Source organism: Streptomyces sp. NPDC046712 (assembly GCF_040645695.1).
Lineage (GTDB): Bacteria > Actinomycetota > Actinomycetes > Streptomycetales > Streptomycetaceae > Streptomyces.
Map to the genome: position 1 here is coordinate 1 of NZ_JBEYYW010000042.1, position 56,884 is coordinate 56,884.

The window sequence follows — 56,884 nt, forward strand, 5'->3', positions numbered from 1 at the left end:
GGCGTCCTTGCCGGCCCGGAACGCATCGAGGTCGTAGAAGGCGCTGGCGGCGTGGATCGGGACCCGTTCGTCCCAGCGGGCGCGGTTGGCCTCGCCGCGGACCGGGCCAGGCCGAACTCCCTGTCTGGAAAGGGGGATACAACGCCCCACCGCGACGTGCGTCTACGCGTCGAGGGCACTCCCCCCGACGGTCACCGTGCCGTCGTTCCGGCGCCGGCCGGAACGACGGCGGTTCCTCGTGCCCGGGTGGCGACGATGGGCTCTGTCAGCACCTCGGCCCGGCCGGTGTCGTCGACCGTGCGGCAGATGACGCGCAGTTCGAAGTCGACGGTCCGGCTACGGGTCCCCTTCGACGCCAGGCGGGCCTCGGCCTCGACGACGTCGCCGCCGCGGACCGGGGCGAGGAACTCGACCGACGCGTACCCGGCGAACAGGCTCTCGTGGCCGTCGATGGCGATCGCCAGGTGCGTGCCGGCGTCTCCGAACAGCTTCAGCCCGAAGGCCCCGTCGACCAGGTTCCCCGCGTAGTGCGCCTCGGAGTGGGCGACATAGCGCTGGTGCACGACCTTCATGCGATCTCCTCGTCGATGCGGCCGATACGGCGGGCGACGGTCGCGCCGTCGAGCCCGATACCGGGGTAGCCGTGCTTGGCGAGGTCGGTACACATCCGGCGGTACTTGCCGACGCCGCCCACGTAGCCGAGGAACGTCGTCGGCTTGCCGGTCACGTTCGAACCCCGGTACCAGGAGTCGGTGGTCGCGTACAGCGTCTGGTTCACCGTGTCCTCGGTGATCTTCACCCAGTCGTCCTGGGCTTCGGCCGTCGGCTCGATGACCTCGGCGCCCTCCGCCCTCGCGTGTCCGATCAGATCGATGATCCAGTCGACGGCCTGCTCGATGGTGACCACGACATTGCTCGCCAGTGCCGGGCTCTGCGGTCCGGCGATCATGAAGAAGTTCGGGAACCCGGCGGTCATGATGCCCAGGTACGTCCTGACTCCGTCGCTCCACGCGTCCTGCAGCCTGCCGAACTCCGGGGCCGAGACGTTGAGCGCGAACAGAGGGCCGGTGAAGGCGTCGAATCCGATCGCCATCACGAGGGCGTCGACCTCGTAGGAGCCGCCCGCCGTGACGATGCTGTCGCTCGTCATGGTCTCGATGGGCTGGTCGCGCAGGGAGACCACCGAGACGTTCGGGCGGTTGAAGGTCTCGTAGTAGTCGGTGCCGAAGCAGCTGCGCTTGGCGCCGAGTGCGTGGAAGCGGGGCTCGAGGACGGCGGCGGTCTCAGGGTCCTGGACGATCTGGCGGATCTTCTCGCGCACGAACTCCGCCGCGGTCTCATTGGCCCTCGCGTCGGTCAGCAGATCGGAGAACTCGCCGCCGACACCGGTGAACCCGCTGCGCTCATAGGCCTTCTCGTAGCGCTCGCGCCGCTCCTCGTCTGAGACGTCGAACGCCGCGGCATCCGGGATGCGGTCCGGGATGCCGCCGAGCGAGTGGCGGCACTCCTCGCGGATCGCCGCGTAACTGCTCTTGATCTCGTCGACGACATCGGCCGACAGCGGGGCGTTCCGGGCCGGGAACACGTAGTTGGGGGTGCGCTGGAACACGGTGAGGTGCTCGGCGACCTCGGCGATGAGCGGAATGCACTGCACCGCGGACGACCCGGTGCCGATCACGGCGACGCGCTTGCCCGCCAGATCGCTCAGCGGGATGTTCCACCGGCTCGTCGAGACCGTGGTCCCGGTGAAGTTCTCCAGGCCCGGCACGTCGAAGTCCTTGGGCGTCGAGAGGCCTCCCGAGCCGGCGAGCAGATAGCGACCCCGCCGGGTCTCGCCGGAGTCGAGGGCCACCTCCCAGAGGCGCTCGTCCGGGAGCCAGGTCGCCGAGGTCACCCGGGTGTTGAAGCTGAAGTGCCGGCGCAGGTCGAAGCGGTCCGCGACGTGATCGATGTAGCTGAGGATCTCGGCCTGCGGAGCGAAGCGCTCGCTCCAGGTCCATTCCTGCTGCAGCTCTTCGCTGAACGAGTACGAGTAGTAGACGCTCTCGACGTCGCACCGCGCACCGGGGTACGTGTTCCAGTACCACGTGCCGCCGACGGTGGGCGCGACCTCGAATCCGGCGAATGTCCAGCCCTTCTCGGCGACCTTGTAGGCGGCGTAGAGGCCGGAGAATCCCGCACCGACACAGAGGACGTCGACGACGGGGGCGGCGACGGGAGTTTTGTCTGTCATGCATCTGCCTTCGGGTAGTCGAAACGCGGGCGGCATCCGGCCGTCAGCCGCGGCGGGGAGCCGTTCACCCTCGGTACGCCGAGGAGCCCGTATGGGTCATTCGACTTGGTCGTATGACCGACTCAGGCTAGTCAGCGGCCCGAGTGGCGGTCAATAGTCGAATCCGAATCGAGTTGCGCGGCCGCGCATGCTCACGCGTCGGCGACGTCCCGCAGGTGGCGCGCCACCTGGGCGATCGCCTCGTCCGTCCTGGCGAACACGCCCACCTCGGTGAAGAAGCCGTGGAACACACCGGCGCAGCGGGTCGCGGTGACCTCGACGCCGTCCCGCCGCAGCCTCTCGGCATACGCCTCGGCATCGTCGCGAAGCGGGTCGACGGCGGCGGTGAGAACGAGTGCCGGCGGGAGACCGCGCAGTGATTCGGCGCGCATCGGGGCCGCGAGATGGTCGACGCCTCCCACATGGTCCGGTCCGAGGTACTGCTCCCAGAACCAGCGAGCGTCCGCCCCGGTCAACAGGGGTGCGTCGGCGAACTCGGTCCAGGATGGGGTGGCGAACGAATCGTCGACGGCGGGATAGACGAGCACCTGGGACACGGGCTGCGCGAGCCCCAGGTCCCGAAGCTTGAGGCAGAGTGCGGTGGCCAGATTGCCGCCCGCGGAATCTCCCCCCACGGCCACCATGTCCGGATCGATGCCGAGCCCGGCAGCCGACCGGCGCAGCCAGGCGAACGCGTCGAAGCAGTCGTCGAGCGCTGCCGGATAGGGGTTCTCCGGCGCGAGCCGGTACTCCAGGGAGAACACCGCCCACCCGGATCGGGCGGCGATCGCGCGGCAGACCTCGTCGACTCCGTCGAGGGTGCCGAGCACGAATCCGCCACCGTGTAGATACACCAGCGCCGGGCGAGGGCCCGTGGACTCCGATGAGCCGTCCGGGTGGTAGAGGCGCGCGCGGAGCTCGCCGGAGCGGGCGGGCAGGGTCAGGCGATCGACCCGGTCGAGGTGGGTCAGGGGCCGCTCCGGCGGTGTGGTGCCCAGGAGTTTCCGTGCCGCTTCCGGACCCAGTTCGCGCACCGGCTTCTTGAGGGTTTCGGCGATGAGGCGGGCGACGAACTGCGCATCGGCGTCCAACTGATCCCAGTACGGGGGCTGCGCGTCGTTCACGGCGGGACCTCTCTGAAGTCATTGACATGTGGTAACCCGTGCCCCACCATCCTAGTCATCTGATCGAGTCACTTGACCAAGTCGATCACCCCATGCGAGATCCGGAGCGGCCGATGCGCGGCGCGCGCGATCTCCCGAAGTCGAAAGGACTGGAGGATGACCGAAACCACTACGGTCCCTGCGGTGTCCGGCGCAGAGGCGGCCGGAGAGGTCGTCATTCGAATCGAGGACGATGCGACTCCCCTCGTTCGGTTGATCGGCCGCACCCTGCGGGATTCCGCCCGCGCAGGCCATGCGCTCCCGGTGCTGCACAAGGCGGCCGCCACGGTGGCGATCCGGTCCCACGACACGCCGCAGGCGGCGACGATCACCTTCGGCGGCGGCGTCGTCGCCGTTTCGAGCGGAGTCCCCGACGAACCCGACGCCGCGATCACCGTCGACCTGAACGCCCGCTTCGCGCCCGCTGAAGCTCCCGCGGGCGACGCCGAGTTCGCTGCGGACGCGCTGTTCGCGCTGTCGCCGCCGGTACCGGGTTGGCAGGCCGCCGCCGAGCACTTCTGGACTGCCGCGCGTTCCGTGCAGGGGATTCCTGACGTGCTCGTCGCGGTCACCGAAGGCCCCGAGGGCCTGGAGCAGGTCGTGCTCGGCGAGGGCTCGACGCAGTACCTGATCGCCGGAGCCCCCGAGACGCTCGCCGGCGTGTTCTCCGGAGCCGACGACCTGCTCGCTGTCCTGTCCACGGGTGTGCTCGGGGTTCAGGGCACCCTTTCTCAGCTGTCGGTCATGGTCGGCGCATCCTGGAAGGTTCGTTACGATGTCTGAACTCACCCAGCCCGTCACGGGAGTTGACGTCCGTGACGCCGGCACTCGGGCCGTCCGGCTCGAGGCGACGAACCACGACGGCTCGTTCCTCGGCAAGACCGTGGCGCCGAAGAAGTTCGCCTCGGGCGTGGACTCGGGGTTCGCCTTCGCCGACCTCCTGTTCGGGCTCGACCTCGGCAACGCCCCGGCCTTGGGCTTCGCCTTCCCCGACTGGCGCGGGCATCTGGACGACGTCTACTTCCGCCCCGACATGTCGACCCTGGTCGAGTGGGAGCCGGGTCTCGACGCCGTGGTCGGCGACTACTGGCTGAAGGACGGCACACCGGTCCCTCTCTGTCCGCGCAACCTCACGCGGAAGATGATCGGCCGCCTCGCCTCGCTCGGCTTCACCGCGACCGTCGCCGTCGAGATCGAGGCGACCGTCTTCGAGGAGTCGATCCACGAGGCGCGCGCACGCGGATACCGAGACCTCACCCCGCTCGGCGGGAGTGCGGGTACGGCCTACCACCTCGCGAAGTCGAAGGACTGGAGCGGGTACATGAACGCCGTCGCCGACCGGCTCGAAGCGGTGGGCATCGAGTGGGAGGCCTGGAGCGACGAGGACGCCGCCGGTCAGGTCGAGATCAACTTGGCTCCCGGCGACCCGATCACGATCTGTGACGCCTGGGCACGGACCCGCCAGATCATGCGCGAGGTCGCGTTCGACCGCGGGCACACGGTCACCTTCATGGCCAAGCCCACCGCGGGTTACGGACAGGCCTCGCACATCAATCTGTCTCTGCAGCGCGACGGCGTCAACGCGTTCTACGCGGAGGCGGGGCCGTCGGAGACGATGCGCCATGCCATCGGCGGCCTGCTCGCGACGCTCGAGGGCAACTGCTCGATCGTGCTACCGCAGATCACCTCGTACCGGCGCCTGGTGGATCTCAGCGGCCCGCCGGTCACCGTCAGCTGGGGCATCAGCAACAAGACCACCGCGGTCCGGGCGGTATGCGGACATCCGTCGTACTCCCGCCTGGAGTACCGGGTCCCGGGGGCGGACGCGAACCTGTACCTCGCGCTGGCCGGCGTGCTGGCCGGTGTGATCGCAGGTCTGGAACGCAAGATCGAACCGCCGGAGCCGGTCACCGACATGGCGTGGTGCATGCCGCCCGGGATCATCACACGCCTGCCGGACACCATCACGAAGGCCGCCGCCGCACTCGAAGCCGATCCGATCCTTCGCGACCTCCTCGGCTCCGACTTCGTGGACTACTGGGTCGGATCACGCCGGTGGGAGTGGATGCAGTTCCACACCGCGGGCGGTGACCCGTTCACCGAACTCTCCCCGTGGGAGTCCACCCGATACTTCGAACTGCCGTGAGCGGGCAGGGCGATGCGTCGACCCCGGCGCTGCCGCTCATCGGCATCACCGGTCGGCGGATCCGGCTGGACCTGATCAGGGGTGCGGACCCCCGGTACGGCGATCGCTGCGCCGACAGCTACATGTCCGACTACGGCATCCGGATCGCACAGGCCGGCGGGCTCCCGGTGAACCTCTCGTACGAGACGGATCCGGAGGCGGTCTGCCACTGGCTGGCCGGCGTCGTCATCACCGGCGGGCAGGACCTGCATCCGGCGTGCTGGGGCGGGGACCCGTCCGTGGTCCGCGACGTCGACCCGCGTACGGACCCCATGGTCCACGACCCCGAGCGGGACGCGTACGAGCTCGCACTCGTGCGCGCCGCGCTCGACCGAGGGATCCCGGTGCTCGCCGTATGCAGGGGCATGCAGATCCTCAACGTCGCGCTCGGCGGCACGCTCATCGCCGACCTGCCGCCCGGCGAGGTGCGGCACCTGTCGCAGGAGGCCGCGCTCACCGACGGCACGGACGATCACCTCGTGACCTTCGAGCCCGGCTCGATCGTGGCGGGACTGTTCGGGGCGCGGACCGTCACCAACTCGTGGCACCACCAGGCAGTCGATCGCTGCGGCGTGGGGCTCGTCGTGACGGGCCGGACGGCCGACGGCGTGGTCGAGGCGGTGGAGCTCCCGGACGCACCGGTTCTGGGTGTCCAGTGGCATCCGGAATGGATGAAGAGCGACGATCCGACGATGACGTGGATCGTCGAGGAATCCGTGAAACGCCTGTGACGAGCGGATCCGAGTGCGTCCGCCTGCCGTCGCCGGCAGACGCACTCGGGTCCGCCGGTCACCGCCGCGCCCGGCGGACTCGGCGGTGCTGCTCGTGATCAGGCGAGCTTCGCGGCCAGCCACGCATCGAGGACGTCGATGACGACCTCCGCCTGCAGGGCGGCTTGGGCGCGATCGGCGTACGTCAGCCAGTTCATGACGAAGCCGTCCGACAAGGTGCCGACGACATAGCTGATCTGGTCGATCGTCTCGGGCGCGATGTCCTGTCCGGAGGACGCTCTCTCGAGGATCGAGCGCATGACCTTGAACGCCTCGTTGTACACGGCCTCGGCCGGATGCTCCTTCGTGCGTTGCGCCCAGCTGATCAGCTCGATGGTCGCGGCGGCGAAATCCGAGGCCTCGAGGTACCAGTCCATGAGTCCGCGGAGGATCGCACGCGCCGTCGCGCTCACGTCGCCGTGCACGTCGTTCGCGACCAGAACCTCGCGGTACCGCTCTGCCAGCTTTTCGAAGACGGCTGCGAACAGCAGCTCCTTGGACTGGAAGCAGTAGTGCAGCGTCGCCAGCGGAGCGTTGGCCTGCTCGGCGATCCGGCGGGTCGTCGCACCGTCGACACCGTGGCTCGCGATCACTTGGATGGCGGCGTTCACCAGGTCATTGCGCCGCTCGGCCGCCGGTACGCGTGCCACTTGTGCCCCCTGCCGAAGTTGGACGATCGATCAAGTCAGCGCCCAGGCTAACAGGCGGATCGGCTGCATCAGCCCAGGCCGCAGCACCTTTGCGCAAATAGTTGGTCAGATGACTTGATCGGTCGACCGTGATGCAGCAGCATAAACATCACCCCCCTCGTGAAGGCCCCCGACCCTCGCCGATCTCGCTCGATCGAGAACTTCGGCAGAGCCGTGGAGGCCGACGAGGCTTTCAAGGAACCGAGGACACATGGAACTCAAAGCAGCGCTCTTCCTGCTCGCCGACGTGTTCATGATCACCGCTGGCTTCACCTTCGGATGGAAGTTCATCCGGGAATACGGGAACTACCTGCTCGGCCTCGAATGGATCATCGTCGCCACCTCCGGGACGAACTTCCTCGTCTACGCGCTCCTGGGGGCCGACCAGGACAGCCCCATGTACACCGCGGCGCATTTCCTCGACGCGTTCTCCCGGTCGGTCGGCATCACGCTGATTCTCGTCATGGGCCTGATGGGGGCGACGCACCGGTACAAGCCGTCCAAGGCGACCGATGTCGGCGTGTTCGCGTTCGCGGCCGGTGTCGGACTCTTCTTGCAGCTGTTCGGCGAACGGCTGGGACTGGCGCTGGACATCTTCTACGTCGTCGTCAACGTGCTGACCAGTCTGTTCCTGCTCTACTTCTCGAAGCGGCTCTGGGCGATCGGCGCGAAGGGAATGGCCGTCGGCGCGGGCTCGGCCACCGCTGCGGCATTCGTCATCGCCGCGACCTACGACTTCTTCCCCATCCCGGGCGACGACGAGGCGCACACCCTCTTCTACACCGCCGCGCTGAGCACCTGGGCATTCCAGATGTGCATGTACTACTTCGCCTACCGCGCCCTGCACGCCCACAACGAGTCGGCCGATGCGGAGCCGGAGCGGCCCGAACAGAGCCGCGTCGCCGGCGCCTGAGCAGCCGCGCTCCCGTCGCGGCGAGGGAAGCGCCGGCCGCGATCAAGGCAGAGAACCGAGGAGAACATCCCATGCAGAGGAAGCAGTCGTGGTCGTGAAAGAAACGCCTCAACGAGAGGGAAACGTGGCCTCGCACCGTCCGCGACCGGCCGTCAGGCCCGAGCAGATGGGGGAGGACCCGTCCACCGCGACACTGACCGGCTTGCTGTCCGAGCGCGCGCGGCGATCGCCGAATCAGGAGTTCCTGCGCTTCGGAGACGAATCCTGGACCTTTGCCGAGATCGACGCCTGGACCTCCAGGCTGGCGCACCGGCTGATCGAGGTCGACGGCGTCCAGGCCGGCGACCGCGTCGCGATCATGCTCCCGAACATCGTGCACTGGCCCGTCGTGTGGCTGTCAGTACTGAAGGCCGGCGCTGTGGCGGTACCGGTCAACTCCTCGTACAAGCGGGCTGATCTCACGTTCCTCCTGCGGGATTCGGGAGCCCGGGTCGTGTTCACCGACCGCGAGCGGGCAGCTCTCCTGACGGAAGTCGCCGTCGGTGAGAGTGACTTGGCGGATCTGCGCATCGTCGACGTCGCCGCGGACGGCTCCGCGCCGTTCCCGGCGACCGCTCCGAAGGCGCGCCCCACCGCCGAGACCCTGGCGAACCTGCAGTACACGTCGGGCACCACCGGCTTCCCCAAGGCGTGCATGCTCACCCACGACTACTGGGTGCGGCTTGCCTGGACCTGCGCCGCGGCGACCGGCCTCGGGTCCGAGGACGTCCTGCTCACCGCTCAGCCGTTCTCCTACATGGACCCGCAGTGGAACACCGCGCTCGCCCTGACGGTCGGGGCCCCGCTGGTCGTGCTCCCCCGGTTCTCCGCGTCGGGCTTCTTCGCCGACGTCCGCCGCCATCGCGCGACCTTCTTCTACGTGCTCGGGTCCATGCCGACGCTGCTGTTCAAGCAGCCGCCGAGCCCCGACGACCTGGACAACGAGGTGCGCCTGGTGCTCTGCTCGGGCGTTCCGGTCGGGCTCCATGCCCAGCTGGAGCAACGCTGGGGCGCGCCGTGGCGGGAGATCTACGGTATGACCGAGTCCGGCGTCGACATGTTCAGTCCCGTCGACGACGTGACCGCCGTGGGGAGCGGGAGCCTGGGGCTACCGGTGCCGAGCAAGCGGGTCCGGGTGGTCGATCCGCAGGGCGCCGATGTGCCCGACGGCGAGCCCGGTGAGCTGATCGTCTCGGGGAAGCCGATGATGCGCGGCTACTGGAACCGCCCGGAGGACACCGCCCGCGTGCTGCGGGACGGCTGGCTGCACACCGGAGACGTCGTCGTCCGCCGGCCTGACAGCGGCATCCAGCTGGTCGGGCGGATCAAGGACATGGTGCGTCGCGGCGGCGAGAACATCGCGAGCGCCGAGGTCGAGGCCGTTCTCGAACGTGACGACGCGGTCGTGGCCAGCGCGGTCGTCGCCGAACCCGACGAGACGTTCGGCGAAGAGGTCAAGGCCTTCGTCCAGCTCGCCGCCGGGATGCCGGCCGACCGCACGACCGCCGCGCGGATCGTCGACCGGGCCGGTCGGCAGCTCGCCCGCTTCAAGGTGCCGCGCTACGTCGAGTTCGTCGCCGACTTCCCCCGTACACCGTCCGAGCGGGTGTCCAAGCCGGCGCTCAAGGAGCGCGCCGCGGCCGAGCCCGGCGTCACCTACGACCTTGGCGCCCGGCGCGGGACCGCCGGCGCGCCCGACGTCCCGTCCACGGATTTCCTCGGCGTCGAGGTCGTCCGCGGTGTGGCGGTGCTGACGTTGCGCCGTCCGGAGAAGCTGAACGCCATGGACGTCGCCACGCGGCTGCGGCTGGCGAGCGTCGTCCGGGAATACGGCTCCGGCGAGAACGTGCGCGGGATCGTGCTCACCGGCGAGGGCCGGGCGTTCTCGTCGGGTGAGGACCTCCGGTCCGTGCCGACCTCGTACGAGGAGGTCCGCGAGGCGTTCGAGAGCTTCCACGACATCACCCGGGCCGTCGTGGAGACGCGGATCCCCGTCGTCGCGGCGGTGAACGGTCTTGCGGTGGGCGGCGCCTCGGAGATCACCCTCTGCTGCGACGCGCGCATCGGAACCCCGGCGACGGAGTTCTACCAGCCGGAGAACGGTCGCGGGATCACGATCTCGAACGCGTCGAGCCTGCTCCTGACCCGCCTCGTCCGGAACCACGCCATGCGCATGGTCCTCGGCTCGCCGCGGATCGGCGCCGAAGAGGCCCTGCGGATCGGGCTCCTGGACGAGATCGTCGCGCCGGACGAACTCGTCGACCGGGCCATCGACTTGGTGGTCGCCTGGACGCCGGAGAGCAATACGACGGCGCTTCACCTGGCGCTCCTGCGACCGCGGCCCGAAGAGATCGAGCAGGCCTTCGCCCGTGAGGACGTCGCCGCGCAGAAGGCCTGGGAGAGCGGGGTGTTCAGCGCCGGCATCGAGGGCTTCTGGGCCGCCAAGGGCGCCGGCGAATAGCTCCGGGACGGGGGCGACACCGCATCACTTTCACGAAACGAACGACAGAGGAGACTTGGACGTGATCGACACAGAGGCCGCGGTGCTCACCGCGGTGAACGAGCCGCTCGAGATGACCGCGATCCAGGTGGACGACCCCGAGCCCGACGAGGTGCGCGTCGCGGTCTCCCACGTGGGACTGTGCCACAGCGACCTGCACTACATGACCGGAACGGTGCCGACCGATCTGCCGGTGGTGGTGGGACACGAGGTGGCCGGCGTGGTCGAGACGATCGGCTCCTCGGTGACCGGGCTGCGCCCGGGCGACCGCGTGGTCGGGGCGCTGACGCCGTCGTGCGGCCGGTGCGTCAACTGTGAGGCCGGCCGGTCGACGCAGTGCCTGCGCGTCGAGGAGATCCGGCGACGTCCGCGGCCCGCTTTCCAGCTGGCGGACGGCCGGCCGGTCGAGCGGCTCGGCGACATCGGCGCGTTCTCGCGGCACACCCTCATGCGGGAGAACGCGCTGGTGAAGCTGGACGACGCGGTGCCGCTGCACGTGGGGTGTCTCCTGGCGTGCTGTGTCATCACCGGCGTGGGCGCCGTCTTCCGCGGCGCCCGGGTTCGTCCGGGAAGCACGGTCGCGGTGATCGGCTGCGGCGGAGTCGGATCGGCCATCATCCAAGGAGCCAGGCTCGCGGGGGCCTCGGCCGTCGTCGCGATCGACCTGGACGAGGCGCGACTGAAAGCCGCGCGCGGCTACGGCGCGACCCACGTCGTGAACGGAGGCGCCGAAGACGTCGCCGCGGAGGTGCGGAACCTGCTGGGCGACGGAGTCGACTACTCGTTCGAGGCCGTCGGCTCGGCGCGCACTGCGGCCACGGCACTGTCGGTGCTGCGGGCGACCGGCACCGCGTGCCTGGTGGGCATCGCCCCGGCAGGCACCGAGCTCACACTGCCCGCGTCGGACTTCTTCTTCGGCGAGAAGCGCCTCATCGGCTCGTACATGGGCTCCGGTCAGGTGCGCCAGGACATCACCCAGCTCGCACGCCTGTACCAGCAGGGGCGGCTGCTGCTCGACGAGATGGTCACGCAGGTCATCCCGTTCGGCGAGATCAACGAGGGCTTCAAGGCGATGCGCAGCGGTGACGTGACCCGCATCGTCGTCGACCTGAAGGCCTGATGAACACGGACGCGGAGGTGACTCACATGTCGAGCAGCGAGACGGCCGTTCCCCGGCCGGTGAACTACATCGCGGACGCCTGGAGCGACTGCGAGACGATCCAAGACGAATGGAACGTCGACCCCAACACGCGCCGGCCGTTGCACCCCATGGTCACGACCGGACCCGGGGACGTCGAACGGGCATTGCGGCACGCGGAGCGCGTGTACAGCGTCGGCCGGTGGGACGAAGAGGCCCGTCGAGAGCGCGCGGACATGCTGGAACGCGTCGCCGTGCTCATCGAGAGCCGAGCGGAGGACATCGCCCGCACGGATTCCCTGACCAGCGGCGTGCCGATCGGCGTCACGCGGAAGGTGGCCGCCTTCCTACCCGCCAGGATCCGGGCGACGGCAGCGGAACTGCTGAGCATCCCCCGCGTGCGAGCGCTGGCGGCGGACGGCCGTGACGTCCGCCTGTACAAGGTCCCGTGGGGACCGGCCGCGATCCTCACCCCGTGGAACGGCCCGAGCTTCATCCCCGCGGCCAAGGTCGTGAGCGCGGTCGCGGCGGGGTGCCCGGTGATTCTGAAGCCGTCGGAGCACGCTCCGGGCAGCGCCCAGATCATCGTCGAGTGCTTCGTCGAAGCCGGACTGCCCTCCGGCGCCCTGCAGCTCGTGCACGGCCGCGGCGAGGTGGGTGCCGCGCTGACCGGTGACCCGCGCATCAAGATCGTTTCATTCACCGGCGGTCCGGTCGCCGGCCGTGCGATCGCCCGCGCCGCCGCGGAGGACTTCAAGGTCCTTCAGCTGGAGCTCGGCGGCAACAACCCCGCGCTCGTCCTGGACGACGCCGACGTCGAGGTCGCCGCCGACGGCATCTTCGAGGGAATGACCAAACTGAACGGCCAATGGTGTGAGGGGCCGGGCAAGGTGCTCGCCCACCGGAGTCTGGTGGGGCCGCTGCTCGAAGCACTGACCGAGCGCATCGCCAAGATCGTGGTCGGTCACTCCCTCGACGAGAGCGTCGAGCTCGGCCCGATCTCGAACGCACCGCACTTCGCGACGCTGGAGAGCCGGATCGAAGGACTGCGCGCCCTGGGAGCCACCATCCACCAGCCCGCCCGGCTGCCGGATCTCGACGGATTCTTCCTCTCGCCGACCGTCGCCGCCGGGGCCGACCCCGCGAAGGCCACCGCGGAGCTGTTCGGTCCCCTCGTGTCCGTGCACGCCGTCGATTCCGACGAGGAGGCGCTGCGCATCGCGAACGCCGCCCCGTCGGGACTCGACGCCTACGTCTTCGGCAGCGATGTCGAGCGTGCGATCGCGGTCGGCTCGCGGGTGCAGTCCGGCGAGGTGCGCGTCAACGGCGCGAAGGTCGCCGACCTCGGCGACGATTCCGCGCAGAGCTTCTGGGGACCGGCCGGCATCGGCGGCCACGGCCCGGCCGAGTCGGTGCGCGTGTTCTGCGGCGACCGGGTGGTCGGCGTCGACTCGCCGGACCTTCCGCTGTGAAACGCGTCGCCCGATGACCGAACCCACCGCCGCTGGAGAACCCCCATGCTGAACCTCTCGATCCTCCTCGAAGACTCCGCCCGCGCGTACCCGGACCGGGACGCACTCGTACTCGGCTCGAACCGGCTGACCTACCGTCAGGTCGACGCGGCGGCGAACCAGGTCGCCAACCTGCTGGTGTCCCGCGGTGTCCGGCCCGGCGACAAGGTCGCATTGAGCTGCCCCAATCTCCCCTACTTCCCCATCGTCTACTACGGCGTCCTGAAGGCCGGGGCGGTCGTGGTGCCGCTCAACGTCCTGCTCAAGGGCCGCGAGATCGCCTACCACCTGGACGACGCGGACGTCTCGGCGTACTTCTGCTTCGAGGGAACGCCGGAGCTGGCCATGGCCGCAGAGGGCCATGCCGGGTACCGCGAGGTCAAGGCGGTGGAGCACTTCTTCGTCATCACCGCCGACCCGGAAGCCCCCAGTCCGATCGCCGGTGCCGAGACGCTCGGTCAGGCACTCGCCGGTATGAGCACCGTGTTCGAGTCGGTGGTCAGAGAGCCGACCGACACGGCGGTCATCCTGTACACGTCGGGAACGACCGGCCGGCCCAAGGGCGCCGAACTCTCCCACGCCAACACGATGTTGAACGTGATGGCCTGCAACCGGCTGTTCCGCAGCGAACCGGCCGCCGACAGCCAGTTGGTGTGCCTTCCGTTGTTCCACACGTTCGGTGCGACGGTGCAGATGCACGCGGGGTTCTCGGTCGCCGCGACCTTGCACCTCGTGCCGCGCTTCGCCGCCCGTGAGGTGGTCGAGCTGATGGACCGCGAGGTCATCACGTTCTTCGCCGGTGTTCCGACCATGTGGTGGGGACTGCTCAACGCCCTCACCGACGACATCGACGTCCACCGGATCGCCGCGCACCTGAGGATCGGGATCTCCGGTGGGGCGGCCCTGCCTGTCGAGATCATCAGCCAGGTCAAGCAACGCCTCGGCATCACCGTCCTCGAGGGGTACGGGCTGTCCGAGACGTCGCCCGTCGCCACGTTCAGCGACCCCCGGCTCGAAGCCCGACCTGGCTCGATCGGCGTCCCGATCTGGGGCGTGGAGCTGAAGTTGATCCGGCCGGACTGGACCGAGGTCACCGAGGCAGGGGAGGTCGGCGAGATCGCGATCAGGGGTCACAACGTCATGAAGGGCTACTACAACCGCGCGAAGGCGACGGCCGAGGTGATCCGCGACGGATGGTTCCGCACCGGAGACCTCGCACGGCGCGACGAGGACGGTTTCCTCTACATCGTCGACCGCGTGAAGGACCTCATCATCCGCGGCGGTTTCAACGTCTATCCCCGCGAGATCGAGGAGGTACTGCTCACCCATCCCGCGGTGAGCCTGGCAGCGGTCATCGGCGTTCCGCACGACAGCCACGGCGAGGAGATCAAGGCTTTCGTGATCCTCGAAAAGGGTTCCGCCGTCGGCGCCGAGGAGCTCATCGCCTGGGGCAAGGAGCAGATGGCCTCCTACAAGTACCCCCGCATCGTCGAGATCGTGTCGAGCCTGCCGATGACCGGCACCGGAAAGATCCTCAAGCGTGAGCTGGCCTGAGGCCGAGCAGAGCCGGAACGGCATCCCCCTGCGTACGACGCGAAACGAGGAACAGTGAGATGAACACGGACAACGTCGAGTACACCACCTTCAGCGGGTGGGTCGACCCGCCCAGCGATGTCCGGTGCGCCCTGCGAGAGGACGTCACCTGTGAGGTCGCGGTCGTCGGCGGCGGCCTCGGGGGCATGTCGACGGCGCTGCGGCTGGCCGAGCGCGGTCGGGACGTGGTGCTGCTGGAGGCCGAGTTCTGCGGTCACGGCTCCGCCTCGCGCAACGCCGGGCAGGTGGCAGGCGCCCCGGGGGGCGACATCCAGCTCCTGAGCATGCTCTACCCCAGGAGGTTTCCCGGCGTGGTCCGGTTCGCCGAGAACTCCGCGCACTTCCTGGAGCGGCTGATCGAACGACTGGACATCGACTGCGACTACGAGGCGACGGGCAACGTCTGTGCTGCCGTGTCCCGTGGGCAGATGGGCCGTGTGCGCCGCGTGACGAAGCTCCTGCGGAAGGCAGGCGCGAACGTCGAACTGGGCACGAGCGCTGAACTCGGCATCCCTCGCGGATTCCTGGGCGGTATGCGCGAGTCCGTCGGCGGGATGATGAACCCCGGCAAGTTCAGCCTGGGCATCCGCCGCGTCGTCCTCGCGTCGAGCGTCCGGGTCTTCGAGCGGACGCGCGTCACCGACGTCACGCGGGACGGCGATCACGTCGTCATCAGGACGCCCGGGGGCGAGGTACGCGCGAACAAGATCGTACTCGCGACGAACGCCTTCGGCGGCGAGCTGGCCATCGCTCCGAAGCGGCTGTCCGTGCCGATCTGGGTCAGCGAGGTGGAGACCGAGCCGATCGATCCCGCGCGCCTGGCCGCGCTGGGGTGGACCAGCCGGTCGGGTGTGGTGACCCAGCACAACATCATGGAGAACTACCGGCTGACCACACGCAACACCATCGTGTTCGGCGTCCGTCGGCTCCAGCGGGGGAAGCACTACCCGCTTCCCCCGAGGAAGCCCGACGAGGCTGTCGTCGCCGATCTCGCACGCGCCTTCGCAACGCGCTTCCCCGCGCTCGCCGACGTCGCGGCCGCGCGCGCCTGGGGCGGATGGGTCGCGATCACCCCGTCGTGGCTTCCGGTCGCCGGCCAGATCGGCGACAGCGTCTTCTACTCGGTCGCATGCAACGGCCACGGCCTGGCCCAGGCACCGTACGTCGGTTCGCTCATCGCCGACCTGATCGTGGACGGGGAACGGCACGAGGACCTGAAGACCCTCTGGGCGGAGAAGCCCACGTTCCCTCGCCCTTTGATGATGGGCGCTCCGGGGCTGCGCACCATCTGGACTGTCGACCGTTTCAACGACCTGATCAACGGAAGCCGGCGGAACGCCCGGCGCGGCGCGGCACTAGTGAACCGACCGGAGCCGTCGGCAAATCGCTGACCTCGGCGCATAGGCAAAAGGAGTTGTGAGTCATGGCCGCACTGCAACGTGTGGACGAGGAGAACTGCGACGTCGTGGTCATCGGCGCGGGAATGTCGGGCCTGATGGCGGCCACCACCCTCGCAGGCAAGGCCGACGTCGTCGTGCTCGAGGCGGAGGATCGGCCGGGCGGACGCGTCGAGACGGTCCGGAAGGGCGACTACTGGGTCAACGTCGGGACCCAGTTCACGGAGGGGACCGGGCCGTTGATCGACGCTCTCCACCAGCACGGTATCGAGATGGGATCGCTGGCCGACACGAGCGTGGCGCTGTTCCTCAACGGCGTCCTGGTCGACACGTCCAACGTTTTCGCCCTCATGTTCCGTACGCGGATGAGTTTCATGGACCGGGTCGGCATGGCGATGGTCGGCGCCCGCATCCTCTCCGCAGTCCCGTTCCTGGAGTCGGACAGCCGCCTGGCGAAGAAGGTGCGGGCCAAGCTCGACAGGCGTCTCGCTTCGGACCTCCTGCGCGGCGTTCGCTCCGAGTTGACCCGGGCCGTGGTCCGGTCCTGGTCGGGGCAGTGGATGGGGTGTGAGCCGGAAGAGACGGCGGCGACCCAGCTGGTGGTGTCGATCGGCCTTGCTCTGGCGGACCCGGCGAAGGTGCCGAACTTCGCCCTGCCGGTCGGCGGTAATCAGACCTTGACCGACATCCTTGCCAAGGACCTCGGCGAACGCCTTCGGCTCAAGTCGACCGTCCGGTCCGTGGAGAAGAGCGGAGACGGGGTCGTCGTGAACTACGTCGACGCGGGCCGCCCGGTGCGGATGCGCGCGAAACGCGCCATCGTCACGGTTCCCAGCGACGTCGCGCAGCAGATCCTTCCGGAACTTCCGCCGACGCACCGTAACGCGTTCGACGACATTCGCTACGGCCGTTACGTGATTGTCGGCTTCTTCACCGAAGAGGAGGGGCCCCAGCCTTGGGACGGACTCCTCGGGGTTTCCACGCCGCAGCTCTCCTTCCAGGCGATGTTCAACCACGCTGCCGCCATGCGCAAAGCCGGCCCGCGCAAGCCGGGCGGTGCGCTGGCATGCTTCGCCGGTGGTGCCTCGGCCGACGCCTTGTTCGAGCTCTCCGACGAAGAGATCGTCGCTCGGTTCTCCAAGGACCTGCTCTCGGTCTACCCCCAGCTCGAAGGGAAACTCGGGGACGGGATCGTGCGACGCCACCACCGCGTGGTGCCGTTCTGGGCGCCCCGGGGACGCGAGTCGTTGCCGACGCTGCGCAACCCCCTCGGACCGATCTACCTGGCCGGCGATTATCAGCTCGACATGCCGTCACTCGCTGATGCGGCGACCTCGGGCGAGAACGCGGCGAAGGCGGTTCTCTCAAGCCTGGGCCGCTGAGGCCCCGGGCGACTTCCCCCTAGAAGAGGGCGCTGTCCGCGGTGGGCAGGGTTTGCTCGGCCCAGATGACCTTGCCCTCCGGTGTGTAGCGGGTGCCCCAGTGCTCGCTGAGCTGCGCCACCAGGAACAGGCCGCGGCCTCCCTCGTCGGTGGTTGCGGCATAGCGCAGGTGGGGGGCGGTGCTGCTGCCGTCCCACACCTCACAGGTCAGGGTGCGGTCGCGCAGCAGACGGACGCGAACGGGCGCGGCGCCGTACCGGATGGCGTTGGTGATGAGCTCGCTGAGGATCAGTTCCGTGGTGAAGGCGAGTTCCTCCAGGCCCCACTCCTCCAGCTGCTTGGCCGCGAGGCTGCGGATGGCGCCGACCTCGCTCGGGTCGGACGGTACGTCCCACTGCGCGACCCGGCCGGGGCCCAGGGTCCGGGTCCGGGCGATCAGCAGCGCGATGTCGTCGGCCGGCCGGCTGGGGAGCAGGGCGTCGAGTACGGCGCGCCGGCTGGCATGCGGGTCCCGGTCGGGGTGGCTCAGCGCCGTGCGCAGCCTTTCCACACCCTCCGCGATGTCCCGGGACCGCTCCTCGACCAGCCCGTCGGTGTACAGGACGAGCTGGCTGCCCTCCGCCAGGTGCAGTTCCATGGTCTCGAACGGCATGCCTCCCAGCCCCAGCGGGGGCCCGGCCGGCAGCTCCGAGATCGTCGTCGTGCCGTCCGGGTCGACCACGAGCGGTGGCATGTGTCCTGCCCGTGCCATGGTGCAGTTCTGGGAGATGGGGTCATAGACGGCGTACAGGCAGGTCGCGCCCAGGACGCCACCGTTCCGGGCGGTGCTGTCGCCCTCCTCGTCCATGCGCTGGACGAGGTTGTCGAGACGGGCGAGGAGTTCGTCGGGCGGCAGGTCGAGGGAGGAGAAGTTGTGCACCGCCGTGCGCAGCCGCCCCATGGTGGCCGCGGCGTGCAGGCCGTGTCCGACGACGTCTCCGACCACGAGCCCGACGCGGCTGCCCGGCAGCGGGATCACGTCGAACCAGTCCCCGCCCACTCCGGACTGGGCGGGCTGGTAGAAGTGCGCGACGTCCACGGCGCTCTGCTCGGGCAGGTCCTGCGGCAGCAGGCTGCGCTGGAGCGTGACGGCGAGGGTGTGTTCGCGGGTGTAGCGGCGGGCGTTGTCCATGGTGACCGCGGCGCGGCCGACGAGCTCCTCGGCCAGCGACAGGTCGTCCTCGTCGAACGGTTCCGGCTTCTGCGACCGCCAGAAGTTGACGACGCCGAGCACCACGCCCCTGGCCTTCAGCGGAGCCGCGATGAGCGAATGGATCCCGTAGCCGACGATCGCCGAGGTCCGCGGCGGGTCCTGGGCGTGCCAGCCCGGCGCCTCGTTGAGATCGGGCACGAGTTCGGCCTCGCCCGTGCCGTAGCCGCGGGCCTGCGGGGTGGACGGCAGGAAGTCGATCAGTGTGCCGAGCGGGTACAGCGGGTGATCGGGGCGGATCCCGCTGACCGCCGTGCGTCGCATGTCGGCCCCGGGGCCGGGCTCCTCGCCCTCCAGCACCGGGTCGGCCAGGTCGACCGTGACGAAGTCCGCGAACTGGGGAACGGCGACGTCGGCCAGTTCCTGCGCGGTGCGCACCAGGTCGAGCGTGGTGCCGATGTCGCCGCCGGCGTCGTAGAGCAGCTTGAGCCGTCTGCGGGCCGTCTCCGCACGGCTGCTCAGGAGCTGCATCTCGGTGGAGTCGCGGATGGTGACCGCCGAGCCCTGGGGGCGGCCATGGGGGCGGGTGGGCCGCTGATTGACCACGAGCAGCCGGTCCCCGGCCTCCAGCACCTCGTCGGTGGCCTCCCGGCCGGACAGCAGCAGTTCCGCCATCCGGCGATCCATGCCGACCTCGTCGACGGGACGCCCTTCGGCGTCGTCCGGCAGGCCGAGCAGCCGTCCGGCCTCGTCGTTCGCCAGGAGCAGCCGTCCTTCGTCGTCGGTGATCAGCACCCCCTCGCGGACGGCGTGGAGCACGGCGTCGTGGTGCTCGTACATGCGGGTCATCTCCTGCGTGCCGAGCCCGTGGGTCTGGCGGCGCAGTCTTCGGCTGATCAGCGCCGTGCCGACGGTGGCCAGGGCCAGACCGCCGGCGATGGCCAGGAGGATGACCGGAAGCTGGCGGTCGGCGATGCCGGTCACGTTCTCCACCGTCAGACCGGCCGAGACCAGGGCGATGACCTCGCCCTCGGGTGAGGTGACCGGCACGATCGCCTGGATCTCCTTGCCGAGGGGCCCCTCCACGCTCTCGGTGTGCACCTCGCCGGCGAGCGAGGGCTCGATCGTGCCGACGAACCGCTCGCCGATGCGGTCGGGCTGAGGGTGGCTGTAGCGGATGCCGTCGGTGTCCATGACCACGATGAAGTCCACCCCCGCGACCTTGCGCGTCTCCTCGGCGAGCGGCTGGATGATCGCGGACGGGTCCGGCGTCTTCAGCGCTTCCTGCAGGCCCAGGGAGTGGGCGAAGGTCTGCGCCACGGAAACCGACCGGTTGCGCGCCTCGCGGTCGGTGTCGTACCGCGACTGCAGCACGAGGGCGAGCAGGGCCCCGGCGCCGAGCAGCACCACGATCGCCACCTGAAGGACGAAGACCTGTCCGGCGACGCTTCCGAATCTTCTGCCTAGTTTCGACCGCACCGGTACGCCGGGCACGAGAGACGGGACGGGCTCACATCCCCAGTTGTAACACTTCACCGCTGTCCGTCGCCGCCCGTGCCAGGATCCTCGCGCGCTGCCCCTTGGCTGTGGGCCGCGCCCGGGCGCCCTCACGCACCGTGACCACGGCCCTCCGACTGTCGGTCTCGTCCGCCTTCGCCGGCATGTTCCGGGTCACTCCTGCCGACTGTTGACGGGCGGCTGCGGCCGGGGCACAGTGGGCCCCACCCATGTAAGCAACCGCTTAGTCTGTCACGAGGGGCACATGAAGCGTTTCGAGGGAAAGACCGCCGTCGTCACCGGTGCCAGCCGCGGTATCGGCCTGGCCATCGCCGAGCGGCTCGTCGCCGAGGGCGCCCGCGTCGTCATCACCGGCCGCACCAAGGAGTCGCTCGACGAGGCGGTCGCGGGCCTCGGCGGCCCCGCGCACGCGCTGGGCGTCGCCGGCAAGGCGGACGACCACGAGCACCAGGCCGACACCGTCCGCCGGGCGATCGACGCGTTCGGCAGCGCGGACCTGCTGGTGAACAACACCGGCATCAACCCGGTGTACGGCCCGATGATCGAGCTCGACCTCGCCGCCGCCCGCAAGATCGTGGAGATCAACTGCCTCGCCGCGCTCTCCTGGACCCAGACGGTCCACAGGGCGTGGATGCGGGAGCACGGCGGCTCGATCGTCAACGTCTCCTCGGTCTCCGGCGTGCAGCCGGCGCCCATGATCGGCATGTACGGCGCCAGCAAGGCGATGCTGATCTCGATGACCGAGCTGCTGGCCGTCGAGCTGAGCCCGGACATCCGGGTCAACGCGGTCGCGCCGGCCGTCGTCAAGACGAAGTTCGCCACCGCCCTGTACGAGGGCCGCGAGGAGCGGCTCGCCGCCGGCTACCCGCTCAAGCGGCTCGGCGAACCCGAGGACATCAGCGGTGTCGTCGCCTTCCTCCTGTCGCAGGACGCCGCCTGGCTCACCGGTCGGACCGTGGTCGTCGACGGGGGCGTCACGCTGGCCGGAGCAGCCGAGTGAGCCGGGCCGACGCGCCCCCTGGGGCACCCGTCGAGGCCGTCGTCTTCGACTACGGCGGCGTGCTCACCTCGACCGTGAAGGAGTCGATCGCGGCCTGGCTCGCGGCCGACGGAATCGAGCCGCAGTCGTTCTCGCGGACCCTCAAGGCCTGGCTGTCCCGCGGCGCACCCGACGGGACGCCGATCCACCGCCTCGAAACCGGCGAACTGGCCGTCGAGGAGTTCGACGCCCTCCTCGCCGCGGAACTCACCACCATCGACGGCCGCCCAGTCGATCCGGTCGGTGTGCTCGCCCGGCTCTTCGCCGGGATGCGCCTCGACCCGGCGATGCTCGGGCTCGTGGAGGAACTGCGCGAGCTGGGCATCCGGGTCGCCCTGCTGTCCAACAGCTGGGGCAACACCTACCCGCGCGAACGGATCGACGCGCTGTTCGACCCCGTCGTCATCTCCGGCGAGGTCGGTCTGCGCAAACCGCTGGCCCCCATCTACGAGTTGACCCTCGAGCGTCTGGGCGTCGCCGCCGGGCGGGTGCTCTTCCTCGACGACGCCGAGCCCAACGTGCTCGGCGCGCGAGCAGTCGGCATGCAGGCGCACCTGCACGTCGACGCCCCCTCCACCCGAGCGGCCCTCGCCGCACGCGTCCCCGGCCTGCGCCGCAGCTCCCCTTCCGTCCGTATTTAGGCGGCCGTGCGCGGTTGCGTGAGGTCAGGGCCAGGGCCGGGCGGATGTTGCGTACACCTCACCCGTGGGTCCTGTTCAAGGAGAGCTCTCGGCGGTCAAGCTGAGCGGCGTGCTCCGGATCATGGCGGGGGCACTACTGATCCGGTGGGGTACGGGCCGATGACGGCACTCCTAGTGAACGGAGAAAACTCGTGATTGTCGGAGTCCTCAAGGAAGCCCGGGCAGGTGAGAGTCGCGTCGCGGCCACGCCGGCCACGATCGAACAGATCCGCAAACTGGGGTACGAGGTCGTCGTCGACTCGGGCGCGGGCGTCGCGGGCGGATTCACCGACAGCGCCTACGTGGCCGCCGGCGCGACCGTCGGCGACGCGGCGGCCGCGGACGTGGTACTGGGGGTCAACGCCCCGAGGCCGGCACAGCTGGACCGGGTACGGCCGGAGGCGACGGTGATCGCCCTGTTCGCGCCGGCCTTCGACCCGGCGATGGTCGAGGATCTGGGTCGGCGTCCCTTCACGGCGCTGTCGATGGACGCCGTACCGCGCATCAGCCGGGCGCAGTCGATGGACGTTCTGTCGTCCATGGCCAACATCGCCGGCTACCGGGCCGTCATCGAGGCCGCCCACGAGTTCGGACGCTTCTTCACCGGCCAGGTGACCGCTGCGGGCAAGGTGCCCCCGGCGAAGGTGCTCGTCGCGGGTGCCGGCGTCGCCGGTCTGGCGGCGATCGGCGCCTCGGGCTCGCTCGGTGCGATCGTGCGGGCGACCGACCCGCGACCGGAGGTCGCCGAACAGGTCCGCTCGCTGGGCGGCGAGTACCTGTCGATCGAGTCCCCGGAAGTGGAGGTCTCGAAGACGGGCTACGCCAAGGAGATGGGCGACGACTACAAGGCGCGCGAGGCCGAGCTCTACGCCGCCCAGTGCCGCGACGTCGACATCGTCGTCACCACCGCGCTGATCCCGGGGCGCCCCGCGCCGACGCTGATCACCGCGGAGATGGTGGCGAGCATGAAGCCGGGGTCGGTGATCGTCGACATGGCGGCCGCCAACGGCGGCAACGTCGTGGGCACCGTGAAGGGCGAGAAGACCGTCACCGAGAACGGCGTGACGATCATCGGCTACACCGATCTGGCGGGCCGGCTGCCGGCCCAGGCATCCCAGCTGTACGGCACGAACCTCGTGAACCTGCTGAAGCTGATGACGCCGAACATGGACGGCTCGCTGGTCCTTGACTGGGACGACCCGGTGCAGCGCTCGATCACCGTCGTACGCAAGGGCGAGTCGGCCTGGCCGCCCCCGCCGGTCCAGGTCTCCGCGGCCCCGGCCCCCGCACCTGCGGCGGCCGCGACGCAGCCGGTGCCGAGGAAGGCGCCGATGACGGCGAAGCAGAAGTTCGGCGGCGTGGCCCTCGGCGCCCTGGCGCTGTTCCTCACCGCCGCGTTCGCCCCCGCGGCGCTGCTGCCCCATGTGACGGTCTTCGTGCTCGCGATCGTGATCGGTTACTACGTGATCGGGCACGTGCATCACGCGTTGCACACGCCGCTGATGTCGGTGACCAACGCGATCTCCGGGATCATCGTCGTCGGTGCGCTCCTGCAGATCGGCCACACGAGCACGGCGGTCACGGTGCTCTCGTTCGTCGCGATTCTTCTCGCCAGTATCAACGTCTTCGGCGGCTTCGCGGTGACGCGTCGCATGCTCGCCATGTTCAACCGGAGCTGACATGTCTGCGACCCTCGCCGCTCAGGCGGCCTACCTTGTTGCCGCGCTGCTGTTCATCCTTGCGCTGGCAGGACTCTCCAAGCACGAGTCGGCACGGCTCGGCAACGCGTTCGGCATGCTCGGCATGGGCGTCGCGCTCGTCGCGACGGTCGTGCTCGCGTTGGAGGGCGACGTCAGTGGTGCCGGCCTCGGCCTGATGGCCGTCGCGATGCTGATCGGCGCGCTGATCGGCCTGCAGCGGGCCCGCGGCGTCGAGATGACCGGAATGCCCGAGCTGATCGCGCTTCTGCACTCCTTCGTCGGTCTGGCCGCCGTGCTGGTCAGCTGGAACGGCTTCCTGAACGTCGAGCACGACCCCGACGGCCACGAGGCCAAGGCCCTGGACGCGCTCGGCACGTTGGGCATTCACCACGCCGAGGTGTTCATCGGCCTGTTCATCGGCGCGGTGACCTTCACCGGCTCCATCGTGGCGTACCTGAAGCTCGCCGCGAAGATCGACTCCAAGCCGTTGGTGCTGCCGGGCAAGAACGCCCTGAACCTCGGCTCGCTGGTCCTGTTCCTCGCCCTGACGGTGTGGTTCGTGATCACGCCGGAGCTGTGGCTGCTGATCACCGTGACGGTCCTCGCGCTGGCCCTCGGCTGGCACCTGGTGGCCTCGATCGGCGGCGGCGACATGCCGGTCGTCGTCTCGATGCTCAACAGCTACTCCGGCTGGGCGGCGGCGGCCTCCGGCTTCCTGCTCGGCAACGACCTGCTGATCATCACCGGTGCGCTGGTCGGCTCCTCGGGCGCCTACCTGTCCTACATCATGTGCAAGGCGATGAACCGCTCGTTCATCTCCGTCATCGCCGGCGGATTCGGCATCGAGGCGCCGTCGGGCGCGGATGTCGAGTACGGCGAGCACCAGGAGATCACCGCCGAGAGCGCCGCCGAACTGCTCGGCTCGGCCCGGTCGGTGGTCATCACGCCCGGCTACGGCATGGCCGTCGCGCAGGCGCAGTACCCGGTCGCGGAACTCACCTCGAAGCTCCGCGCGAAGGGCGTCGACGTCCGCTTCGGCATCCACCCGGTCGCCGGCCGGCTGCCTGGTCACATGAACGTCCTGCTGGCCGAGGCCAAGGTGCCGTACGACATCGTGCTCGAGATGGACGAGATCAACGACGACTTCGCCAAGACCGACGTCGTCCTCGTCATCGGCGCCAACGACACGGTCAACCCGGCCGGAGCCGACGACCCCAGCAGCCCGATCGCCGGCATGCCGGTGCTCACCGTCTGGGAGGCGGAGAAGGTCATCGTGTTCAAGCGCTCGATGGCCTCCGGATACGCCGGCGTACAGAACCCGCTGTTCTTCCGCGACAACACCTCCATGCTCTTCGGAGACGCGAAGGACCGGATCGAGGACATCGTCGGCGCGCTCTGACCCAGGGTGCGGACCAGCGCAGGGCGGAGGCCGCTCTCTCTTCCACGGGAGGGCGGCCTTCGCGTTCCGGGGTCGTGGTGGGCGCGCAGTTCGGCTGCGGTGTCAGTCTGCTGAGCTATCCTGCCCGCCACCGCACACCGACCGTAGGGACCACGAGAATTGACCGGCCTGTCTGCCTTCCCGCTGCCCTTCCACGCTTCCCGTTCCATATCGTTCGCGACACCACGAACGCTGCGGGAACTCGAGATGATGCAGTGCAGCGCGCACCTTCGGGCGAAGCCGGGGTGGTTCGACAAGATGAACGATGCCGACATCGTCGCCAGGTGGACGCAAGAAGCGGTCGCCCAGGGCCTCACCGAAGCGCAGGTTCGTTACGTGCTCGCCGAACTCGCCCACTACGCCGCGCTGCGGGACGGACGAACCGGCGTCGAGGTGTCCGCCGTCGACGGGGTGTGGCAGTCGGACACACTGGTCGACGACAAGCTCGCATCCCGGCTGCGCGAGGCGGTTCGGGTTCTGGAACAGGTCCCCGAAGCAGAACAGGACTGGCATCCCGGATCCGACGGCCAGGTACTGGATCTGGTTCATCCCTCACTGTTCTGCCTCGTGAGAGAGGCGAGCGGGGCGCCCGAGCGGGCTTGGCAGAACCCGACGGACCGCTACTCGAAGTACGAGTTCTCGGAGAAGTTCCAGTGGCTGCCCACGGATGTCGACGTCAGTGACGACGGCGATGTCTCCTTCCGTTCGTACGTCAACAACGTCCACCCCGAGACCCATCACGAACTCGCCTCCGTCCTGCCGGACCTGTTCGCACGCTTTCTCCCACTGCTGGAGAACGTGCTCACCGATCTGCGCCATCCACGGCCCCTGCGGATCGAGGCCGATCCTTATGGGTGGTACGACTCGGAGCCGGAGTATCCGAACAAAGCCTCCTACAGCGACAACGGGGCCTATTCAGATGCCCTCGACGCATGGACGGAGGCCCAGGAAGACTGGTGGGAGAACCGCCGTCCGATCATCCCGGACGCCCCGGACTTCACCCCGCCCGAGGCCCCCGACGCGTCCGCCCGAGTCGACCTGCGCGGCCGCCGCCTCCAGGTCATCGTCAAGCTCGCCACCATTCACCTCACCCCGGACAAGCCCGAGTACCCCGGCGGCTCCTGGCATGTCGAGGGGATGCTGAACGAGCGGATCGTCTCGACGGGCATCTACTACTGGGACAGCGAGAACATCACCGAGAGCCGGCTGGGTTTCCGGGCGGCACTCGACGACCCGAACTATGAACAGAACGACGACGACGGTCTGCGTGAGGTCTACGGGCTGGAGAACGAAGACGCACTGAACCAGGTGCTGGGATCGGCGTCGACGCCGGCGGGTCGCTGCCTGGCGTTCCCGAACATCCTGCAACACCGCGTCGGGTCATTCCGCCTCGTGGACCCCACCCGTCCGGGACACCGCAAAATTCTTGCGTTCTTCCTGGTCGACCCGTCGGAAAAGATCGTCTCGACATCGGATGTGCCACCGCAGCAACCGTGGTCCGACACCTCGACCATGACGCTTGAACAGGCCAAGGACTACCGCGAACAGCTCATGCAGGAACGCAAGTTCTTCGTCGACGAACACAACGATCAGCTCTACGAACGGGAATTCTCCCTCTGCGAGCACTGAACCTCTCGCGGCGGGTGGAGCATCTGGCCCGCCGGAGCGGTCGCCAGGTTCTCGGTCGTGAGAGACGGGAGTCCTGACCGGCCCGGTCCACTCTGCTGTGCGCTGTCGTGCCAACTCCTGGGCACAGGGAGCAAAGTCGGGCGGCCGGACCGGTCGTACGTTCGGGGTGTGCCCAGCCGCGAAGGCGGCGGGGCGCCATACCGACTGCTCCGAGAGGACCCCTCATGTTCGACATCGCCAAGGTGCAGGCCGCCCCGAGCGCGGATCTGCTCACGCCCGACAACGCGGTCATGCTCTTCGTGGACCACCAGCCTCAGATGTTCTTCGGCACCGGGAGCGGCGATCGCGCCGCGATCATCAACAGCACCGTGGGTCTCGCCAAGGCGGCTCAGGCGTTCGATGTGCCGGCCGTCCTGACCACGGTCGCCGCCGAGTCGTTCTCCGGGCCCCTGCTGCCCCAGCTCGCCGAGGTGTTCCCCAAGCACGAGGTCATCGACCGCACGACCATGAACGCCTGGGAGGACGAGGCGCTCGTGGCGGCGGTCAAGGCGACCGGGCGCAAGAAGATCATCCTCTCGGGCCTGTGGACCGAGGTCTGCCTGGTGCTGCCCGCACTCTCCGCCCTGGAGCAGGGGTACGAGGTGTACGTGGTCTCCGACGCCTCCGGCGGCGTCAGCCCGGCCGCCCACGAGCACGCCCTGCAGCGGATGATCGCAGCCGGCGCGGTGCCGGTGACCTGGGTGCAGGTGCTCCTCGAGCTGCAGCGCGACTGGGCGCGCCAGGAGACGTACGGCGCGGTCATGGAGATCGTCAAGGCCCACGCGGGCGCCTACGGCCTGGGCGTCGTGTACGCGCAGAGCGTCATCGGCGCCCACGCGGCCGGCTGACAGCCGTGGACACCGGCATTCTGATCCTGCGTCTGCTGGTGGGCCTGCTCGTCGCCGGCCATGGAGTGCAGAAGATCAGCTCACACCTGGGCGGCAGGGGACTCGACGGCGGCGCGGAGGAGTTCCGCGCCGACGGCTTCCGCGGCGGAGTCCTCACAGCCCTGGCGGCAGGCGGTGGCCAGATCGGATCGGGTCTGTTGCTCGCCGCCGGCCTCGTGACCCCGCTCGCCGCCACCGGGGCCATCGGGGTCATGACGGTCGCGCTCACCGTGAAATGGCACAACGGCCTCTGGGTGCAGAACGACGGATACGAGTACCCGCTCGTCCTCATCGGCGCCGCCACCTCTCTCGCCGCGACCGGACCCGGTGCCTGGTCCCTCGACGCGGCCCTCGGCCTCACGCCGTACCCGCTGTGGTGGGCCGCCCTCGCCCTTGCGGCCGGTCTCGGTAGCGGGCTGCTCACCCGGCTCGTCCTGCACCGGACGGCCCCGGCGGCGCCGCGGACCGCCGCCCCCGGCGGCCGCTGAGCGCGAGCCGCGAAGACCGGGTCCGGCCGCTCCGAGCCCCCGACCGGACGGCCGGGCCCTTCCACCTGCCAGGAGTAGATGATGGACACCACTACCACCGCGCCCCCGCGCGGCGGCGGCCAGCCGCTGCTGCACCAGAAGGGCGACGAGACCCAGACGTTCGGCACGCTCAAGCAGCTGCCGATCGGCCTCGGCCACGACACCCGCATGTACGCCTGCCAGCGCCTGAACCGCGTACTGGCCGACACGCAGATCCTGTACTCCCTTTACAAGAAGCACCACTGGCTCATGCGCGGGGCGACCTTCTACTCGCTCCACCTGATGCTGGACAAGCACGCCGAGGCCCAACTGGCCATCGTGGACGCGCTGGCCGAGCGGATCCAGAGCCTCGGCGGCGTCGCCGTCGGAGACCCGCGCCACGTCGCGGAGCTGACGGGGATTCCCCGGCCGCCGGACGGCGTGGAGAAGGTCCCTGTCATGTTGTCGCGGCTCCTCGACGCGCACGAGCGGATCCTGATCGACGCGCGGGACGCCGCCGCCCGGATATCGGCGGAAGGCGACGAGGGCAGCATCGACCTGCTCGTCTCCGACGTCATCCGCACCGGCGAGGCGCAGGTGTGGTTCCTGGCCGAGCACCTCGTGGACACCCCTCTGGTGCGCGGCTGATGGAGGACACGTACGACGTCGTCGTGGTCGGTGGTGGGCCGGCCGGCGAGGTCACCGCCGATCGGGTCGTCCGGTCAGGACTGACCGCCGTCGTCGTCGAGGCCGAGACGGTGGGCGGCGAGTGCTCGTACCGGGCATGTGTGCCGAGCAAGGCCCTGCTGCGTCCCGGCGCGGCCAGGGAAGCCGCGCTGTCGGTCGACGGGGCACGGCAGGCGGTGACCGCGGCACTCGACCCGGCGCGGGTCCTGGCCCGCCGCGATCGGTTCACCGGCCGCGGTGACGACACCGGCCAGGCCGACTGGCTGAGCAGCGCCGGCATATCCCTCGTACGAGGGCATGGTCGGCTCGCCGGAGAGCGCCGGGTGGAGGTGACCGGGGCCGACGGCTCGGTCCGCGCTCTGCGGGCGCGGCTCGCGGTCGTCCTCGGCCCCGGCACGGAGCCCACGCTGCCGCCCGTCGAAGGACTCGACCGGATCGGCGTGTGGACCAACCGGCAGGCCACCACGGCCGATGCGGTACCCGAGCGGCTCGTCGTCATCGGCGGGGGAGTGGTGGCCTGCGAGATGGCCACCGCGTGGCGCTCACTCGGTTCCTCCGTCACCCTGCTCGTCCGCGGCCAGGCCCTGCTGACCGGCTGGGAGCCGTGTGCCGGCGAAGAGGTGACCCGCGGTCTGACCGGTCTGGGCGTCACGATCCGCTTCGGGGTCTCGGCGACCCGGGTCGTCCGTGACGAGGCCACCCGCACCGTGACCGTGGAGACCGACGACGGCGCCACTCTCGTCTGCGACGAGGTACTGGCCGCGGTCGGCCGTCGCCCGCGCACCGCGGACCTCGGTCTGGAGACCGTCGGACTGCCGGCCGGCGACTGGCTGCCGGTCGACGACACCTGCCGCGTCACCACCCTCGACGGGAACTGGCTCTACGCCGTCGGCGACGTGAACCACCGCGCGCCGCTGACCCACATGGCCAAGTACCAGGCCCGCGCCTGCGCTGCGGCGATCGCGGAGCGTGCCGCAGGCCGCCCCGCCGACACGGGACGCCGGCAGGCCTGGAGCGCGGAGGCCGACCACATCGCCGTCCCGCAGGCCGTCTTCACCCACCCCGAGGTCGCGAGCGTCGGTCTCACCGAACGCGCGGCACGCGAAGCGGGAGTCGCGGTACGCGCGGTGGAGTACCGCATCGACGACGTCGCCGGGGCCGCGCTGTACGCGGACGACTACCGCGGCCACGCCAAGCTCGTCGTCGACGAGACCCGTGGCGTCGTCGTCGGCTGCACCCTCACCGGCCCGATGGCGACCGAACTCATCCACACGGCCACCGTCGCCATCGTGGGCGAAGTCCCGCTCGAGCGTCTGCGGCACGCCGTTCCCGCCTTCCCGACGGTCAGCGAAGTCTGGCTGCGGTTGCTGGAGGCGTACGGCCTCTGAGGCCACCGCCTCCCAGCCATCCGAAACGCAACACCACCACACCACCACACCGACGCAAGGAGCACACCCATGCCGTTCATCAAGGTCGCCGAAGGCGGCTCCGCACCCATCAACCTCTACTACGAGGACCACGGCACCGGACAGCCCGTCGTGCTGATCCACGGCTGGCCGCTCAACGGGGCTTCCTGGGAGAAGCAGACCGCCGCACTCCTCGCCGCCGGCCACCGGGTCGTCACGTACGACCGGCGCGGCTTCGGTCGCTCCGACCAGCCCGCGGACGGCTACGACTACGACACCTTCGCCTCCGACCTGAACGAGGTCCTCACCACCCTCGACCTGCGTGACGCCGTCCTGGTCGGCTTCTCCATGGGCAGCGGCGAGGTCACGCGCTACCTCGGCACGTACGGCTCCGACCGCATCGCCAAGGCAGTCATGATCGGCGTCGTGCCGCCCTTCCTGCTGAAGACGGACGACAATCCGGGCGGGGTGGACGCGGGTGTCTTCAAGGGCATCGAAGAAGGCATCTCCGCGGACCGGTTCGCGTTCATGACGGCCTTCCTCGCCGACTTCTACAACGTGGACGTGCTCGGCGGGGAGCGCATCAGCGAGCAGGCGGTCCAGGCCAGTTGGAACGTCGCCGTCAGCGCCTCCGCCAAGGGCACCCTGGACTGCGTCCAGGCCTGGCTCACGGACTTCCGCGCGGACCTGCCGCGCATCGACGTCCCCACCCTCATCATCCACGGCGACGCCGACCGCACCCTGCCCGTCGGGGTCACTGCGATCCCGCTGGCCCAGCTCATCACCGGCGCCCAGCTGACGATCGTGCCCGGCGGCCCGCACGGCCTGATCTGGACACACGCCGACGAGGTCAACACCGCCCTGCTCGCCTTCCTCGACTGAGCAGGCCTGCCGCTTCATGCCCGGCGGAGGCCCAGGAACCCGCTGAACCCTCCCCGCCCCACCGCCGCCCCGTACACCCTTCGAAGGAGAACCCTCATGCCGAACCGGCCGACCCTCGAACCCGCAGCCCAGGCCTTCGCCGACGCCACCGCTCAGCCGCCCTTCCTCTACCAGATCCCCGTGGCGGACGGCCGCAAGGCCGTGGACGACGTCCAGAACGGTGAAGGCGTCCCCCTGCCTTCCGTCGACGAGGAATGGGTCACCGTCCACGGCGGCCCGACCGGCGACGTCCGCGCCCGGATCGTCCGCCCGCGCGGCGCCACCGGCCCCCTCCCCGTCGTCCTCTACATCCACGGCGCGGGCTGGGTCTTCGGCAACGCCCACACCCACGACCGGCTCGTCCGCGAACTCGCCGTCGGCACCGGGGCGGCCGTGGTCTTCCCCGAGTACGACCTCTCGCCCGAGGCCCGCTACCCCGTCGCCATCGAGCAGAACTACGGCGTCGCCCAGTGGGTGGCCCGCGAGGGACACCACAAGGACCTCGACGGCACGCGGATCGCCGTCGCCGGCGACTCGGTCGGCGGCAACATGACCGCCGCCCTCACCCTCATGGCCAAGCAGCGCGGCGACGTCCGCCTCACCCACCAGGTCCTCTTCTACCCGGTGACCGATGCGAGCTTCGAGACCGACTCGTACCACCGGTTCGCCGAGGGCTACTTCCTGCGCCGCGACGCCATGAAGTGGTTCTGGGACCAGTACACGACCGAAGAGGCCGAGCGCGCCCAGATCACCGCCTCACCGCTGCGCGCCACCACCGAGCAGCTCACCGGCCTGCCGCCGGCACTCGTCATCACCGCCGAGGCCGATGTCCTGCGTGACGAGGGTGAGGCGTACGCGGCGAAGCTCCGCGCCGCCGGCGTCCCCGTCACGGCCCTGCGCGTCCAGGGCGCCATCCACGACTTCGTCATGCTGAACGCACTGCGCGAGACGCAGGGCGCGGAACTGGCCATCGGTGTCGCCACCGACACCCTGCGCAAGGCCCTGGCATGACCGGGCAGTCGACCAGCATGCCGGTGGCGGGCCTGGTGCCCGCCCCGCGCAGGGAACACGCGCAAGCGGACCTCCTCGTCCGCAACGCGAAGGTGTTCACCGGTGACCCCGACCGACCCGAGGCCCGCGCCGTCGCGATCCGCGACGGCCGGGTCGCGGCCCTCGGCGACGACCACGACCTCGCCCACCTCGTCGGGCCCGGGACCAAGGTCGTCGACGCCCTCGGCCGCCGGGTGATCCCCGGCCTCAACGACTCGCACCTGCATGTCATCAGGGGCGGCCTGAACTACGTCCTGGAGCTGCGCTGGGACGGGGTCCGCAGCCTCCGCCACGCCCTGGCCATGCTGCGCGAGCAGGCCGGCCGCACCCCCAAGGGGCAGTGGATCCGGGTCGTCGGCGGCTGGACAGCCGAACAGTTCGCCGAGCGCAGGATGCCGACCGTCGCCGAGCTGAACGAAGCCGCCCCCGACACCCCGGTGTTCGTCCTGCACCTGTACCAGTCCGCCCTGATGAACCGGGCCGCGGTCCAAGCCGCCGGGTTCACCCGCGACACCCCCGATCCGCGCGGCGGACAGATCGTGCGGGGCCGGAACGGCGAACCCAACGGCGTCCTCCTCGCGGCGCCGAGCGCTCTCATCCTGTACTCGACGCTGGCCAAAGCGCCGACGCTGGACGAGGCCGACAAGCGGACGTCGACGCGACACTTCCTGCGTGAGCTGAACCGTTTCGGGCTGACCTCCGCGGTCGATGCCGCCGGCGGGTTCCAGAACTTCCCAGACAACTACGCCACGGTCGTCGACCTCGCCGGCTCGGGGGAGCTGTCCCTGCGCATCGCCTACCACCTGTTCCCGCAGACGGCCGGCCAGGAGCTCGCCGACCTGAAGCGCTGGACCGAGATGGTCAAGCCCGGGGACGGGGACGAGTGGCTCCGGCTGAACGGCGCGGGTGAGAACCTGACCTGGGCCGCCGCCGACTTCGAGAACTTCTCCGAACCCCGTCCCGAACTCGCCGAGGGGTACGAGGCCGAGTTCGAGAAGGCCGTCCGGCTCCTGCTGGAGAACGGCTGGGGCTTCCGGCTCCACGCGACCTACGACGAGACGATCCGCCGCGACCTGGCCGTCTTCGAGAAACTCGCGGCGGAAGGCCTCTTCCCCGGCGGGAACCGGTGGCTCTTCGATCACGCGGAGACCGTGTCGGCCGACAGCCTGGACCGGATCGCCGCACTCGGTGGTGCCGTGTCCGTCCAGAACCGCATGTCCTTCCAGGGCACCGCCTTCCGCGACCGCTACGGCGCCGAGGCCGCCGCCCACACCCCGCCGGTCCGGGCCATGCTCGACCGGGGCCTGACCGTCGCCGCCGGAACGGACGCCACCCGCGTCTCCTCGTACAACCCGTGGGTCGCGCTCCACTGGCTGGTGACCGGACGCACGGTCGGCGGCACCGCGCTCTACCCGGCCGACAACCTGATCAGCAGGGAGACCGCCCTCGACCTCTACACGCGCGGCGGAGCCCGGCTCACCGGCGAGCAGGACGTCAAGGGAATCCTGCGGGAGGGCTGGTACGGCGACCTCGCCATCCTGTCCGACGACTTCCTCACCGTGCCCGAGGAAGTCATCCCCGACATCGAGTCCGTGCTCACCGTCGTCGGCGGCCGCATCGTCTACGCGAGCGCGGAGTACGACGGACTCGACGAGGTCGTCCCGCCGGTGAGTCCGCGGTGGAGCCCCGTGGCCCGCTTCGGCGGCTACCAGAGCGGTGCCCGCCAGGCCTCGCACGTGGCCGAGGCGGTCGCCGAGTCCGAGCAGCAGCGCCGATGGCGCGTCGCTCGTGGCTCCGCTCCCGAGACGCCTCCGCCGTTCCTCGACCCCTGCTTCGAGCACTGAACGAGAGATCCCCACGATGAGTACAGACTCCGCCTCCGCCGGCGGCGACGAGGACGGACCCTCCGGCCGGCCGGAGGCTCTCCCGGGTCGCCGCTTCGAGCCGGACCTCCGGTCGATGACCCGGATCAACCTGCGCCCCATCGCCTCACCCATGCCGCTGGGCTTCTTCACGGTGGCGATCGCCTCCGTGATGACCGGATGCATGCAGCTCGGACTCTTCGAGACCGAGGCCCGTGGCGCCGTCGCCCTGTGCGTGCTGCCGGCCTTCGCCCTGCAATTCCTCGTCAGCATCCTGGCCTTCGGCGCCCGTGACGTGATCGCGGCGACGCTCATGGGCGTGTTCGCCGGCAGCTGGCTGGCCTACGCGCTCGTCATGTACAGCGGCGCGGCCGAGGGGCTCAGAGTCCTGGGCGTCTTCAACCTGGCGTTCCTCTGCTTCGGGGCGCTGATGGCCGCGGTGACGCGGCCCAAGCGCGCGCTGTGGCTCGTCCTGGTGGTCTCCCTGCCCCGCTGGGCCGCCACCGGTCTGTCGGGTCTCACCGACGCCGAATGGCTCACGCGCACGTCCGGGGCCCTCGGCCTCCTGGTGGCGCTCGTCGCCATGTACGCCGCGTTCGCCCTGATGTTGGAGGACATGCGCAGCGAGGAGGTCCTGCCCATCGGCCGCAGTGGCCCCGCCCACGCCGCCGTGGAGGGCGACCTCGCGGTCCAGCTCCGCAACCTGGAACGCCAGGCGGGCGTGCGCCGCACGCTCTGAAACACCCCCGCTGGCACACCGACCCACGAACACCGCAACAGCACAGGAGCACCCATGGAACCGCAGGTGGTGGACCGCCCCGAGAAGTCCCGCTACGAGATCCTCGCCGGTGACGACGGCACCAAGACCGCGGGCTTCGCCGAGTACTTCCTCTCGGAGGACGAGATCGCCTTCATCCACACCGAGATCGATCCCCGTTTCGCCGGCCGGGGGCTGGGCGGGCTGCTCGCCCAGGGCGCCCTGGACGACGCCCGCGCGCGCGGGCTGCACGTCCTGCCGTACTGCCCCTTCATCCGTGGCTGGATCGGCAAGCACCGCGAGTACGCCGACCTGGTGCCCGAGGCGCGCCGCGCACGGTTCGGCCTCTGAAGCACGACGATTCCGCCTTCCACACGTCCACCTACGCCCCGAGGAGTTCTCGCATGTCCCGATCCGTCCGCCCCACCGTCGTGCTGGTCCACGGCGCCTTCGCCGACGCCTCCAGCTACGCCCGTGTCATCCCCGAACTGACCGCCGTCGGCCTGGAGGTGGTGGCCCCGGCGGTGCCCAACCGCAGCCTCGTCGACGACGCCGCGTACATCGCCTCGGTGATACGCGCCATCGACGGCCCCGTGATCCTGGTGGGGCACTCGTACGGTGGCGCCGTCATCACCCTCGCCGGCACGGAGGACAATGTCCGGGCGCTGGTCTACCTGGCCGGATACGCCCTGGAGGAGGGCGAGAGCCTGGGCGAGCTGCAGGGTCGTTTCCCCGACTCCGGCCTCGCCGACGCGCTCGTCTACACGCCGTTCTCCGTGGCGGGGTCCGACGAGACCGGCACCGACGTCTCGGTGGAGGTCGGGAAGTTCCACGCCCTGTTCGCCGCGGACGTCGACCCCGAGCTCGCCGCCGTGCTCGCCGTCTCCCAGCGTCCCCTGGCCGCACGGGCCTTCTCGGAGGCGGCCACGGTCGCGGCGTGGAAGAGCAAGCCGTCCTGGGGTCTGGTCGCCACCTCCGACCGGACCATCAACCCCGACGTGGAGCGCTTCGGCTACGGGCGGGCCGGAATGACCACCGTCGAGGTCGACTCCTCGCACCTCGTCATGCTCGCTCAGCCGAAGGCCGTGGCCGAGCTGATCCAGGACGCTGTCCGGTCCACCGCCCACTGACCCGCGCCCCGACCGGGCCCCGTGCCGATCCCACGCCGTTGGTGTGGGGTCGGCACGTCCGCGCGAGGCGGCCGGCCGGTCGGTACGGGGACGCCGAGCGATCACCGCCTCGGTTCACGCGTGACGCGCGCTCGACTGCCATTCCCGTGGCGACATCCCGTACGCGGTGCGAAAGGCGCGACTGAAGTGGGACGGGTTCACGAAGCCCCAGCGCTGGGCCACCGCCGAGACGGCGGGGGCCGTCCGCGACTGCCGGGACAGCTCCCGTCGGCACCTTTCCAGGCGCTCGCGGTGGATCCAACGACCCACCGTGGTCCCGTCCGACTGGAAGAGCTTGTGCAGATAGCGGACCGACATGTGGTGCGCGCACGCGATCATCTCCGGAGAGAGGTCGGGATCGGCCAGGTGTCGCAGGATGTACTCCTTGATGCGGGCCAGCATCCCGCGGGCCAGTTCCGACGCGTGGGGGTTCAGCAGCCCCTGCCGCTCGCGCACCAGCACCGTCAGCAGGTCGACGGCGGTCATCGCGAGTTGCCGGCCTGTGTACGGGTCGAATTCGGCCGCCCGGTCCGCCAGACGCTGAAGATGGCCGGCGACCACTCCGGACGTGCCGCAGTGGCTGTCGAAGACGGTCGCCGTGATCGCCCGCAGTTCGGTGTCCGTCACGGGCAGCACCTCCTTCGGCACGAGGATCGAGGTGAATCGGAAGTTGTCCGGCTGTTCCCTGCTGTAGGGCCGGCCGGCGTCGGAGCAGGTGAAAGTGCCCGGGTGGACCAGGGCCTGACGCCCGTCCTGGGTGAGCCGCCCGGTTCCCTGGTGCTGGAGCGTGATGGTCAGGAACTCCTCTCCGCCCCTGGAGATCAGGGAGGCGTGGCGCGACGCGCTCGCCGGGCCGCCCTCGATCACCGAGATCTGGAGGGGGCCGAGTCTGTCGACGGTGATCGTCCCCACCGCGGGCTCGCGCTCGCGCAGCGTGACGTCGATGGGAACCAACGTGTCGGAGACGATGCTCTGCCAGTATTCGGCCCGCTCGGACGGGGGGAGCGGCAGGATGGAGAGTACGACGGACATCATGACCCCTCGTGATGGTCGTGCGGACGCTCCCTGAAGAGCGTCGGAACAGCGGAACGTGCGCCGGCGACCGGCGCGAAGCCGGTTCTCGCGTGGCTCGGGGACGCCGCGGACCGACGGCGGAGGGGCGGGCTGTGTGAGGGCGGGAGTGCTTCGAGGACGCCATACGACACCCGGGCACGACGGCCGTGCTTCACACAGCGCTCACGGGACCTCCGACGGGATGCGACTGTCTCCTGCGTCCAGTCTCGGACCGCCTGCCGTCGGAGCCATCAGTCACCCGACTGGTGTTCTGCTCAGTACTCCCGCTCATGATTCTGCGACGGCGCGCCGGGCCCGTCCCCGCCGGGCGCGTCGGTAGGGAAGCGCCCGGCGCTCTCTCACCGCAGGCGAGCGCGCAGGAACCTGCCCCCGAGCCGCACTGCCGCAAGCGTCGGCGGGCTGTTGCGCAGAGCGCTCAGTGACACGAAGTCGTGGACCGTGCCCTGGAATCGCGCCGCGGTCGCGGCGACACCGGCTTGTCGGAGCCGGTCCGCGTACTCCTCCCCTTCGTCCCGGGCGACGTCGGCCTCCGCTGTCACGACCAGCGCCGGCGGCAGTCCCGCCAGCGCTGCCGTACTCGCACGCAGCGGGGCCGCGGTCGGCTCCTCCCGCTGCCGGGGATCGACCGCGTACTCCCGCCAGTAGGACCGCACGGCATCCCGGGTGAGCTGATATCCGGTGGCGAAGAACCGTTGGGACGGGCTGTCGCAACGGGCGTCGGTCAGTGGGTAGTACAGCAGCTGGGCGCGGATCTCCGGACCCCCGCGCTCCCGCGCCAGCAGCGTGAGCGCCGTGGCGAGGGTGGCCCCGGCGCAGTCGCCGGCGACCGCGAGCCGGTCGGTGTCGAGTCCGAGCGGCTCGGCCTGTCCGACCGTCCAGGTCAGCAGGGCGTAGCACTCTTCGAGGGCGACCGGATAGCGACTCTCGGGCGTGCGGCTGTACTCGGGAACGACGGCCGCGACACCGGCTTCGCGCACCAGCTCGCTGACGAGCCATGCGTGCGTCTGCGCGTCGCCCAGCATCCAGCGGCCCCCGTGGACGTAGAGCATGGTGGGGGGCCGGCCCACGAGACCGGTCGGCCGGAAGACCCAGAAGCCCACCAGACCGGTGGGCCCCACGGGCGCCGCGTGGAAGGTGGCGTCCACGTCGAAGTCGTCGATCCGATCGCCCTGGGCCTCTTGCAACGCCTGGCGTGCGGTCTCCGGTTCGAGCTCGTGGAGGAAGGGCGGTGTCGCCGAGGCGTCGACGAGCCGCCGTACCAGCGGATCCAGAATCACCGGCCGCGGCTGCTCGGCGCGCGCCTCCCGGTCAGGCTCCGGCCGCATTCGTTCCGCCTCTCGCTCGGGCCCCTCGGGGTGGTGGTCGTTCGCACGTCAGCCGTCGTGCAGGAGGTCCCGAAGTTGATGGCGGCTGCTGATGCCGAGCTTGGGATAGACGTTGTAGAGGTGCGAGCCCACCGTACGCGGCGAAAGAAACAGCCGCTCGCCGATCTCGCGGTTCGAAAGGCCGACCGCGGCGAGCCGCGCTATCTGTTGCTGCTGGGCCGTCAGCTCGGCCAGCCGCTCGGCCGAGGTGGACGCGGAGGAGTCGGCGACACCCGTCGCGCGCAGCTCGCCGCGGGCCGCGTCCGCGAGCGGCCGGGCGTCGAGCCGGGCCGCCACCTCGAGGACCGCGGTCAGTTGGGCGCGGGCCTCCAGGGGCCTGCGGCGCCTGCGTAGCCAGATCGCGTAGTGCAGACGGGCCTGTGCCCGTTCCATCGGCCAGGTGTCGCCCTCGGGATTGACCAGAGCCAGCCGGAAGTGGTGCTCGGGGTCCGCCACCTCGTCGACAAGCGCCGCCGCGTGGTGCATCAGGAGCGTCATACGGGTCGTCGGCCGCTCGCCCATGCCCGCCCGCACCGCGCCGAGGACGCGTGCCGCCTCCTTCTTCCGGCCGACGCGCTGTGCGGCGGCGGCCAGTTCGCCCACGGAGCGCGGAGACAGGAAGCGGACGAGCGGCGATCCGTCCTCGTCGAACAGGGACCTGAAGTGGCGGAACGCGCGCTCGGCGTCCCCCAGGGCCAGCGCGTGCAGGCCGCTGGCCCGCAGCATTCTGGCCCGAGTGGTCTGGTTCTCACCGAGGTTGACGGAGCGCCAGTGGAGACCGGTGAACGGGATGTCCGGCAGGCTGTCGCCGCGCAGTGCGCGCAGTGTCACCTCCAGCGCCTCGAGGTCCATGTCGACACGGGGCAACCGGTGGACCACCGCGTCGGAGCGCCCTTCTTCGATCAGGGCCTGGGCCTCCGGCCATCGGCCCATGACGATGAGGGTGTCCACGTGGTTCGGAAGCGTCCATAGCCGCGAGCCCCACGCCCCACGGGCGCCGTGCAGCGTGCTCGCCTGTCGGTACGTCTCCGCGCACTGCTCCGACTCGTCGGTGTAGTACGCCACCGAGGCGTGGGCCAGCAGCCGGGTCGGTGGAGTCGGTCCGCCGAGCGGTCCGGACGGCGGGACGGGCACCCGGCGGGCTGTGCCGCCGCCATGGGCGTCGGCATCCAGACAGACCGACACGTAGGTTTCCAGGGCCTCCAGGACTCCGGGCCCGGTGAGCCCCGGGAACTCGCCCGCTCCCGCCGGTTCGGTGAGCCCGGTGGGAGTGACGCGCCCGGAGTGCTCGGCACGGTCGTCCCCCGACACGGCTGTCACCCGGGCCGACCGGCGTGCGTGGTCGAGCAGACGCGGCAACTCCTTGCGATGCTCCGGAAGACCGGACTGGTGGGCGATCGCCGCGGCGATCGCCGTGAGCGCGTAGGAGCCGGTGGCGGTACGCGGGGGAGAGTGCCGCCACATGTCCAGCAGCAGCCCGAAGGCTTCCCGTTGGAACGAGAGCAGCGACAGCGCGGTGGCCATGGCACAGGCCGCGACGCATCGCAGGTCCGGGTCGCGACCGACCAGGGAGAACTCCGCGTACAGATCGCGGACCCACTCCGGATCCCCGAGAGCGCTCGCCGCCGTCATGGCCGCGGCGAGGCGACGGGCCCGGTCCACGTCGTTTCCGCTGAGCCGGGCCGCCTGCTCCAGCGCCTTCGCCGAGGCGAAGTGGTCGCCCGCGCGCGCGGCGTGCACGGCGGTCGCCCGCTCCAAGGCCGAGGCGGCCTCCTCGTCGGGGCCGAGCGCGGCAGCGGCCAGATGCCAGGCCCGGTACGCGGGGCTCTGGCCCGCTGCCGCCGCCAGGTCCCGGTGAGCCCGCTGCCGCAGCTTCGCGGGCTGTCGCAGGAAGGCCGCCGCACGCACCAGCGGGTGACCGAACGTGAGGCGGCCGTCGGCGATGCCGATCAGGCCGGCCTCCTCCGCCGGGGTCCAGACGGTGAGGTCGTCGGTGCCCAAGGCCGTCATCACGATGCGGAGTTCCTCCTCCGCCGGCGCGGCCGAGGCGTAGAGCAACGCGCGCTGCGTGTCCTCCGGGAGAACTTCCAGACGCGACGCGAACATCTGCGGGGCCGAGGCCGACCCGGCACCGACGCGTGATGCCCGGTGCAGGTCGACGATCGCCAGCGGATTACCCTCCGCCCGCCGGAGCAGGTCCAGCCGGAGCCGCCCCCGAGGCGCGTCGGGCTGCGCGTCCAGCAGCCGGGCCGCAGCTCCGGGGGACAACGGCCCGAGCCTCAGGACGGGGAGATCCGCCGGGACTCCGGACGGGGGACCTTCGCCGCGTGCGGTGAACAGCATGGTCACCGCCTGGTCCGTGAGCTGCCGCCGTACGGAGAACACGACATCCAAGGATGCGTCGTCCCACTCCTGGGCGTCGTCCACGGCCAGCAGCAGCGGGTTCGTCCGGGCGAGGCGGGTCAGGAGCGCCAGTGTCACGGCACACAGCGCACGTCGTTCCTGCGGCCCGGCGCCCGCACCCGGCTCGAACGCGGTACGCAGCACCGGCCACCGGTCCTTCGGAAACAGGTCCGGCACGTTCAACACCGGCAGAAGCAGCCGGTGCAGCGAGGCTAAAGGGGCGGGTTCCTCCCCACCCCAGCCCCGCGCCGACAGGACCCGGGACCCGCGCGCAGCGGCCGACTCCTCGGCGAACCGCAGCAACAGGGACCTGCCGGTGCCGGTCTCCCCGAGCATGAGCAGACCCTGCGGACCGGAACGAACGTCAAGACACCGCAGGATCCGGCCGATCTCCTCCTCACGGCCGATCGGCACAGCCGCGCGTCCCGCTTCGAACTCCGTCATCGCACTCCGACTCCCCGTGCGAGGCAGCTTGTTCCCGCCCCTGCCGCGATGCTGTCAGGAGGGCGAGCAGACCGCTTCTGTCATGTGACCAGTCATGCCCGAAGAGAGCCTGGCAAGATGGCGTCAACGCTGTGAACAGGGATTTCACGGCTGACCCCGCTCCACTGGGCGGTCCGGGGCGGTCGGTGGCCAGGACGAGGAGAGCATGGACGTCGGCGCCGTAGAGGCACGCACGCGGGGTATCCGGGGCAGGGCCCGCGAACGGGAGTGGATCGGCAGACTCGTCGACGCGGCGGACGGCCCCGGATCGAAGGTGCTCGTGCTGACCGGTCAGCCGGGCGCCGGCAAGAGCACCCTGCTCGACCACGCAGCCGACGTGGCCGCGGCACGGGGCAGGCGGGTGCTCCGCGTCCGTGGCTGTGAGGGCGAGCAGGGCCTCGACTTCGCGGGAGTGCACCAGCTGCTGCGCCCCGTCCTCCGCGACATCGACCGGCTGCCGGCGCGTCAGCGCGACGCCCTCCGGCACGCGTTCGGCACGGACGACGGCGACGCACAGCAGATCCCGGAGCCGCTGGTGATGAGATCCGGCGTGCTCACCCTCCTCTCGGAGGCGGCGACGGAACAGCCCCTGCTCCTCGTCGTCGACGACGCCCAATGGCTGGACCTCTGCTCCCTGGACGTGCTGGCGTTCGTCGCCAGGCGCCTCGAGGGCGAACGGATGGCCCTGCTGCTCGCGGCACGGGACGAGTCGGTGCCGGCCCGCTTCGACCGCGACTTCCCCCATCTGGCGACCGGCCCCCTCGACCGGGCGGAGGCGGGCCTTCTCCTGGACGAGCAACCGCATCCGCCGCGAGGCAAGGCCCGCGCCGAGATCATCGAGCAGGCCGCCGGGAACCCCCTCGCACTCATCGAACTCGCCCGGGCGTTCGCCAAGGAGCCGGGTCTCCAGAGGCCGGGTGCGATCGAAGCCCTCCCCCTCACCACCCGGCTCGAGCGACTGTTCGCAGCCGACCTGCCCGACCTTCCGCAGGCGACCCGGCATGCGCTGCTCCTGGCGGCAGCCGCGGGCACGGACCGGCTCTCCGACGTCCTGCACGCCGTCCCGGGCCTCGACGATCCCGAGGTCTGGCGGCCGGCCGAGGAGGCAGGACTCGTACGGGTCGAGAACGGCGACGTCCGGCTGCGCCATCCGCTGATCCGGTTCGCGATCCACCAGGCGGCCTCCTTCGCCGACCGCCGCGAGGCCCATCTGGCACTCGCCGCCGCGCTCGCGCACGAACCCGACCGCCAGGCCTGGCACCTCGCCGCGGCCGCGTTCGGGCCGGACGAGGAGGTCGCCGACGCCCTGGCGCAGAGCGCCGAGCGCTCGCGGCGGCGGGGCGGATACGCGGCCGCGGCCACCGCGCTGGAACGAGCGGCCGAACTCACCCCGGACGCGGAGCGTCGCGCCGGACGCCTGCTCGCCGCCGCCGTCTCCGCCATGTTCGCCGGATACCCCCAGTGGGTCGGCGAGCTCGCGGCCCGTGTGGGCACCCTGACGCACGACCCCAAGCTGCTCGCCGAGGCATCCCTGTGCGGCGGTTGGTCACTGGCCGTCACCCTCCGCCATGACGACGCGCTCGGATTCCTGCTGCCCGTCGCCGAGTCCATGGCCACCGCGGCTCCCGTCCTGGCGCTGGAAGCGCTGGGCACGGCGGCGACCCCCGCCTACAACTCCGGCGACGCCGTCTACCGCGCCGAACTCCAGCGCGTCGGCGCCCTGATCCCCCCGCAGCCGGGCCGGACCGAGACGCTGTGGGCTGAGGCGGTAGCCCGCCCCTTCACGGAGCGGGAGCAGGCACTGCAGCGCCTGCGCGACGGGGCGGGCCCCTCGTGGGAAGGCTCGGTCTCGGACCCCACCACGCTCGGCGACCTCATGATGCTCGGCGCCACCGCCTGGATCCTGGACGAGACCGACCTGTCCGTCCGCCTGCTCGGCCGGGCCATGGACCACTACCGTCCGGCCGCCACGGCGGGCACCAACTGCACGGTCACCCAGGCTCTCGCCCTCGCCCTGTTCGACAGCGGAGCGTGGACGGCAGCCGGGTCCGCGGCCGAGGACGCCTACTGCTTGGCCGCGGAAGCGGGGGCGGAGAACGTCGCCGTGGGGGCACCGATCCTCCAGGCCACGCTGCGCGCGCTCCGCGGCGACCACACCGGCGCGCGAGAGCGGGCCGCCGAGGCCGTCCGCGGCATCGAGCTGAGCAAGTCCCGCAGTCTGTACGTCCGTCACTGCCAGGCGCTCGGCATGGCGGCGCTCGCGGAAGGCGACCACGGGACGGCGTACGAGCACCTCCGCCGCGTCTTCACGCAGGATTCCCCTCCCGTCCCCGTGCACCTCCACGCTTCGCAGTACCACCTCGCCGACCTCGCCGCGGCCGCCGTGCGCGTCGGCCGGGCGGACGACGCCCGCGCCGTGCTCCGAGCCGCCGAGGACCAACTCGGTACGCCCCGTTCCAGCCGGCTGGACGCGATCGTGCACCGTGCCACGGCCCTGCTGAGCCCGCCCGACGACGCCGAGCCGCACTTCCTCGCGGCGCTCGCCGACCCCGCGGGCGCGCGCTGGCCCTTCGAACGCGCCCTCACCCAGCTGGACTTCGCCGAGTGGCTGCGACGACGCCGACGGGCCGCGGAGGCACGCCCCCTGCTCGCCAACGCTCTGGAGGTCTTCGAACGGCTCGACGCCCGCCCGTGGATCGAGCGCGCCACCGCCGAGCTCCGCGCGGCCGGCGTGACCGTGTCGGCCTCCGCCGCTCCGGAGGCCGTGGCCGGACTGACGCCGCAGGAGCTGCAGATCGCCCAACTGGCCGCGGAAGGACTGACGAACCGGGACATAGGCGCCCGGCTCTATCTGTCCCCTCGCACCATCGGCTTCCACCTGCACAAGATCTTCCCGAAGCTCGGCATCACGGGACGCGCCCAGTTGCGGGACGTCCTCGGCCCCTGACCTCGAACCGGGCGGGCACCGATGTCCAGGTCACGGAGCCGAGCCGGTGTCCCCCCGTGCGATGCGGTCCAGAAGGGGGGCAGCCCAGTCCGGGAGGGCGGACGCCGTGGGGCGGGGCGGACGGGGGTCGGCGGCGATGCCGATGCCGCCCGCCGGGTCGCCGTACACGAACCGCTGCGACCACCCGAGCCATGAACGGACGAACAGGTTCGCGCTCCACGCGAGGGCCAGGGCGGCGCGCCGCTCGGGAACCTCGTACCAGTAGCTGGTGAGCACCACCGCGCGGGAGACCGCCTCGTCCGGATCCCCCGGCCGGGAATCGGCGGTGAGCCCGGCGGCCAGCACCGACGCCGCGAACCGGTTCTCCGCGAGCAGTCCGCCGCTGTCGCAGACGACCACGTCCAGCAGGTCCGCCGGGAGGTCCACGGCGGCCCGCTCCAGCCGCGCCAGCAGCTCGGGCACCCCCGGATCGCCGGCCGTCTCGAGGCCGGGCACCACGCTCAGGTCGGCCGGCAGCCGCTCGTCCGCCGTGCGGGCCGCCAGCAGGTGCACGTACGCCAGCGCGCGCAGCGTCTGCCAGCGGCAGAGGGTGTCGAGCAGCGCGATCCGGGAGCCGCGGAAGGCGAGCCGCACCGGCCAGTCGGCCGCCCGGACCTCGTCCCCGAGGGCCCGCAGCTCCGGCGGCACCGGGGCCGGGAAGACCCGGCTCTGACCCGCGTCGTAGGACGGCTCGGCGCGGTAGCCCGGCCAGCCGGGCACGGGGTTCTGGGGTGTACCGCTACGGCTACTCATTCACTTCGTCGTCCTTCGGGGTCCGCCACTTCGCCGTGTCCTTGCCGTCTCGCGGAGTGATGTAGTTGGAGAGGTCCTCCGGGTCGATGTGGTACGCGTGGATCATATGGTCCTGGCGGATGATGGCCACCGGCCTCGACGGGTCGAGGCTGCGGTCGATGATGATCCGCGCCCCTGTCGCGTCGTCGACGTAGTTGGCCGGCGACTGCAGATGGCCCCGCAGGTACTTCTCCAGTTTCACCTCGTCCCCGCCGATGCCCTCCAGATAGTGGTTCGACTTGCCGCTCTCCGCCTCGTTGAGCTGGTGGTCGACGCCTTGCGCCGCCCGGGTGCTGTCCGAGTAGGGGGCCAGCCCGAAGGGGTCGCACCAACCCTGGGGATTGGCGACGTACGTCACCGGGTTGGGGGCCGCCGACAGGCCCAGCGGGTCCGGGCTCAGATAGCGGCCGGTCTCGGGGTCGTAGGCGCGGAAGTAGTTGTGGTGCAGGCCCGATTCGGTGTCGAAGTACTGGCCGGGGAAGCGCAGCGGCGTGTACGCCGTGGCGTCCCGGTTCCAGGCCGTGGAGCCCCACAGCGTGGACCGGCTGCGCCAGGCCGGCACGCCGTGCTCGTCGACGAGTTCGGTGGGCGCGCCCACCAGGTCCGTGACGATGGCGTAGAACCGTTCGTCCACCACCTCCTGGCCTGCCGTCAGGATCCGCTCCGTCTGCGCGAGCGGCTGCAGACCGCGGTGGTCCCAGGTCACGGCGATCGCCCGGTCGGCCTCCGTCGAGGTGCTGGTCTGCTCGCACAGCACGCTGCCGTCCCAGGTGAAGACCGTCCGCTCGGCCACCTCCAGCCCGTCGGGGGTCATCCGTTCCTTGGCCGTACGCCGTCCCAGCGCGTCGTACGTGTACCGCCAGCGCGTGCCGTCCGGGGTGGTCACGGCCGTGATGCGGTCCTCGGCGTCCCACTCGTACCGCCAGGTGTCGGGCTTGCGCGAGAGCCGGGCCTTCTGACGGAGCACGACCCTGCCGAGGGCGTCGTACTCGTGACGGACCCGGCCCGCGCCGATCAGCCGGGTGCCCTCGTAGGTGCGCGGTCCGGTGGCGTCCAGGCCTCCGGGATGGGAGCCGGGCCAGGACGCGGAGGACTGGTTGCCCGCCTCGTCGTACGCGTAGCGCTCGGTCCAGTTCTCGGCGTGCACGGCCGTCACCCGGCCCCGGGGGTCGAGATCGAAGCTGCGCGGTCCGGCCAGCAGATCGTCGATCCCGGTCAGGACCCCGTCGGACCGGTAGGTGTACCCGCGACGCTGCACCACGTCCTGCCCGGGGCCCGTGAGCCGCTGCTCCACCAGCCGGCCGGCCTCGTCCCAGGCATGGCCGAGGGTGACGGTGTCTCCATAGGTGCGGCTGAGCTCCTGGCCCGCCGCGTCGTGCGTGAACCCGATCCGCCGGCCGGACGTGGTCAGGGCGTCGTGGCGGCCCCCCGCGTCGTAGGCCCACGCGGCGACGGCCCCCGTCGGGGTGGTCCGGCCGGTGCGGCGCCCCACGGCGTCGTAGGTGTAGGTGAGGGTGCGGCCGTCGACCGTCTCCTGGACGAGCCGGCCCGCCCGGTCGCGCAGCCGGGTCAGCACACTGTCCCCGCGCACCGCGGCGGCGAGCCGGTCGAACACGTCGTACTCGTACGTCGTCACCGTGCCGCCCGCGTCCTTGCGGACGGTGTGCCCCAGGGCATCGCGGTCGTACGTGATCCGCTGCCCGAGGGCGTCGGTGCGGGTGACGAGCCGGCCGGCCGGGTCGTACGCGTAGTCGAGCGCACGACCGTCGAAGTCGGTCTCCCGGACGAGCCGGCCCGCCGGGTCGTAGGCGTACTCCCAGGTCATGCCCTGTGGGTTGCGGACCTGGGTCAGCCGCAACTCGGCGTCGTACGCGTATTCGTGGCGTGTGCCGTCCGCGTCGGTCCGGGCGGCGAGCAGGTCGAAGTGGGTGTACTCGAAGTGCACCGTGGCGCCGTCGGGACCGTCCGTACGGGTCAGGCAGTTGCCCTCTCCGTCGTACGTCCACGAGCGCCGTCCGCCGTCCGGACCGGTCCGGTGCAGCGGCTTGCCCTCGACCGTCCACTCCATGCGCGTGACCGCGCCCAGGGGGTCGGTGACCGCCGTGGCCCGCCCGAAGGCGTCCCGCTCGTACGTCGTGGTGGCGCCGAGCCGGTCGGTGACGGCGAGCGGCAGCCCCGCCCGGTCGGTGCGGATCCGGGTGACCGCTCCAAGCGGGTCGGTCACGGTGCTGAGGTGGCCGCGCCCGTCGTAGCCGAATCGCGTGACCGTTCCGTCGGGGCGGCTGACCGAGGTGCGGTTTCCCCGCTCGTCGTAGGTCTGGCGGACGACCGAGCCGTCCACGGCGACGACCTTGACCGGCCGGCCGAGCTCGTTGTACTCGGCTCGCGCCTCCCGGCCGTCGGGCCGGACGTACGAGACGAGGCGGCCGGCGTCGTCGTAGGCGGTGCGGGTGGTGTGGCCGAGCGGATCGGTGTGCGCGACCCGACGGCCCCGCTCGTCGTACTCGTACCGGGTGACCGCCCCGAGCGGGTCGGTCTCGGCCACCACCCGGTACCGCTCGTCGATCAGGTAGCTGCGGGTGTGCCCGGCGGCGGTGGTCACCCGCGTCGTCCGGAGGCCGGTCCGCGGGTCCGCCTCGTGGTAGCGGAAGGTGAGGGCGATGTGGCCCGCCTCGCCGCCCTCCGCGACGCACCGGTCGAGATCGTCGTAGGCGTACTCGTAGCGGCGGTCGTTCGTGTCGGTCCAGGAGGTGATGCGGGCGCGGTCGTCATAGGTGAACCGCAGTGGCAGCCCAGAGGAGTTGGTGACCTCCGTCAGGTTCCCGTCGGTGTAGCCGTACGCGAGGATGCGGCCGCCGCCGGTCAGGTGCAGGGCGGTGATCCGGCCGTCGGCGGTCTCGAAGCTCAGGTGGTAGCCGCCGGAGTGGACCATGCCCAGCGGAGTGCCGTGCTCGTCGTACTCGAAGGTGATGTGGTGGCCGCCCAGGCCCTCGAGCTGGACGATCGGCGCGATGCCGTTCTCGGCGCCGTCCGCCGGTGCGGCGAAGCGGCGTACCTCGCCCGTCAGGGGGTCGGTCAGCGTCCAGTCGCCGTCCGCGGTGCGCTCCAGCGGGCGACGGGGGCCCGACGCCGACACCGGCAGCACCGGCACGCCGGGCGCGGGATGCGGATAACCGACGAGGAGACCGTCCTCGGACACCAGGACGACACCCTTGGCGTCGATCTCCAGGTGCTGGTCGATCGTGGACGACCAGGTCGGGCCGAACCAGCGGCCCGCCAGGTAGCCCGACTCCGCGCGCCGCCTGAACGCGAAGGGGAAGGCGCCGGGGAGCACCACGTCCGTCTGCGGGAGGTACATCCGGCCGGTGGCGAGGTCGACGGGGTCGGTCCCCTCACTGGCCTTGTCCGGGTCGGACCGCTCGCCGTGGTGCGGGCCCTTGCTGTCCGTCTCCTTGCGGCCCGGGCCGTCCACGTCGTCCAGGCGCCGGGCGGCCGATCCACCCTTCCCCGCCGCGCCCAGACCTTTGGAACCGAGGAGTTCGGGCAGGAGCTTGCCCACGCCCTCGCTCGGGTCCTTCATGAAGTCGTCGAGCATCTGCTTGCCCGCGCCCCACGGGTCGTTGGCCGTGGTGACAAGACCGGCGGCCAGCGAGTTGAGGTTCGTCTGGTACTCGGCGGGGTGGGTCAGGTTGTACGGGTCCGTCGGGTTGACCGAGCGGGCGAAGTTGACGAGGCCGGCCGCGCCCTTGAGGACGCCGCCCGTCAGATGCGTCTTGGCGAGCTCCAGATAGTCCAGGCCGTCGGCGAGCTGCTCGGCGTACGAGGGCTTGGGCGGGGCAGCGTCCCGGGCCGCGCGGACCGCCGTACGGGCCGTCTCGGCGACCTCGTTGCGCTGCTTGCGCGCGTTGTCGAGCTTGTCCTGGGCGGCCTTGGCCAGCGAGACGCCGGGGTCGGTGAAGGTCTCGGACGGCCTCGGCGGCAGGGTGTCCTTCTTCGCCTCGACCGCGTCGTTGTACTCGTCGATCGACTTGTTGTAGGCGTTCCGCGCGTCCTGCGAGACCTTCTTGGCCTTGTTGTACTCGTCCAGGGCCTCCTTCGCCCGGCCCTGAGCCCACTCCACGGTGTCCGCGAACCGGTTCATGGCGTCGGCGGCCTTGCCGAAGGACTCGGCCGCCTTGAACCACAGCGGCGGCTCCTTGGCTATGGACTCCCGGAAGGCGTCCGCCGACTCACCCTTCAGACCGTCGCCCTGCAGGGCCTTGATGCCGTTGCCGACGAGGGTGAACGACAGCTCGAAGTCACTCAGGTGCGAGACCTGCGCGCGGATCTTGGACGCGCTGCCGTAGACCAGCTTCTTCGGGTCCTCGGTCTGACCCAGCTCCAGCTCCGCGACGTCCGCGCCGAGCTGGTTCGCGGCGGAGCGGCTCTTGTCGCGGATCCAGTCGCCCGCCTCGTCGAGACCGACGTCCTCCGCCAGGTCGGCGACCTTGTCGCCGGTCCACTCGACGGCATCGCCGAGGTCCTCGGCGCGGTCCTCGGCCCAGTCCTCCACCGAGTCCGGTACGAAGTCCCTCCAGCCCATCAGTTGCCACCCCCGTCGGCCTGGTCCAGCAGGTCCTTCAGCGAACCGACCTTGCCCGTGGAGGTCAGCTTGTCCCCTGTGTCGGACCAGGTCTGCTTGATGTCCTCGCGGCTCTTCTCGAAGGACTCGGCGCTGTAGTCCGGCTTGTAGACGTCGGCCCGGAAGATGTCGCCCCAGGCCTTCTGCTCGATCTCGTCCTCGCTCGCATGCGGATTGCCGTACGCCGCGTTGGCCACGACCTTGAACGCGCCCTGGATGTACTGGTCCTCCTCCCACACCGAGCCGGCGGCGATGCCGAGGGAGCGCGCGAGGATGCTCGCGTTCTGCACGAGGCTGCGCACGCCCCACTCCCAGCGCTCGCAGAAGTCCTCGTAGTCGGTGGCCAGACCCATGTGCCCGGTCTCCATGCCGGTCATGGCCAGGTCGCTGAAACCGGCGCCCTGGGAGGCGCCCGCCGCGTCCGAGAACTCGCGCAGCTCCGCGAAGGCCGCGCGCAGGCCCTTCTGGATGCCCGCGACGGCCGCGGGCGAGAGCTCCAGGTCCGGATCGCCCGCCATCAGGCGGCGTCCGTACGGTCGACGGCGCAGGCATCGGGCACGATGCCCAGGACCGGCGGGAACACCATCGAACCCTCCTCGTCGGCCACGTTCACCGCGACCCCCGCGGGACCGTCGACCATCGGGACGATCACGTCGACCAGACGCGCGCCGAGGATCGAGAGGTACTCCCACTCCCGGTCCCCGGCCCCACGCGCCTGCGCGAAGCGGGCCAGCGCCGCCTCGTCCGTGAACGCGTACAGCCAGCGGACACCGCCCCGGACGGCGGACATCAGACCTCCGTCGGCCCCGGCCTCCAACGGGGCGAGCAGCACCGCCCGCCGGAACTCGCCCACCAGGCGGCCGGGTTCACCCCTGCCGTCACGGTATGCGGCTATTTCCTGGGTCAGTTCCATGGCGCGCTTCCCCTCCGTTCCGTGCGATCAGGGCCCCCAAGAGGGACGGCATTCAGGCCACCGTCGGTTCCGCCAGGACGGGGCGGACCTCGCGGGGCGGTGGGGCGCCTCGTCCATCAGCGGCAGCGCCCTGCGGATCGCCGGCACCGTGCTGTACGTCACGTCGGGTTGTCCACAGGTTCCGGTGGCCTGGCCGAGGGTGTCGGTATCGGTCGCTACGCTTTTCGGATGGTCCTCACCGACGATTCCCCCGAGACCTCCGACGCAGCGCGGGTGCTCCGCCGTGTCTTCGGCTACAGCTCCTTCCGCGGGGCGCAGCAGGAGATCATCGAGCACGTCGTCGCTGGTGGCGACGGGCTTGTGCTGATGCCGACCGGCGGCGGCAAGTCGCTGTGCTATCAGATCCCGGCGCTCGTCAGAGAAGGCACGGGCGTCGTGATCTCGCCGCTCATCGCGCTCATGCAGGACCAGGTGGACGCGCTCAGAGCGCTCGGGGTCCGGGCCGGATTCCTCAACTCGACCCAGGACCCGTACGAGCGGCAGACCGTCGAGCAGGCTTTCGTCGCCGGAGAGCTGGACATCCTCTATCTGGCGCCCGAGCGGCTGCGCACCGAGGGCACGCAGCGGCTGCTCGACCGGGGCACGGTGTCGCTCTTCGCGATCGACGAGGCGCACTGCGTAGCCCAGTGGGGCCACGACTTCCGTCCCGACTACCTCGCGCTCTCCATGCTGCACGAGCGGTGGCCGAAGGTGCCGCGGATCGCGCTGACCGCGACGGCCACCGAGGCCACCCACGCCGAGATCGCGGGCCGCCTGGGGCTCCAGGAGGCCCGGCACTTCGTCGCCGACTTCGACCGGCCGAACATCCAGTACCGCATCGTTCCGAAGAACAACGCGCTCAAGCAGGTGCTGGAGCTGATCCGCACCGAGCACGACGGGGACGCGGGCGTCGTCTACTGCCTGTCCCGGTCCTCGGTGGAGAAGACCGCCGCCTTTCTGGTGGAGCACGGCATCGACGCCGTGCCCTACCACGCGGGCATGGACTCCGGCGCGCGCGCCGCGAACCAGGCGCGCTTCCTGCGGGAGGACGGCGTCGTGGTGGTCGCCACGATCGCCTTCGGCATGGGCATCGACAAGCCGGACGTGCGCTTCGTGGCCCATCTGGACCTGCCGAAGTCCGTCGAGGGCTACTACCAGGAGACCGGCCGAGCCGGGCGCGACGGCGAGCCTGCGACGGCCTGGCTCGCGTACGGCCTCCAGGACGTCGTCCAGCAGCGCAAGCTCATCGACGGCTCCGAGGGCGACGAGGCACACCGCCGCTCCCTGGCCGCCCACCTCGACGCCATGCTCGCGCTGTGCGAGACCGTCGACTGCCGTCGCGTGCGCCTGCTCGCCTACTTCGGCCAGTCGGCCGAGCCCTGCGGCAACTGCGACACCTGCCTGACGCCCGCCGAGTCCTGGGACGGCACGGTCGCCGCGCAGAAGCTGCTGTCGACGGTGTGGCGGCTGGCCAAGGAGCGGCGCCAGAAGTTCGGCGCGGGCCAGATCATCGACATCCTGCAGGGCAGGAGGACGGCCAAGGTCATTCAGTTCGACCACGACACGCTCTCGGTGTTCGGCGTCGGCGACGACCTGAGCACGGCGGAATGGCGAGGCGTCGTCCGCCAACTGCTGGCCCAGCGGCTCCTCGGGGTCGAGGGGGACTACGGGACGCTCGTCCTCACGGACGCCAGCGGCGAGGTGCTCGGAGGCCGCCGCACCGTACCGATGCGCAAGGAGAAGGCACCCGCCGCGGCCCGCAAGGAGTCCGGCTCGCGCTCGGCGAAGGGCCCCCGCGTCCCGGTCGACCTGCCGGCCTCCGCCGTCCCGGTCTTCGAGGCCCTCCGCGCCTGGCGCGCCGCGACGGCCCGCGAGCAGGGCGTCCCCGCGTACGTCGTCTTCCACGACGCGACGCTCCGGGACATCGCGACGCGCCTGCCCACCACGGTCGCCGAGCTGGCCACGATCGGCGGCGTCGGCGAGGCCAAGCTCACCAAGTACGCCGAGGGCGTCCTGGCCGCCCTCGCGGAACACGGCGCCGCGAAGCCCGACTCCTCACCGGCGCAGGACGACGAACCGCCCTTCGACCCGGAGGAGGTGGACCCGCCCTGGGACGACTGGGAGTGACCGGCGCGTGCGGGCCCTTGCCTCCTCGCCCCGCGGGGCACGGTGGGAGGGTCCCTACGACGGCAGGTTCTGTTCCGCCCAGACCACCTTGCCGGTGACGGTGCGGCACGAACCCCACCTGCGGCAGAGCATGTTGATCAGCTGCAGCCCCCGGCCGCCCTCGTCGCTGAGGTCCGCATGCTGGATCTGCGGCAGGTCGGGGCCCGTGTCGGAGACCTCCAGGACAAGGCGTTCGCCGCGCAGCATGCGCAGTTGGCCCGGGCCGTTGCCGTAACGCAGGGCATTGCCCACGAGTTCGGAGACGACGAGTTCGCTGACGTCGGCCAGCTCCGCGAGCCCCCAGGCGGCGAGCTGGTCGGTGACAAGGTTGCGGGCGGCGGAGGCGGCCCGGCCGGTCTTCGGCAGCTCGTACACCCGCAGGTCCCCGACCGGCAACGGGGTTCCCGCCGCGACGAGGAGCACGCCTTCGTCGAAGCGGGCCGTCCCGGCCGGCACGCAGTCCAGCAGCCGGCCCTCTCGCAGTGCCTGGGGAGCGAGACCGAGCGCCGCGGTGCGCAGCCGGTCCAGTTGGACGGCCAGGTCCTCGCTCCGGGACTTCACGAGGCCATCGGTGTACATGACCAGGTGGCTGCCGTCCGGGACATGCAGCCGCACCGGGTCGTACGGGATCACTCCCGCGCCGAGGGGCGCGCCGGTCGGCACGTCCATGAAGGAGGCGGAGCCCGGCTCGTCGATCAGCAGCGGCGGCAGGTGCCCGGCGCTGGCCAGCGTGTACGTGGAGTCGGCCGGGTCATGGATCGCGCAGAGACACGTGGCGACCTGCTCGTCCTCCAGATCGCGGGTGGCCAGGTCGAGCCGCGCCAGGATCCGTTCCGGGGCCATGTCCAGGGTCATCAACGTGCGGGAGACCGCCCGCAGCCGTCCCATGGTGGCGGCCGCCGGCAACCCGTGCCCCATGACGTCGCCGACCACGAGGGCCGTACGCCCGCCCGGCAGGGCCACGACGTCGTACCAGTCCCCGCCCACACCGCGGCCGATCGTGGCGGGGGCGTACTCGGCGTGCACCCGTAGACCGGGCGTGAGGGGGGTCGCGCGCGGCAGGAGGCTGCGCTGCAGCGAGACGACGTGCTCGCGCTCGCGCCCGTACAGCCGCGCGTTGTCGATGAAGACAGCCGCCTTGGAGGCGAGCTGTTCGGCGAGCGCCAGGTCTGTCGAGGAGAACGGCGGCGTGCCCGGCCCGCGTACGAAGTCGGCGCTTCCGAGCAGCACCCCGCGGGCGATCAGGGGCACGGCCAGGTAGCTGTGCACACCGGCGGCACGCATCTTCGCCGCCGCGCTCGCGGTGGGCGCCACACGCGCGAAGTCGTCCTCCTTCATCCGGCTCACCAGCACCGGCTTGCCCTGGCGCAGGCAGTACCGGTGGAGCAGCGTCTCGTGCTGGATCTCGGCGCGGGAGGAGCTCTCACCTACGGGCGTCGGCTCGAGGGAGGACAGCTCCTCGATGGCGCACAGGGCCGTGGCCCGCATGGCGGGGACGCCCTTCGCCGCCCACCGTTCTCCCTCGTCGCCGAGCAGGACGCTCTCCAGGATGTCGACGGCGGCTCCGTCGGCGAAGCGCGGCACCGTGAACTCGGCGAGCTCCTGCGCGGTGCGCTCCAGATCCAGGGTGGTACCGATCCGGGAGGTGGCGGAATTCAGCCAGGAGAGCCTGCTGCGCGTGGTGAACCGGTCCGGGGCGGCGAGGCCCCTGCTGCGCCGGAATCGCGCGTTCGCGCCGGTGGAGCGGCGCGTCGCGGACCCGCCACCCGCCGAGGTCCGACCGGTCAGTCGCCGTCTGCGGCCACCGCCCTTCACCCTTTCGGCCTCCAGTCACGATGTCGACGCCCTTGGTGCACAGTCTGCCTTGTACGAGCCCGGTTCCGCGATCGATGCGTAGCATGCGGCCATCGACGCCGTATGCGAGCGGTCGCTTGAACCGAAGGGGGAGCTTCGCGATGCCGAGACGTCACGCGGTGGTGGTCGGGGCCGGCATAGGCGGCCTCACGGCAGCCGTGGCACTGCACCGCCGTGGCTGGCACGTCACCGTCTGCGAACGGGCCCCCGAGCCCCCCACCACCGGCGCCGGCATCGGCCTCGCCCCCAATGCCCTGCGCGCACTCGAGACCATCGACGTCGACGTCACCCGCGCCACCGGCAGCGCCGTGCCCGCGACGATGGGTCTACGCCGCTCCGACGGCCGGTGGCTCATCCGGACCGACACGGCCGACATGGCGGCGCGCTACGGCATTCCGCCGATCGCCGTCCCGCGCCCGGCCCTCACCGCCGCCCTGGCCGCCGTCCTGCCGCCGGAGGCCCTCCGCTACGGCACCGCGGTGACCGCGGTGGACGACGCCGCGGGCCGCCCTACCGTCCGTACGGCAGCCGGCCCGGACCTTCCCGCCGATCTGGTCGTCGCCGCCGACGGCATCCACAGCCCGCTGCGCCGCGCGTACTTCCCCGCCCACCCCGGCCTGCACTACATCGGCGAGACCGCCTGGCGGGCCCTCGTAGAAGCCCCGGACCTCCGGGTACCGGCCATGAACGAGACCTGGGGGCGGGGCGAGCGGTTCGGCGTGACCCCGCTCTCCGACGGCCGGTTCTACCTCTACGCCACCGCGGTCGTCCCGGCGGGCACCAGCTCGGCCGACCGCCGCGCCGAACTCCGCCGTCGCTTCGGTTCGTGGCACGACCCGATCCCGGCCCTGCTGGACCGCGTCGGCCGCCTCGACCCCGCCGACGTCCTTCAGAACGACCTGTACGATCTGGCCGCCCCGCTCCCTCGCATGCACCACGGCCGGATCGCCTGGCTGGGCGACGCGGCCCATGCGATGGCCCCCAACCTCGGCCAGGGCGGCTGCCAAGCCATCGAGGACGCGGTGGTCCTCGCCCACCTGCTGCCCGCCGGAGACAGCGGCGCCGGCACGGACAGCATCCCGGCGGCCCTCGCCGCGTACACCGCCGCCCGCCGCGACCGCACCGACGCCGTCCGTCTCCGCGCCCGCCGGGTCGGCCGCCTGGGCACCCTGCGCCACCCGCTCGCGGTGGCGGTCCGCGACCTCGCGGTGCGCGCCACCCCGGCCCGCCTGGCCCTGCGCGGCATGGACGACCTGTTCAACGGCTTCCGCCTCCCGGGCCGCCAGGACCCCTGATCTCCGCCATCGGAGCGCGTGATCGAGACGCTTCGTCGGGCGTCGTGCGGAGCGCTTGGGTCGGGAAGGCAGCTCAGTCCGCGGCCTTGTTGCCGTCCGCCCTGGCCGGGCGGCGGATGAGGTCGGTGTCGCTGTCCTCGCGGGGGATGTAGAACCATCCCTGTTCAGTGGCGGCGTCGTAGTGCACGACGAGCTCGTCGTCCGTGAGCATCTGCTTCCAGTTCGCGAGCTTCTGGCCGGACCGCCCCGTCAGTTCCTTGCCCGCCCGCAGCCGGGCCTCGGCGCGGAGCATCATCGCCGGGTACCGGTGCCTGTGCTCCTCGTTCACCTTCCAGGGGAGGAGGTTGTCGTCACGGAGATTGCGCCGGTCAAGGCCCTTCCGCCGACGGAACGCAGCCCACATGGGGATCGAGGTGTCGATCCCGTACTTCTCTTTGTAGGTCTGCTGCATCCACTCGTACGTCCGGCCTTCCATGAACCAGCGAACAACCTCTTGTTCGTCCTGGATCTTCTTCGGCGGCATGTCTCTCCCTGACTGCGACGGCCGCCTCACTCCTCTTGATGAGCGCAGCCCCCTATCTGACGAAGCTAGAGGTTGACCCACAACGGGTGATCATGTCGAGTCGGGGTCGGCAGTTCAGCTGGTCAGCGACGGGGTGGCTTCCCAGGCGAATCCGTCCGGGTCGGTGAAGGCGTCGGCGGTGCTGCCGAGGACGATGCGGTGCGAGCCGGTGCCGTCGGCGGGGACGCCGAGGTCCTTGGCCAGGGCCCGGCGCTTGTACAGCGCCAGCTTGACGGGGCTGGACTGACCGGGGGTGAACTCGGCGTACTTGCCGCCGAAGCTTTTGGCCACGGTCAGGCCCCG

Annotated in this window: 42 protein-coding genes and 1 pseudogene; 28 read left to right on the top strand and 15 right to left on the bottom strand. The window is 70.8% G+C overall.

All coding sequences use genetic code 11. The features are described from left to right. Positions 1–191 precede the first annotated feature (191 nt). The 3 genes from ABZ939_RS34600 to ABZ939_RS34610 form a co-directional block, all read right to left on the bottom strand. The gene (locus ABZ939_RS34600) at positions 192–572 is read right to left on the bottom strand and encodes a hotdog fold domain-containing protein (protein ID WP_361864176.1); all 381 of its coding nucleotides are present in this window, start codon (positions 570–572) and stop codon (positions 192–194) included. After that, positions 569–2,233, bottom strand: a complete 1,665-nt coding sequence (locus ABZ939_RS34605) for an NAD(P)/FAD-dependent oxidoreductase (RefSeq protein WP_361864178.1) — start codon at positions 2,231–2,233, stop codon at positions 569–571. Before ABZ939_RS34605 ends, ABZ939_RS34600 begins: the two co-directional genes overlap by 4 nt. 191 nt (positions 2,234–2,424) lie before the next feature. Continuing rightward, on the bottom strand, positions 2,425–3,396 hold the full coding sequence (locus ABZ939_RS34610; protein WP_361864180.1) for an alpha/beta hydrolase: 972 nt from the start codon (positions 3,394–3,396) through the stop codon (positions 2,425–2,427). Positions 3,397–3,552: 156 nt separating this feature from the next. Between ABZ939_RS34610 and ABZ939_RS34615 the strand changes: the two genes are divergently transcribed. From ABZ939_RS34615 to ABZ939_RS34625, 3 genes are read left to right on the top strand one after another with little or no spacing between them, the layout of a single operon-like run. After that, positions 3,553–4,218 carry a hypothetical protein gene (locus ABZ939_RS34615; RefSeq protein ID WP_361864182.1) on the top strand — a complete coding sequence of 222 codons (666 nt, stop codon included), beginning with the start codon at positions 3,553–3,555 and terminating at the stop codon, positions 4,216–4,218. Further along, a complete protein-coding gene (locus ABZ939_RS34620) occupies positions 4,211–5,581 on the top strand; it encodes a glutamine synthetase (protein WP_361864184.1) in 1,371 nt (456 codons plus the stop codon). The genes ABZ939_RS34615 and ABZ939_RS34620 overlap by 8 nt, the downstream gene beginning before the upstream one ends. Next, a complete protein-coding gene (locus ABZ939_RS34625; RefSeq protein WP_361864185.1) occupies positions 5,578–6,351 on the top strand; it encodes a gamma-glutamyl-gamma-aminobutyrate hydrolase family protein in 774 nt (257 codons plus the stop codon). The genes ABZ939_RS34620 and ABZ939_RS34625 overlap by 4 nt, the downstream gene beginning before the upstream one ends. A 98-nt stretch (positions 6,352–6,449) precedes the next feature. Here ABZ939_RS34625 and ABZ939_RS34630 read toward each other — a convergent pair whose 3' ends face one another. After that, positions 6,450–7,040 carry a TetR/AcrR family transcriptional regulator gene (locus ABZ939_RS34630; protein WP_361864187.1) on the bottom strand — a complete coding sequence of 197 codons (591 nt, stop codon included), beginning with the start codon at positions 7,038–7,040 and terminating at the stop codon, positions 6,450–6,452. Positions 7,041–7,290: 250 nt separating this feature from the next. Between ABZ939_RS34630 and ABZ939_RS34635 the strand changes: the two genes are divergently transcribed. The 7 genes from ABZ939_RS34635 (at position 7,291) to ABZ939_RS34665 (ending at position 17,552) form a co-directional block, all read left to right on the top strand. Beyond that, entirely contained in the window at positions 7,291–7,992 is a 702-nt protein-coding gene (locus ABZ939_RS34635) for a transporter (RefSeq protein ID WP_361864189.1), read from the top strand. Between the two features lie 202 nt (positions 7,993–8,194). Continuing rightward, positions 8,195–10,492 carry an AMP-binding protein gene (locus ABZ939_RS34640; protein WP_361864190.1) on the top strand — a complete coding sequence of 766 codons (2,298 nt, stop codon included), beginning with the start codon at positions 8,195–8,197 and terminating at the stop codon, positions 10,490–10,492. A 61-nt stretch (positions 10,493–10,553) separates the two neighbouring features. Next, positions 10,554–11,651, top strand: coding sequence for a Zn-dependent alcohol dehydrogenase (locus ABZ939_RS34645; RefSeq protein ID WP_361864192.1), 1,098 nt, complete (start codon positions 10,554–10,556; stop codon positions 11,649–11,651). A gap of 26 nt (positions 11,652–11,677) precedes the next feature. Next, positions 11,678–13,141: an aldehyde dehydrogenase gene (locus ABZ939_RS34650; RefSeq protein ID WP_361864194.1), complete on the top strand. Its 1,464-nt coding sequence runs from the start codon at positions 11,678–11,680 to the stop codon at positions 13,139–13,141. A gap of 45 nt (positions 13,142–13,186) precedes the next feature. After that, positions 13,187–14,734 carry a long-chain fatty acid--CoA ligase gene (locus ABZ939_RS34655; RefSeq protein WP_361864196.1) on the top strand — a complete coding sequence of 516 codons (1,548 nt, stop codon included), beginning with the start codon at positions 13,187–13,189 and terminating at the stop codon, positions 14,732–14,734. Positions 14,735–14,793: 59 nt separating this feature from the next. Then, positions 14,794–16,164 carry an FAD-binding oxidoreductase gene (locus ABZ939_RS34660; protein ID WP_361864198.1) on the top strand — a complete coding sequence of 457 codons (1,371 nt, stop codon included), beginning with the start codon at positions 14,794–14,796 and terminating at the stop codon, positions 16,162–16,164. A 32-nt stretch (positions 16,165–16,196) separates the two neighbouring features. Then, a complete protein-coding gene (locus tag ABZ939_RS34665) occupies positions 16,197–17,552 on the top strand; it encodes an NAD(P)/FAD-dependent oxidoreductase (protein WP_361864200.1) in 1,356 nt (451 codons plus the stop codon). A 19-nt stretch (positions 17,553–17,571) separates the two neighbouring features. On the opposite strand, the gene ABZ939_RS34670 is transcribed toward ABZ939_RS34665, so the two are convergent. Next, entirely contained in the window at positions 17,572–20,160 is a 2,589-nt protein-coding gene (locus ABZ939_RS34670; RefSeq protein ID WP_361864202.1) for a SpoIIE family protein phosphatase, read from the bottom strand. 343 nt (positions 20,161–20,503) lie between these two features. Here ABZ939_RS34670 and ABZ939_RS34675 point away from each other — a divergent pair, with 343 nt between their 5' ends. From ABZ939_RS34675 to ABZ939_RS34745, 15 genes are all read left to right on the top strand, one after another. Beyond that, complete coding sequence (locus ABZ939_RS34675; protein WP_361864203.1) at positions 20,504–21,259, top strand: SDR family oxidoreductase; 756 nt, start codon at positions 20,504–20,506, stop codon at positions 21,257–21,259. Further along, positions 21,256–21,939: an HAD family phosphatase gene (locus ABZ939_RS34680; protein ID WP_361864204.1), complete on the top strand. Its 684-nt coding sequence runs from the start codon at positions 21,256–21,258 to the stop codon at positions 21,937–21,939. Before ABZ939_RS34675 ends, ABZ939_RS34680 begins: the two co-directional genes overlap by 4 nt. 191 nt (positions 21,940–22,130) lie before the next feature. Beyond that, positions 22,131–23,657, top strand: coding sequence for a Re/Si-specific NAD(P)(+) transhydrogenase subunit alpha (locus ABZ939_RS34685; protein ID WP_361864205.1), 1,527 nt, complete (start codon positions 22,131–22,133; stop codon positions 23,655–23,657). 1 nt (position 23,658) lies between these two features. Next, positions 23,659–25,077 (top strand): Re/Si-specific NAD(P)(+) transhydrogenase subunit beta, encoded by a 1,419-nt coding sequence (gene pntB / locus ABZ939_RS34690; protein ID WP_361864207.1) that lies wholly within the window; start codon positions 23,659–23,661, stop codon positions 25,075–25,077. A gap of 159 nt (positions 25,078–25,236) precedes the next feature. After that, positions 25,237–26,745, top strand: a complete 1,509-nt coding sequence (locus ABZ939_RS34695; protein ID WP_361864209.1) for a DUF4246 domain-containing protein — start codon at positions 25,237–25,239, stop codon at positions 26,743–26,745. Positions 26,746–26,969: 224 nt separating this feature from the next. Continuing rightward, positions 26,970–27,632, top strand: coding sequence for a hydrolase (locus tag ABZ939_RS34700; protein ID WP_361864211.1), 663 nt, complete (start codon positions 26,970–26,972; stop codon positions 27,630–27,632). Between the two features lie 5 nt (positions 27,633–27,637). Then, the gene (locus tag ABZ939_RS34705; RefSeq protein WP_361864213.1) at positions 27,638–28,159 is read left to right on the top strand and encodes a DoxX family protein; all 522 of its coding nucleotides are present in this window, start codon (positions 27,638–27,640) and stop codon (positions 28,157–28,159) included. An 81-nt stretch (positions 28,160–28,240) separates the two neighbouring features. Continuing rightward, positions 28,241–28,825, top strand: a complete 585-nt coding sequence (locus tag ABZ939_RS34710; protein WP_361864251.1) for a DNA starvation/stationary phase protection protein — start codon at positions 28,241–28,243, stop codon at positions 28,823–28,825. Continuing rightward, positions 28,825–30,252 carry an NAD(P)/FAD-dependent oxidoreductase gene (locus ABZ939_RS34715; RefSeq protein WP_361864215.1) on the top strand — a complete coding sequence of 476 codons (1,428 nt, stop codon included), beginning with the start codon at positions 28,825–28,827 and terminating at the stop codon, positions 30,250–30,252. Before ABZ939_RS34710 ends, ABZ939_RS34715 begins: the two co-directional genes overlap by 1 nt. A 69-nt stretch (positions 30,253–30,321) precedes the next feature. Next, positions 30,322–31,152 carry an alpha/beta hydrolase gene (locus ABZ939_RS34720; RefSeq protein ID WP_361864216.1) on the top strand — a complete coding sequence of 277 codons (831 nt, stop codon included), beginning with the start codon at positions 30,322–30,324 and terminating at the stop codon, positions 31,150–31,152. Positions 31,153–31,248: 96 nt separating this feature from the next. Further along, the gene (locus ABZ939_RS34725) at positions 31,249–32,202 is read left to right on the top strand and encodes an alpha/beta hydrolase (RefSeq protein ID WP_361864218.1); all 954 of its coding nucleotides are present in this window, start codon (positions 31,249–31,251) and stop codon (positions 32,200–32,202) included. Beyond that, positions 32,199–34,085 (top strand): amidohydrolase, encoded by a 1,887-nt coding sequence (locus tag ABZ939_RS34730; RefSeq protein WP_361864220.1) that lies wholly within the window; start codon positions 32,199–32,201, stop codon positions 34,083–34,085. The genes ABZ939_RS34725 and ABZ939_RS34730 overlap by 4 nt, the downstream gene beginning before the upstream one ends. A gap of 16 nt (positions 34,086–34,101) precedes the next feature. Beyond that, positions 34,102–34,842 carry a GPR1/FUN34/YaaH family transporter gene (locus ABZ939_RS34735; protein ID WP_361864222.1) on the top strand — a complete coding sequence of 247 codons (741 nt, stop codon included), beginning with the start codon at positions 34,102–34,104 and terminating at the stop codon, positions 34,840–34,842. 54 nt (positions 34,843–34,896) lie between these two features. Further along, a complete protein-coding gene (locus ABZ939_RS34740; protein WP_361864224.1) occupies positions 34,897–35,211 on the top strand; it encodes a GNAT family N-acetyltransferase in 315 nt (104 codons plus the stop codon). A 53-nt stretch (positions 35,212–35,264) separates the two neighbouring features. Beyond that, a complete protein-coding gene (locus ABZ939_RS34745) occupies positions 35,265–35,990 on the top strand; it encodes an alpha/beta hydrolase (protein ID WP_361864226.1) in 726 nt (241 codons plus the stop codon). Between the two features lie 114 nt (positions 35,991–36,104). Here the strand turns inward: ABZ939_RS34745 and ABZ939_RS34750 are convergent, their stop codons facing one another. The 3 genes from ABZ939_RS34750 to ABZ939_RS34760 all read right to left on the bottom strand — a co-directional run bounded on the left by ABZ939_RS34750 (position 36,105) and on the right by ABZ939_RS34760 (position 41,314). Next, complete coding sequence (locus ABZ939_RS34750) at positions 36,105–37,064, bottom strand: helix-turn-helix domain-containing protein (protein WP_361864228.1); 960 nt, start codon at positions 37,062–37,064, stop codon at positions 36,105–36,107. Between the two features lie 377 nt (positions 37,065–37,441). Next, on the bottom strand, positions 37,442–38,428 hold the full coding sequence (locus ABZ939_RS34755; protein WP_361864230.1) for an alpha/beta hydrolase: 987 nt from the start codon (positions 38,426–38,428) through the stop codon (positions 37,442–37,444). 48 nt (positions 38,429–38,476) lie between these two features. After that, positions 38,477–41,314, bottom strand: coding sequence for an AAA family ATPase (locus ABZ939_RS34760; protein ID WP_361864232.1), 2,838 nt, complete (start codon positions 41,312–41,314; stop codon positions 38,477–38,479). 205 nt (positions 41,315–41,519) lie between these two features. Here ABZ939_RS34760 and ABZ939_RS34765 point away from each other — a divergent pair, with 205 nt between their 5' ends. Beyond that, complete coding sequence (locus tag ABZ939_RS34765; protein ID WP_361864234.1) at positions 41,520–44,300, top strand: LuxR family transcriptional regulator; 2,781 nt, start codon at positions 41,520–41,522, stop codon at positions 44,298–44,300. A 30-nt stretch (positions 44,301–44,330) separates the two neighbouring features. On the opposite strand, the gene ABZ939_RS34770 is transcribed toward ABZ939_RS34765, so the two are convergent. Genes ABZ939_RS34770 through ABZ939_RS34785 form a run of 4 tightly spaced genes read right to left on the bottom strand, consistent with a single transcriptional unit; the run spans position 44,331 to position 50,665 of the window. Beyond that, positions 44,331–45,092 carry a hypothetical protein gene (locus ABZ939_RS34770; protein ID WP_361864236.1) on the bottom strand — a complete coding sequence of 254 codons (762 nt, stop codon included), beginning with the start codon at positions 45,090–45,092 and terminating at the stop codon, positions 44,331–44,333. Beyond that, positions 45,085–49,713, bottom strand: coding sequence for a putative T7SS-secreted protein (locus ABZ939_RS34775; RefSeq protein ID WP_361864238.1), 4,629 nt, complete (start codon positions 49,711–49,713; stop codon positions 45,085–45,087). The genes ABZ939_RS34770 and ABZ939_RS34775 overlap by 8 nt, the downstream gene beginning before the upstream one ends. Further along, positions 49,713–50,270, bottom strand: a complete 558-nt coding sequence (locus tag ABZ939_RS34780; protein ID WP_361864240.1) for a hypothetical protein — start codon at positions 50,268–50,270, stop codon at positions 49,713–49,715. Before ABZ939_RS34780 ends, ABZ939_RS34775 begins: the two co-directional genes overlap by 1 nt. Continuing rightward, positions 50,270–50,665, bottom strand: a complete 396-nt coding sequence (locus ABZ939_RS34785; protein WP_361864242.1) for an SseB family protein — start codon at positions 50,663–50,665, stop codon at positions 50,270–50,272. The genes ABZ939_RS34780 and ABZ939_RS34785 overlap by 1 nt, the downstream gene beginning before the upstream one ends. A gap of 228 nt (positions 50,666–50,893) precedes the next feature. Here ABZ939_RS34785 and recQ point away from each other — a divergent pair, with 228 nt between their 5' ends. Beyond that, entirely contained in the window at positions 50,894–52,831 is a 1,938-nt protein-coding gene (gene recQ, locus ABZ939_RS34790; protein ID WP_361864244.1) for a DNA helicase RecQ, read from the top strand. A 54-nt stretch (positions 52,832–52,885) separates the two neighbouring features. On the opposite strand, the gene ABZ939_RS34795 is transcribed toward recQ, so the two are convergent. Next, entirely contained in the window at positions 52,886–54,685 is a 1,800-nt protein-coding gene (locus ABZ939_RS34795) for a SpoIIE family protein phosphatase (protein ID WP_361864246.1), read from the bottom strand. A 140-nt stretch (positions 54,686–54,825) separates the two neighbouring features. Here ABZ939_RS34795 and ABZ939_RS34800 point away from each other — a divergent pair, with 140 nt between their 5' ends. Further along, the gene (locus ABZ939_RS34800; RefSeq protein WP_361864248.1) at positions 54,826–56,019 is read left to right on the top strand and encodes an FAD-dependent oxidoreductase; all 1,194 of its coding nucleotides are present in this window, start codon (positions 54,826–54,828) and stop codon (positions 56,017–56,019) included. A gap of 73 nt (positions 56,020–56,092) precedes the next feature. Here the strand turns inward: ABZ939_RS34800 and ABZ939_RS34805 are convergent, their stop codons facing one another. Then, the gene (locus ABZ939_RS34805) at positions 56,093–56,542 is read right to left on the bottom strand and encodes a hypothetical protein (RefSeq protein ID WP_361864250.1); all 450 of its coding nucleotides are present in this window, start codon (positions 56,540–56,542) and stop codon (positions 56,093–56,095) included. A 114-nt stretch (positions 56,543–56,656) separates the two neighbouring features. Next, positions 56,657–56,884 (bottom strand): annotated as a pseudogene (locus ABZ939_RS34810) (glyoxalase); the annotation flags it as partial.

Bases quoted from the DNA above. Each gene is read 5' to 3' on its own strand.
- ABZ939_RS34730 (WP_361864220.1), top strand. From the start codon at position 32,199: ATGACCGGGCAGTCGACCAGCATGCCGGTGGCGGGCCTGGTGCCCGCC.
- ABZ939_RS34715 (WP_361864215.1), top strand. From the start codon at position 28,825: ATGGAGGACACGTACGACGTCGTCGTGGTCGGTGGTGGGCCGGCCGGC.
- ABZ939_RS34740 (WP_361864224.1), top strand. From the start codon at position 34,897: ATGGAACCGCAGGTGGTGGACCGCCCCGAGAAGTCCCGCTACGAGATC.
- ABZ939_RS34780 (WP_361864240.1), bottom strand. From the start codon at position 50,270: ATGGCGGGCGATCCGGACCTGGAGCTCTCGCCCGCGGCCGTCGCGGGC.
- ABZ939_RS34785 (WP_361864242.1), bottom strand. From the start codon at position 50,665: ATGGAACTGACCCAGGAAATAGCCGCATACCGTGACGGCAGGGGTGAA.
- ABZ939_RS34720 (WP_361864216.1), top strand. From the start codon at position 30,322: ATGCCGTTCATCAAGGTCGCCGAAGGCGGCTCCGCACCCATCAACCTC.
- ABZ939_RS34635 (WP_361864189.1), top strand. From the start codon at position 7,291: ATGGAACTCAAAGCAGCGCTCTTCCTGCTCGCCGACGTGTTCATGATC.
- ABZ939_RS34725 (WP_361864218.1), top strand. From the start codon at position 31,249: ATGCCGAACCGGCCGACCCTCGAACCCGCAGCCCAGGCCTTCGCCGAC.
- ABZ939_RS34735 (WP_361864222.1), top strand. From the start codon at position 34,102: ATGAGTACAGACTCCGCCTCCGCCGGCGGCGACGAGGACGGACCCTCC.
- ABZ939_RS34775 (WP_361864238.1), bottom strand. From the start codon at position 49,713: ATGGGCTGGAGGGACTTCGTACCGGACTCGGTGGAGGACTGGGCCGAG.
- ABZ939_RS34745 (WP_361864226.1), top strand. From the start codon at position 35,265: ATGTCCCGATCCGTCCGCCCCACCGTCGTGCTGGTCCACGGCGCCTTC.
- ABZ939_RS34600 (WP_361864176.1), bottom strand. From the start codon at position 572: ATGAAGGTCGTGCACCAGCGCTATGTCGCCCACTCCGAGGCGCACTAC.
- ABZ939_RS34805 (WP_361864250.1), bottom strand. From the start codon at position 56,542: ATGCCGCCGAAGAAGATCCAGGACGAACAAGAGGTTGTTCGCTGGTTC.
- ABZ939_RS34765 (WP_361864234.1), top strand. From the start codon at position 41,520: ATGGACGTCGGCGCCGTAGAGGCACGCACGCGGGGTATCCGGGGCAGG.
- ABZ939_RS34650 (WP_361864194.1), top strand. From the start codon at position 11,678: ATGTCGAGCAGCGAGACGGCCGTTCCCCGGCCGGTGAACTACATCGCG.
- ABZ939_RS34605 (WP_361864178.1), bottom strand. From the start codon at position 2,233: ATGACAGACAAAACTCCCGTCGCCGCCCCCGTCGTCGACGTCCTCTGT.
- ABZ939_RS34750 (WP_361864228.1), bottom strand. From the start codon at position 37,064: ATGATGTCCGTCGTACTCTCCATCCTGCCGCTCCCCCCGTCCGAGCGG.
- ABZ939_RS34700 (WP_361864211.1), top strand. From the start codon at position 26,970: ATGTTCGACATCGCCAAGGTGCAGGCCGCCCCGAGCGCGGATCTGCTC.
- ABZ939_RS34615 (WP_361864182.1), top strand. From the start codon at position 3,553: ATGACCGAAACCACTACGGTCCCTGCGGTGTCCGGCGCAGAGGCGGCC.
- ABZ939_RS34655 (WP_361864196.1), top strand. From the start codon at position 13,187: ATGCTGAACCTCTCGATCCTCCTCGAAGACTCCGCCCGCGCGTACCCG.
- ABZ939_RS34755 (WP_361864230.1), bottom strand. From the start codon at position 38,428: ATGCGGCCGGAGCCTGACCGGGAGGCGCGCGCCGAGCAGCCGCGGCCG.
- ABZ939_RS34665 (WP_361864200.1), top strand. From the start codon at position 16,197: ATGGCCGCACTGCAACGTGTGGACGAGGAGAACTGCGACGTCGTGGTC.
- ABZ939_RS34710 (WP_361864251.1), top strand. From the start codon at position 28,241: ATGGACACCACTACCACCGCGCCCCCGCGCGGCGGCGGCCAGCCGCTG.
- pntB (WP_361864207.1), top strand. From the start codon at position 23,659: ATGTCTGCGACCCTCGCCGCTCAGGCGGCCTACCTTGTTGCCGCGCTG.
- ABZ939_RS34620 (WP_361864184.1), top strand. From the start codon at position 4,211: ATGTCTGAACTCACCCAGCCCGTCACGGGAGTTGACGTCCGTGACGCC.
- recQ (WP_361864244.1), top strand. From the start codon at position 50,894: ATGGTCCTCACCGACGATTCCCCCGAGACCTCCGACGCAGCGCGGGTG.
- ABZ939_RS34760 (WP_361864232.1), bottom strand. From the start codon at position 41,314: ATGACGGAGTTCGAAGCGGGACGCGCGGCTGTGCCGATCGGCCGTGAG.
- ABZ939_RS34660 (WP_361864198.1), top strand. From the start codon at position 14,794: ATGAACACGGACAACGTCGAGTACACCACCTTCAGCGGGTGGGTCGAC.
- ABZ939_RS34675 (WP_361864203.1), top strand. From the start codon at position 20,504: ATGAAGCGTTTCGAGGGAAAGACCGCCGTCGTCACCGGTGCCAGCCGC.
- ABZ939_RS34770 (WP_361864236.1), bottom strand. From the start codon at position 45,092: ATGAGTAGCCGTAGCGGTACACCCCAGAACCCCGTGCCCGGCTGGCCG.
- ABZ939_RS34800 (WP_361864248.1), top strand. From the start codon at position 54,826: ATGCCGAGACGTCACGCGGTGGTGGTCGGGGCCGGCATAGGCGGCCTC.